Raw genomic sequence first — 55,067 nt, 5'->3', positions numbered from 1 at the left:
CAGCAATGATGAAATCGCAAAGCATTGCCAACTCGCATCCCCCACCCAGAGCATAGCCCGCAACCGCGGCGATGATCGGTTTGCGAATCGCCAAAACCCGGTTGTTTGCATCAGCAAAAAGATTGGTGGTGTAGACATCGACAAAGCTCATCTCGGACATTTCCCTGATGTCCGCGCCTGCGGCAAAGGCCTTGTCCGATCCGGTGATGACGATGCAACGCACCTTGTCGTTGCTGTCTGCCTCTTCCAGCGCGGTACACAACTCACCCAGCAACTGGGAGTTCAGCGCATTCAACGCATCCGGTCTGTCGAGTTTGATTAGGGCGACGTGGTCTTCGATTTCGACGATGATCGTCTCAAAAGCCATGAGAAAAAAGCTTCCGGTTGTTCCGTTCAGTTACGAGTCCTTACCACGCGAATTCTCTGGATCAAGCTATCTTTGGCATTGCGCACAGTAGAAGGATGAGCGACCGGACTGGGTGATTCTCTGGATCAGACCAGTGCAACCTTCGGTGCGGCAGGGCTTTCCTTCGCGACCGTAGACATCAAAGCTGTGCTGAAAATATCCAAGTTCTCCATCAGCTTGGCGGAAATCCCGCAGGGATGATCCGCCTGCTTCGATCGCGTCCTGCAACACCCTCCGAATGATGGGAACCAGCGATGCGACACGTGCCGCAGATATTTGCCCTGCTTTGCGACGTGGCGACACCTTGCCGCGATAAAGCGCCTCGCAAACATAGATATTCCCCAATCCGGCAACGATTCCCTGATCCAGCAGAGCTGATTTGACAGGGGTATTCCTGCCTTTAAATGCTTCAATCAGGTGTTGCTCATGGAAATCATTACCCAAGGGCTCTGGTCCCAGAACCGCCAGAAGCTTGTGATCTTCGGCCGTGGCTGTGGGCAGTAGGTCCATCGCCCCGAACCGGCGTGGGTCGTTAAAGGTGATACGCGCCCCGTTGGCCATGTGAATAACAACATGGTCATGTTTCTCAACGGCAGGATGTTCGCGCAGGAAATGACCCAGTGGGTCCCCTGACACCGTCATTCGCCCCGACATCCCCAGATGTATCAACAAGGTCTCGCCACTGCTGAGATCGGCCAGGATGTATTTTGATCGCCGCCTTAACCGATCCACCCGCTGCCCGGTCAGCCGTTCTGCCATGCGTTCGGGAAATGGCCAGCGCAGATCCGGGCGGTTCACATCGGCGCGTTCTATCACTATGCCCTCCATCGCGGGAACAAGACCCCGTCTTACTGTCTCGACCTCGGGCAATTCTGGCATTACAGGGCTCCTATTCCAAAGGGCCGCATTGTACCCCGCTTCCAGAGCCCTATAACAGAAGCGAAATTCGACAAACGGCAAGGCTTATGTCCGACAACAGCGACAACACCACTCATTTCGGGTTCGAAACCGTACGCGAGGCTGACAAGGCCGGGCGCGTGCAGGGCGTGTTCAACTCGGTCGCCTCGAAATATGACGTGATGAACGACGTCATGTCGATGGGTATCCACCGGGTCTGGAAAGACGCGATGATGGACTGGCTGGCACCACGCCCCGGTCAGCGTTTGCTGGATGTTGCAGGCGGAACCGGTGACATTTCCTTTCGCTTTCTGAAACGTGCAGGCTATGGCCATGCCACGGTTCTTGATCTGACAGAACCCATGCTGATCGAAGGCCGGCAACGCGCAGAAGCCGACCAGATGGCCGACAGCCTGAACTGGGTGGTGGGCGATGCCATGGCCCTGCCATTCGAAGACAACACCTTTGACGTCTACACGATTTCTTTCGGCATCCGGAACGTGACCCGCCCGCAAGAGGCCCTGAACGAAGCCTTTCGCGTGCTGAAACCCGGTGGCCGCCTGATGGTACTGGAGTTCAGTCAGCTTCCCAATGACGGGCTGCAGAAGCTCTATGACCTCTACAGCTTCAATGTCATTCCACGCATGGGAAAGCTGATCGCGAATGATTACGACAGCTATCAGTATCTGGTGGAGTCGATCCGCAAGTTCCCCGATCAGGAAACCTTCCTGAACATGGTCCGAACTGCTGGCTTCGAAAACGCGAAATTCCGCAATCTCAGCATGGGTATCGCCGCGCTGCATTCCGGCTGGAAGATCTGACGCATGCGTGGTCCCCACAACATCATCCGCCTGATCCGTACAGGCGCAACGCTTGAGCGCACCGGTGCCATGAACGTGGTCCTCGACGCGTTCGAGGCGCCAAGGGCTATCCGGTTTCTTGCCCACGCTCTAGGCAAACCGTTTTGGTGGCTGGGTTACAAGGGCGACCCGGATATGCCGCCTGCAACACGTGCACTCACCGCTTTGGGCCCGGCCTACATCAAGTTTGGTCAGGTGCTTTCTACGCGCCCGGATGTAGTAGGCAATGAACTGGCTGTGCAACTTCGTGTTTTGCAGGACAAGCTGCCGCCGTTCTCGAAAGCCGTGGCTTTGGCCGAAGTGGAAAAGGAACTGGGGCAGCCTGTTGCCGAGATATTCTGCGATTTCAGTGAACCCATTGCAGCCGCGTCCATTGCTCAGGTCCACAAAGCCAAACTTGTTAGCACGGGCGAGGATGTCGCCGTCAAAGTTCTGCGCCCAGGGATTGAGCGCGCATTTCGCAAGGACGTGGACGCGTTTTACTTCGCCGCTCGCATAGTCGATTTGTTTGCGCCGGGTGCTCGCCGATTGCGTCCGATGGAGGTCATTGAACATTTCGATGGCGTTGTACGGGGTGAACTGGATCTGCGTCTGGAAAGCGCTGCTGCCTCGGAATATGCGGCCAACACAAAAGACGACAAAGGGTTCTGGCTGCCGCCTATATTGTGGTCACTGTCGGCACGGCGCGTGATGACACTCAGCTGGGCCGACGGTGTTCCATTGGGTGAAAATGACGCACTGGACGCCGCTGGCCACGATCGCCGCGACTTGGCTGAACGTGTGCTGCGCCTGTTCCTTCTTCACGCCCTGCGCGACGGCTATTTCCACGCCGATATGCATCAGGGCAACCTCAAGGTCGCCGCCAACGGTGATATCATCGCTTATGATTACGGTATCATGGGCCATATCGACGAATACACGCGCCGGGTCTATGCCGAGATTCTGTTCGGTTTCATCCGCCGCGACTACAAGCGCGTGGCCGAAGTGCATTTCGAAGCCGGTTACGTTCCTGCACACCAGGACGTCGATGAATTCGCCCGCGCCCTGCGTGCGGTTGGCGAACCGATCTTCGGTATGGATGCCTCGCATATTTCGATGGGCCGTTTGCTAAGCTATCTGTTCGAAGTGACAGAGCGTTTTGGCATGGAAACCCGAACCGAGCTGATCCTTCTACAGCGCACGATGGTCGTGGTTGAAGGCGTTGCCCGGTCACTGGACGACCACATCAATATCTGGGAAGTTGCCCGCCCCGTGGTCGAAGATTACATCAAACAATCCATCGGCCCGCGCGCCGCGCTTCGTGACTTTGCCAAAACCGCTATGGTTCTGGCACGCTTTGGTCCGCGCCTGCCGACATTGGTCGAAAACGCGTTGATTGCACAGACGCACAAAGAAGAACCGGAAAACTCGGGTCTGTTGCCAAAATTCCTGCCCGCCGCTCTCGGTGCGGTTGCCGGCGCAGCCGTAGTTCTGTTGATCACTACACTCGGCTGATTGTGATCCGCAGCTTCATCTGGCTAAAAATATCCTCGGGGGGAATCGCGCCTTGCGCGATGGGGGGCAGACAGCCCCCCTTTGCCCAGACCCGGATCAGAGCCGCTCGATGGCAATGGCGATCCCCTGACCACCACCAATACACATGGTGATCAACCCTTTTGATCCGCCTGTGCGCTCCAGCTCATAAAGCGTCTTCATGGTAATGATGGCGCCCGTCGCACCGACAGGATGCCCCAGCGCAATCGCACCTCCATTCGGGTTCACCTTCGCTGCATTCAACCCAAGCTCCTGGTTGACGGCCAGCGCCTGCGCGGCAAATGCTTCGTTGCTTTCGATCACATCAAAGTCTTCCACTGACAAACCCGTCCTCCTGAGCAGGTTTTGCACAGCCGGTACCGGGCCAATACCCATGACTTCGGGGCGCACGCCAGCATGTGCATATCCGATCACGCGCGCTTTTGGCTTCAACCCGGCCTTTTCCGCCGCGTCTGCCGTTGCCAGCACCATCGCCGCCGCACCGTCGTTGATGCCCGAGGCATTGCCCGCCGTCACACGCCCATCTTTCTTGAACACTGGTCGCAACCCGGCCAGCGCATCGGCTGTCGTCGCTTTGGGATGCTCATCAACTTTGAAATCCACCATGTCGCGCTTGACCTTCACCTGAACGGGCACGATCTGGCTTTCGAAATATCCGGCTTCAATTGCGGCTGCCGCGCGGGTCTGGCTGGTCAGGGCGAAGTCGTCCATCTGTTCACGGCTGATCTGGTGTTCATCGGCAACGTTCTCGGCCGTCACACCCATGTGCCCTGTGCCAAAGGGGCAGTTCAACGCACCCAGCATCATGTCCAGCGAAGTGACATCACCCATTTTCGCGCCCCAGCGTGCCTGTGGAACAATGTAAGGGCTGCGCGACATGCTTTCTGCGCCACCTGCCACAGCGAAATCGGCATCGCCAAGCATCAAGGACTGCATCGCCGACACGATCGCCTGTGCGCCCGAGCCACACAGACGGTTTACATTCATCGCAGGGGTGCCATTCGGAATCCCAGCCTGCATCGCGGCAACACGCGACAGGTACATGTCCCGAGGCTCGGTATTGATGACGTGGCCAAATACAACATGCCCGATTTGCGCACCTTCTACCCCTGACCGTTCTAAGGCCGCTTCGGTGACCACCGTCGCCAGATCAATGGGTGCGGTTGACGCAAGTGCGCCACCGAAAGTTCCAATCGCGGTGCGCGCACCATCCAGCAATACGATGTCTGTCATGTCTTTCTCCTCTTGGAATCGTCGTCAGTATGCACATGCAGCATGATCCTGTCCTATAGGACGTGCCGTCACGGATGGAATTGACAAGCGGGGTCCCAACACGCATGGATTCCGTCATGACGGAGAACACAGACGATATCCTGAACCTTTTGCCCGCCCGCCTGAAAGACGCACGCCGGGCCAAAGGACTGTCGCTGGAAGCAGTCGCAAACCTGAGTGGCGTGTCCAGATCCATGGTTAGCCAGATCGAACGCGGGGAAAGCAGCCCGACGATCTCGACCCTCTGGAACCTGACCCGTGCGCTACAGGTGGATTTTGCCGGTCTTCTGGAAGGTTCAAAAGCCAGTGATCAGATCGAGATGCTGCGCGCGTCCGAAGTGCCCAGCATCGACAATATGGGGCAGAACTGCCGCATTCGCATCCTGTCCCCACCGGAAGAGGCCGGTGGTCATGAGGTTTATGATATCGAGTTCGACAAAGGCGGGGCCTTGAACAGCCAGCCCCATGCGCGCGGCGCGCGTGAGCAGCTGACCGTGTTGGAAGGCGCCGTCAAGGTTAAATCGGGTAGTGCCGTGTCGGATCTGAGCCAAGGGGACACCGCCCGCTATGCCGCGGATATCGTGCATTCCATCTCGGCCAAAGAACCAGCGCGGGTGTTCTTGATCGTAAAGAACGCCTGACGTCAGCAAATTTCCGCCTTCACGGAAAATTTTCCTGTATATTGAAATTCCCCTATTTGGGAAATTCATCCGCTATGTTAGATGTGCGACTCAGTTGAACGGAGGTCGCCATGGCAGATGCATTCCTGTCCCATATCACGGACACACTCGCACAGATCGAATCCGAGGGGCTGTATAAGCGCGAACGAATGATCACCTCGCCTCAGGGCGGGGAGATTACGGTGGGCGGCAAACGGGTGATCAACCTGTGCGCCAACAACTATCTGGGTCTTGCGGATCACCCCGCGCTGATCGAGGCCGCAACAAATGCGATGGGTCCGAAAGGATTCGGCATGGCCTCGGTCCGGTTCATTTGCGGAACGCAGGATATTCACCGGGAACTGGAACAGCGGTTGGCGATATTCCTGAACAAGGATGATGCGATCCTGTTCGCGGCCTGTTTTGATGCCAATGGCGGGTTGTTCGAACCGTTGCTGGGGCCTGAAGATGCCATCATTTCGGACAGTCTGAACCACGCCTCTATCATTGACGGGGTGCGGCTGTGCAAGGCCAAGCGCTATCGCTATCTGAACAATGACATGAACGACCTGGAAGCGTGGCTGAAGCAGGCGCGCGAGGATGGCGCGCGTCATATCATGATCGCAACCGATGGCGTGTTCTCGATGGATGGCTATTTGGCCAACTTGCCGAAAATTCGCGAACTGGCTGATAAATACGATGCCATCGTCATGGTCGATGATTGCCATGCAACCGGCTTCATGGGCCCGCGCGGCGCCGGAACACCGGATCACTTTGGTGTTGATGTCGACATTCTGACAGGAACTTTGGGCAAGGCACTTGGGGGGGCAATCGGCGGCTACATCGCCGGGCCGCAGCCAGTGATCGACCTGCTGCGGCAGCGGGCGCGGCCCTATCTGTTCTCGAACTCGCTGCCGCCATCCATCGTCGCCGCAGGACTTGAGGCAATCCGCCTGGTCGAAGAAGGCGACATTCTACGCGCGCAGTTGTTCGGAAACGCAAAGTACTGGCGTGCTGGTCTGGAAAAGCTTGGTTTTGATCTGTTGCCCGGTGAACATCCGATTATCCCTATCATGCTGGGCGATGCAACGCTGGCACAAGAGATGGCCGCCAAGCTGTTTGACGAGGGCGTGTATGTCTCGGGCTTCTTCTTTCCTGTTGTTCCCCGCGGACAGGCGCGGATCAGAACGCAGATGAACGCTGCCCTGACGCGGGACGAACTGGACCGCGCGTTGGCGGCCTTTGGCAGGGTCGGCAAGGAACTGGGGGTGATTTGATGCGACCCAACACGATGAAAGCGCTGGAAAAGTCGAAACCCGAAGAAGGGTTGTGGATGGTACAGGCCCCGGTTCCCGAAATCGGGCCTGATGAGGTGCTGATCAAGATCAACAAGACCGGAATTTGCGGTACCGACATTCACATCTGGAACTGGGATGAGTGGGCCTCTCACACCGTTCCGGTTCCGATGATCACTGGTCATGAGTTCGCCGGGGAAATCGTCGAGATTGGGCGCAACGTCACCGGTCTGGATGTTGGGCAGCGCTGTTCCGGCGAAGGGCATCTGATCGGCACTGAAAGCCGTCAAAGCCGAGCCGGCAAGTTTCACCTCGACCCCGGCACGCGCGGGATCGGGGTGAACGAACAGGGCGCGTTTGCGCAATACCTGAAACTGCCTGCTTTCAACGTTGTTCCCCTGCCGGACGATATCCCGGATGAGATCGGGGCAATCCTTGATCCGCTGGGCAATGCTGTACACACCGCGCTAAGCTTTGACCTTCTGGGCGAGGACGTCCTGATCACCGGCGCAGGACCCATCGGCATCATGGCGGCCGCCGTTGCCCGCCATGCAGGTGCCCGCAATGTTGTGATTACGGACATTAACGCTGAACGATTGAAACTGGCTGAACATGTGGTGCCGTCGGTGCGGACCGTTGATGTTTCCAAACAAGATTTGCACGACATCATCGCACAGCTTGGAATGAAAGAAGGCTTTGATGTGGGGCTTGAAATGTCCGGCTCACAAGCCGCGCTGGACCAGATGGTCGAAGCGCTTGTGATGGGTGGGAAAATCGCCTTGCTGGGGATACCGCCGGGGAAATCTCCGGTCGACTGGTCGCGCATCGTTTTCAAGGCGATCACAATCAAGGGCGTCTATGGTCGCGAGATGTTCGAGACCTGGTACAAGATGATCGCCATGCTGCAAAACGGTTTGGATGTGTCCCGCGTGATCACGCATCGCTTTGCGGTTGATGATTTCTCGGATGGTTTCGCCGCGATGAAATCCGGCCTCTCTGGCAAGGTTGTCCTTGACTGGACCTAACCCGCTGGAAAGTTACGAACTCAACGCCTAGACAGGTGCAAGGATCGCACAAGGGAGGCATGAGATGGGCGCGAACAAAGACGATCGTCTGTTGCAAAGAGGTGTCGAAGACACTCTGGTCACTGATTTCGCCGAGACACATCGCAAAAGCTATGGAGATTTTCTGCAACTCAAAACACTGCTGAACCTGCAAAAGACCTTTCAGGACCCCGCGCAGCCGGACGAGATGCTGTTCATTATCATCCATCAGGTTAGCGAACTGTGGCTGAAACTGATGCATCACCAACTGGTCGAGGTGCGCCGTTTTTTGCAACAGGATGAATTTGGCCCAGCGATGAAAAACCTCGACCGCATCAAGGCCATTCAGCGGCAGCTGATTGCGGCCTGGGAAACCCTTCTGACCATGACGCCTGCCGACTATTTAACGTTTCGGCAGGCACTGGGCAGCTCGTCAGGGTTTCAGAGCTACGGGTATCGGCAGATTGAGTTCATTCTTGGCAACAAGGATGCGTCAACACTGAAGGTCCATGCGCATGACCCAGAGGTGATGGAGATGCTGAATGCCGCTCTGACCAAACCGTCGCTTTATGACGAAGTGTTGCACATGCTGGCCCGTCAAGGGTTCGACGTGCCCAAGGATCTGATCGAACGCGATTACGCCCAACCCTATTGCGGCGATTCGCGCGTGGTACAAATCTGGGTCGAGGTATTCCGCAACACTGAAAAATACTGGGATCTTTATGCTTTGGCCGAAAAACTGATGGATGTGGAAAGCCTGTTTCAACGCTGGCGCTTTGATCATGCCACCGCAGTTGAGCGCGTGATCGGGATGCAACCCGGCACTGGTGGCTCAAGCGGCGTGGCCTTTTTGCGAAAGGCGCTAGAGCTGCGGTTTTTCCACGACCTTTACGACGTGCGCACCGAATTGATGTACAGCGGGCAGACCTAAGACATGTTGTATCGAGGATTTTCGCAATCCGAGCTGGAGCGGGAGTACTCCCCCAGCACAATGATCGGCGGCGACCTAAGCCCGTATCTTGCCAGCTATAAGGCGCTAAGCGCTCAGGCGCGGGCCGACTATCCGGTACGGGAAACCCTGGCTTATGGTGACAGCCCCGTACAAGTCCTTGATTTCTTTCCCGCTCGCGATGACAAGGCACCCCTGCACGTCTTCATTCACGGCGGGTACTGGCAGGCGCTCAGCCAGAATGAATCGTCTCTGATGGCACCAGGTCTGGTAGAACACGGGCAAGCTTTTGCGACTGTAAACTACACGCTGGCACCCGATGCCCGGGTTGGCGACATGATCGACGAATGCCGTGACGCGTTGTTGTGGCTGGCGGCCAAGGCGGGGGAGTTGGGGTTCGATCCGTCGCGGATCACCCTGTCAGGTCACAGTGCAGGCGCGCATCTGGCGGCGATGGTGATGGCAACCTCATCAGATGCCCTTGCCAAAGCGGGGCTCCGGGTGCGGGATGTGATTCTGATCAGCGGAATATACGACCTGGAACCGATCAGCCTGATGTCGGTGAACGATCCACTGCAATTGACGCCGGTCGAGGTCAACGATCTGTCACCCATCCGCAATCTGCCCCGGCCCGGTCCTCGATACCATGTTTCGGTAGCCGAACGGGATACAGGTGAGTTCATTCGCCAAAGCCGCGACTATGCTGAAAGGCTGCGAAAGGCCGGACACTCTGTCAGCTTTATGCTCGCGCAAGGAATGCATCATTTCGATATCATCATGCATTCAGATGCGTTTCTGCCCCAGACAAAATAAGCGCTTCGGTAAAAGAAAACAGCGGCCTAAGGGGGCCGCTGTTTTTCGTTTTCATCCTTTGCCGGGCTAGTCCAGCGTGCGGGTGACTTCTTCGCGCTCGAAGATTTCGATCACGTCGCCTGCGCGGATATCGTCGTAGTTTTCGAACGCCATACCGCATTCCTGACCCGACTGAACCTCGGCCACTTCGTCCTTGAAACGCTTCAGCGTCTTCAGCGTGCCTTCGTGAATCACCACGTTGTCGCGCAGCAAGCGGACACCGGCAGAACGACGCGCCACGCCTTCGGTGACCAGACAGCCAGCAACCTTGCCAACGCCAGTAACCTTGAAGACTTCGCGAATCTCGGCGTAGCCAATGAACTTCTCGCGAATTTCGGCGCTCAACAGGCCGGATGCGGCTGCTTTTACGTCGTCTACGAGGTCATAAATCACCGAGTAATAGCGAATCTCGACGCCCTTCTGGTTTGCGGTATTCCGTGCTGAGGCATTGGCCCGCACGTTGAAGCCAAAGATTGGAGCGCCCGACGCTTCAGCCAGACCGACATCCGTTTCAGTAATGGCACCAACACCCGAATGCAGAACGCGCACGCGTACTTCTTCGTTGCCGATCTTCTCCATTGCCTGAACGATGGCTTCCGCCGAACCCTGAACGTCTGCTTTCATCAGAATGGGCAACTCGGTGACGTTTTCGTCTTCCTTTGCCTTCTGCATCAACTGTTCAAGGGTCGTTGCGGCACCAGCGGCAGCGCGTTTGTCCTTGGCGGCCTGTTCACGGTAGGCGGCGATTTCACGGGCTTGTGCTTCGGTCTCGGTCACGTTCAGAACATCGCCTGCTTCAGGCGTACCGTTCAGACCAAGAACCTCAACGGGAACCGACGGGCCAGCTTCCTTGACGCGCTCACCCTTGTCGTTGATCAGAGCACGGACCTTACCATACTGCTCACCCACGACAAAGATATCGCCCTGACGCAATGTACCGTTCTGAACCAGAACCGTAGCGACCGGGCCGCGGCCCACGTCCAGCTGTGCCTCGATCACGGCACCCTGGGCAGCGCGATCAGGGTTGGCTTTCAGTTCCAGAATCTCGGCCTGCAATGCGATGGCTTCCAGCAACTCGTCCAGACCTTGACCGGTGATGGCAGACACTTCTACGTCCTGAACCTCACCCGACATTTTCTCGACGATCACTTCGTGTTGCAGCAGATCGGTGCGCACCTTGTCCGGATTTGCATCATGTTTGTCGATCTTGTTGATCGCCACGATCATCGGCACCTTGGCTGCCTTCGCGTGATTGATCGCCTCAATTGTCTGCGGCATGACCGCGTCATCGGCAGCGACGACCAGAACCACGATGTCGGTCACCTGGGCACCACGCGAGCGCATCGAGGTGAAGGCCGCGTGTCCGGGTGTATCCAGGAAGGTCAGCGTCGAGCCGCCATCGGTTTTCACCTGATAGGCGCCGATATGCTGGGTGATGCCACCGGCCTCACCAGCCACAACACGCGCATCGCGGATTGCATCCAGCAGCGATGTTTTCCCGTGGTCGACGTGACCCATGATGGTGATGACGGGCGGACGAGGCTTCAGATCGGCTTCGCTGTCTTCGACCTCTTTGATGACGTCCTCAACATCCGAATCAGAGACGCGGGTGACCTTATGGCCAAACTCTTCGATAATCAGCTCGGCAGTATCAGCGTCGATGGTCTGGTTCTGCGTGACCATCATGCCCATCTGCATAAGTGATTTGACCACGTCAGCCACGCGCTCGGCCATACGGTTGGCCAGTTCCGAGACCATGATCGCCTCAGGCAGTTGTACGTCGCGGATCACCTTTTCCCGCTCGACCGAACCGCCCATGGCTTTCTGACGGGCGCGTTCCTGCTTGCGCTTCATCGCTGCCATCGACCGCTGGCGGCTGCCTTCGTCACCGGTGGCCTGACCCAGTGTCAGCTTGCCCGAACGACGGTTGTCTTCACGACCCTTGCCACGACCGCGCTGTTCGCGTTCGCGATCCTGCTTGCGAGGTGCGGCAGCAGGCGCAGGTTTGCTGGCCGGGCTGCGTGCAGCTTTGGCTTCTTCAGGGGCCGGCGAAGCGGCAGCAGCAACAGCGGCACGCTTGGCTTCTTCTTCAGCCTCCACGCGCTTGCGCTCTTCATCTTCGGCTTTCTGACGCGCGCGCTCTTCCGCTTCACGCTGCTCGCGTTCTTTCGCTTCCTGTTCCGCGCGGCGGCGCACGCGCTCTTCTTCGCGTGCCTTTTCAGCGGCTTCGCGTTCAGCGGCCTCTTCGACCTCGCGGGCCTTGGCAGCCTGCAAAGCCTTCATACGGCGCGCCATTTCCGCGTCCGAAATACCTGCGGGACGACGCGACGGATCACCCGAAGGGGCGGCACCGCCACCCGGCTTTGCCGCGCCCGGCTTGGGGACCACCACGCGCTTGCGTTTGGTTTCCACCACGACATTCTTGGTGCGTCCGTGGCTGAAACTCTGTTTCACATTTCCGGGGCGTGCCCCGCCACGAAGACCCAATGTCTTTTTGCCGTCACTATCGCTCATAAAGCTTCTTACCCTTCCGCGCGGCCCTTGCCGCCGTCATCCGTTTCGCGCAAGCCACGCAGGCGCTGCGCTTCCTCTACAACACGTTTGGCGAGTCCGCCAGAGGCCAAGGCCGCATGAATCACCGTTTGGCGCCCAAATGCCTGCCCTAATTCGTCTGCCGTCAGCCAACCGATGTATTTTCCGAAGTGCGGCGTACTGAGCTTCGACTTGCCGCGCCCCGATCCATCAGTGGCCTGAATCAGCACCTGAGCCTCTTCCCGGTCCAGCCACGACTTGACCTTTTCATACCCGGCAACCGCGTCGCCGGACTTGCGCGCCAGACTGAGCAACTCAATCACACGGCGCGCGATCTGCTTTTCAACTTCTGTCGCGAGGTTCTGAGGCACAGTCACCTGTGCCTTGAACCCCCGCGCAAACAGTTTCTTACCAATGGCCTTGTCCAGCGCAGCACGATCCGCCGCCACATAAACGCCCCGTCCCGGCAACTTTGCCGCGACATCCGGAAAGACCTGACCGTCCGGGCCCGTCACAAAGCGGATCAAGCCATATTTAGGCTGAACCTCGCCTGTGGCGATGCACTTGCGTTCGGGTCCGTCAGACCGATCCTTATGGACGCCACCGCGACCCATACGCGCCACCCGAGACCTGAGATCAGGCCTCGACCTCCTCGTCTGCTGCGTCGCCGTCGATGTCTTCTTCCGCCTGCTCCAACTCGGCCGGATCAACCCAACCCAACAGGATACGCGCAGTCATGACCATGTCTTGTGCTTCTTCGAGCGTGACGCCAAAGGGCTCCAGCACGCCATCATCCTTGACGCGTTCACCGTCGACCGTGGTCCAGCCACCGGCCAGTTCCCAGTCTGCACAGGTTGCGAAATCTTCCAGCGTCTTCACATCGTCCTTGGCCAGCGCCTCTACCATCTGGGGGGTCAGGCCTTCGAATTCAATGAGGCTGTCCTCGGCACCCAGTGCGCGCGCCGCATCCAGAGCGGCTTTGGCCTGGGCTTCCAGGAACTCGCGCGCCCGGGTCTGAAGTTCCTGCGCAGTGCCTTCGTCGACGCCGTCAATGACCAGAAGTTCATCAATCTCGACATAGGCAACTTCTTCGAGGTTGGTGAAGCCTTCGGAAACCAGCAATTGCGCAAAGAACTCGTCCAGATCCAGACTGTCCATGAACAGTTTGGTACGAGATTCGAATTCCTTCTGACGACGCGCCGATTCTTCAGCTTCGGTCATGATGTCGATATCCAGCCCGGTCAGCTGGCTTGCCAGACGCACGTTCTGACCGCGACGACCGATTGCAAGAGACAACTGCTCTTCCGGAACGACAACCTCGATCTTGCCTGCTTCTTCGTCCAGAACAACCTTCGAAACCTCGGCAGGTTGCAGCGCGTTCACCAGGAAGGTCGGTTGGTCTTCGTTCCACGGGATGATGTCAATCTTCTCTCCCTGCAGTTCGTTCACAACGGCCTGCACGCGGCTGCCGCGCATACCAACGCAGGCGCCAACAGGGTCGATCGAGCCGTCATACGAGATCACGGCGATTTTGGCGCGTGAACCGGGGTCACGGGCCACGGCCTTGACCTCGATGATACCGTCATAGATTTCCGGCACTTCCATCTTGAACAGCTCGGCCATGAATTCTGGTGCGGTACGCGACAGGAAGATCTGGTGGCCACGCACTTCGCGGCGGACTTCCTTGATATACGCGCGCACACGATCATTCGGACGATAGCTTTCGCGACCGATCTTGTCATTGCGGCGCAGAACAGCCTCGGCACCGCCGAGATCGACGATAACATTGCCGAATTCCTCGCGCTTGACGGCACCGTTGATGATGGTGCCCGCACGATCCTTGAATTCTTCATACTGACGATCCCGCTCGGCTTCGCGGACCTTTTGCAGGATCACTTGCTTGGCCGACTGCGCCGCGATCCGACCCATTTCGACCGGCGGCACTTCTTCAACGAAAACGTCACCGACCTGCGGATCTTCCATGTACTGCTTGGCTTGTTCGACGGTGAACTCGGCCTGATAGTTCTCAAGCTCCTCATCCTCGACCACGGTGCGCACACGGGTGAAGGTCGCCTTGCCGGTCTTGCGGTCGATGGACACGCGGATGTCCATCTCGGCGCCGTAGCGACTCTTGGCGGCGCGGGCGAGCGATTCCTCCATCGCTTCGACAACCAGACCGGGGTCGATCATCTTTTCGCGGGCCACGGCCTCGGCAGTCTGCAGCAGCTCCAGCTGGTTGGCTGAGGTAATTGCCATCAGTTCGTCTCCTCTTCGGACCCTTCGGTCTCAATCTCGTCGAAAGCGTTTTCGTTCAGGGCACCGGCGTCCTTGCGCTGGCGCAGCATTTCCTTGATCAGGTCATCGGTCAGGACCAGCTTGGCATCACTCAGCCAGTCGAATTGCAGGCCGATGGTGATCGTCTCGGACCCTTCGGGGATATTGATCAGAACCTCTTCCCCTTCAATCCCGGCCAGTTCCCCTTTGAACCGGCGGCGGCCATCGATCAGTTCAGAAGTTTCGATCTTGGCCTCATACCCCTCGAAAGTCTCGAAATCCTTGAGGCGGGTCAGGGGGCGGTCGATACCGGGGCTGGACACCTCAAGCGTATAGGCGTCAAGGATCGGGTCCTCGACATCCAGGGTGGCGCTGACCGCATTCGAAATCTCGGCGCAGTCATCCACTTCGATGCCGCCTTCGGGTTTGTCAGCCATGATTTGCAGCGTGGTCTGCTTACCACTCATCAGCCGGACACGGACCAGCTCATACCCCAGATCTTCGATCACCGGGGTGATGATCTCGGCAAGTCGCCGGTCGATGGCAGCTTTGGCTATCAGGTCGTTTGTCATCAGGTTCTCTACCCTGTCAGTCGGGCACAAAAAAACGGGCGCGCGGCCCGTCGAATTTTCCGGTGGAGCCTTGGACCGGAAGTCCAACGCACCGCTGTTGAAACTGCATATACGCAGGATGATCCGAGTCTGCAACCCCCGACAGAAGTATCACCCGGAATTACGCGATCCACCACCGTTCAGCGATACGACCGTCGTCCAGAACCGTGCGTCCGGCAATCTGCCGCGGCAATCCCACTGCCCCTGAAACGGCCAGTGCCATATCGGTCTCGGAAGGATGGAAGCGAAAACCGCGCGTACTGCGGATCTCGGACGGATCTGGGAAAGCCGCAATATCGACGTAGCCATCGCGCAATGCCTCGGCGCGGACACGGGCATCGGGAATAACGATCACTTCGAATGCATCGACCCAACCGGCCTGACCGTCCTTGTAATGTCCCGAAACACGGCGACCCAGGAAATGTCGCCCGTCTTCGGCGCGCTCGACACGGTAGCAACCCGTACCGTTGGCCCTGTGTAGCGGCGTGACGCCTTCGCCATAGCGGGCAATGACAAAACGACTTTCCGCCAAAAGGAATGGAAGGCCCGGATTTGCCTCGGCCAGTTCCAGCCGCAAACGGTTGGCGGTCAATGCCTCGGTATGCCCGACTTCGGCCAATACGGTCGCAACGTCTGAGATGTCCAAAGGCGCGCCGTCGTGGAACACCGCATCATTGCGCAGATCAAAGCTCCAGACCTTCGCATCGGCGTCGGTTTGCCAGCCCGTCGCAAGCTCGCCCCGCAAAGTGCCATCCGGGGCGATCTCGGTCAGCGTGTCGAAAACCGCACCGCGTGCCACCTGCTCAAGACTGTCGTCGCGCGGTACGGCCAATCGCAGCGTGCCGCCTTTCTCGGGTCTGTCCGCCAGGGATGCGCCAGTCGCGGCAAGCAGCGCGGCTGCGGCACCCGAGGCAAACAAGGCACGCCGGTCGATGCGTGTCATGCCAAACCCTCCGCCACGCGATCCATGATCCGGATCAGTTCTGCGCTGATCCCGGGTTCAGAAAGCGCATGACCGGCCTGACGCACCATCTTAATCTCGGCATTCGGCCAGCGTTCGCTCAGCGACCAGGCGGCCTGCGGCGGGCAAATCATGTCGTATCGCCCCTGCACGATGTGTCCCGGGATATGAGCGATCCGGTCCATTTGATCTAGGATCTGCCCATCCGTTTCCAGGAACGCCTTATTGTAGAAATAGTGATTCTCGAGCCGGGCAAATGTACGGGCGTATTCGCCGGGGCTTTCGCCCACTGATCCGTTCGTGTGGATCGACGCCAGCGCATTTTCCCAGTGCGACCATGCCCGCGCATACAGGGTCTCGGTCGCGCGGTCCCCCGAGAACAGGCGTTTATTGTAGGCGGTGATGGTGTCCTTCAGCTCCACCTCGGGCAACAGTGAGGTAAATTTCTGCCACTGTTCCGGCCAGAAACGTCCCGCTCCGCCGCCATAAAACCAGTCAAGTTCAGCGTCAGTTGCCAGGAACACACCGCGCAGCACCAATCGGCTGACCCGGTCTGGATGCGACTGCGCGTAGATCAACGCAAGGGTCGCGCCCCAGCTGCCGCCAAAAGCAATCCATTCATCAATCTCGAACAGGTCGCGCAACCGTTCAATATCGGCCACCAAATGCCATGTCGTGTTGTTTTCAACCGAAGCCGTGGGGCGAGACCGGCCACACCCACGCTGATCAAATAGAATCACCCTGTAGGCCTGTGGATCAAAATAACGCCGCATTGCGGGGCTACAGCCACCGCCTGGACCGCCATGCAGGATCACCACCGGTATGCCTTCGGGGTTGCCGCATTGTTCCACATAGATACGGTGCCCGTCGCCCATATCGACCATACGCTGGTCGAACGGATCGATCGGCGGGTACAGATATTGAACTGCGCGCTTTTGGTCCGGGTACTTGTCCATTATGGCCCTATATAGTCCTTAAGCGTAAAAGAGCATACGGAGACAGGAATGCAAGCGCATCCGAACACGGTGGATCCATCCGAGATCGCAAAATTCGAAGCGATGGCGGCGGAATGGTGGGACCCTCATGGGAAATTCAAACCGTTGCACATGCTGAATCCTTGCCGTTTGGATTATATCACACAGCAGATTGCCGGTGAATTCGACCGCGATCTGAAAGCGCGAAATCCGTTCGAAGGGCTGCGCCTGCTGGATATCGGTTGTGGCGGTGGTCTGCTAAGCGAACCCATGGCACGTCTGGGGGCCGAGGTCGTCGGGGCCGATGCCGCCGGAGGCAACCTGCCTGTTGCGCGTATCCATGCCGAGCAATCCGGTTTGGAGATCGACTATCGCCACACCACAGCCGAAGACATGGCCGCCGCAGGTGAGCAGTTCGACGTGGTCCTGAACATGGAAGTGGTCGAGCATGTGGCCGACCCGGAGGGCTTCCTGACCGCCTCGCAAAAATTGCTCAAGCCGGGCGGGCTGCTGATCTGCTCAACCATCAACCGCAACCCGAAATCCTATGCCATGGCCATTTTCGGGGCCGAGGTCGTCATGCGCTGGCTGCCGCGCGGCACGCATGAGTGGAACAAGTTCATCACCCCTGATGAGTTGTTCGACCTGCTGCGTCAGGCCGGGATGGACCCGGTGGACCGCAAGGGGTTCGTCTTCAACCCGATCCTCTGGAGCTGGTCGATCTCGGACCGGGACTTAAGCGTGAACTATGTGACGGCGAGTGTGAAACCGGGCTGAGGGTTATTCCCCTTCCAGCTGTTTTCTCAGATCGCGCAGCACTGGCAGTGTCGACCGAACACGGTCGTCCCCCAACTCTCCGACCACGCGGTTGATCAACGGAGCAATCGAGGAAATCGCCTGATCCCGCGCGCGTTTACCGGCGGGGCTGATCGCGACCATCTTGCGGCGGGCATCGTCCCAGTCGGGGCGGATGTGGATGTATCCGGCCCATTCCAGCTTGGCCAAGGTGTTGGTCATCGCCCCTCGGGTCACGTGGAACGTGTTGGCCAGCTGCGCCGGGCTACGCTCATCCGCGACAAAAGCCAAGTGGTTCAGAACCGAGAAATGCGAGATTTCCATGCCCTTGGGCAGCACCCGGCTAAGCCGGTTCCGCAATAGCTGGTCGGCGGTCAGGATCTCGCTGAACAGCGTGACCGCAAGGGCATTGGTGTCGTCTGTCATTGTTCCGTTCTGTCAGGGTCCGTCGAAGGAACGGCGGTGGTGCAGTGAAGGGACACGTCGCCGTGCCTCAGTCACAGAACTATCATCCAAATCGAAAATGTGAATGCCTGGATCGGTCCCTGCGTCGATCAGCACCTTTCCCCACGGGTCGACGACCATGCTGTGACCGTGAGTATAGCGTGTTTTACCGCCGGTTTTTGGATGTTCCCCTGTTTGGGCCGGGGCCAGCACCCAGCACCCGGTTTCGATTGCACGTGCGCGCAGCAAGGCTTCCCAATGCGCGGCACCTGTGACCGGCGAGAACGCGGCCGGGACGGTCAGAATGCGCGCGCCCGCCTGCGCCAGTGCCGCGTGCAAATATGGAAAGCGGATATCGTAACAGATGGTCAGACCAACCTTGCCGAAATCCGTATCTGCGATAACCGCTTTTTCGCCTGGGCGGTAATTCTTTGATTCGCGGAACGTCTCGGTCTCGGTGACCTGCACATCGAACATATGGATTTTGTCATACCGCGCCACGATCTGACCTTGCGGTCCGATCATAAAGCAACGATTGGCAAAACGACCGTCATTGTCATGAGTCTTGAGCCCCAACGAGCCGATCAGAAGCCATACACCCAGATCAGCAGCCTGTTCGCGCAGGCCCGTCAAAGTGATGTCATCTTCTTCATGTTGTAAAACCGCGCGCTGCCGTGTGGTGCTGGTCGAAACGCAATTCGTAACCTCTGGCGTCAGAACAAAGCGGGCGCCCTGTTCTGCCGCTTCGGCCATCATGCCTCGGACCATCCCGAGGTTTTCTGCCGGATCGTCCGACGAGGTGATTTGCAGCAGCGCGGTTTTCATCAGGCCGCAAGCAGACGGTCAAGCTTGCCCTGACGCTCCAACTCGTACAAATCATCGCAACCGCCGACATGCGTAGCGCCGATGAAAATCTGGGGGACCGTGCGTTTGCCTCCGGCACGTTGAATCATTTCAGGTTTGCGTTTGGGGTGCATCAGCACGTCGATCTCCTTGAACTCGACACCTTTCTGCTTCAGCAGGCGTTTGGCTGCATGACAATACCCGCACAGTGGCGATGTATAGATCTCTACCGACTTCATTTTCCGTTCCCTTCGGATTTCGCGCAATCTTGGGCGAATTAGGCATCCTTGGCAACGCGCGCCAGAGCCAACACGAAAATATGATTTGTCCCCGCCGCCTGACAGGCACGAGTGCATGCGGCCAGTGTTGCCCCGGATGTCATCACATCGTCCACCAGCAAAATGTCCCGGCCAGTAAGATGGCGGGCTTTTCGGGGGTGAAGGCATATCGCGTCGCCCAAAATCTGTGCCCGCTCGGCAGCTGTTTTGCCGTCCAGCACCGGCGTCTTTTTTTTGCGAATCAACAGATCGGGTACACATTCCAATCCTGTCTCGCGCGCCAGGTTCTGCGCCAACAGTGCTGACTGGTTGTATCGCCTTTTCAGCAACCGAGACCAATGCAAAGGAACCGGAACAATCACCATATCCGGTCGCAACAATGGGCGCCCTGCCTGCACCATCCACTGCGCGGCAGGGCGGGCCAGTTCGGGCCGATCACCATGTTTCAACGCCAGGATCAGTGACCGCGCCTTGCCGTCATACAAAAGCGCTGCGCGTCCTGCCCTCCAGGGGCGCGCGGTCTTCAGGCAATCATCGCACTCGGTCCGAAACTCGTCCTGCCCCCCGATCAGGGGCAGACCGCAACTTTCACAGACCGTGCCGCCAATGAATGGCGTTTCCCGCCAGCATGGGCCACACAGGCCAAAATCGGACTCGGTCAGGTCGCCGCACCCCATGCAACGTGTTGGATAAATCAGCGCAAGTGCGGTTTGAATCCGTTGCGCGATGCGATACTTGCCAGCTATGAAACTGCCCGAACCCACTGCACCCTCACTTTTTGACCGTGCCGCCATTCTGCGTCATCGCAGCCGCGTGCAGGATGACGCCCTTTTTCTGCACCGCGCCGCGATGGACGAGGTTCAGGATCGGCTCTCCATGGTTAACAAAACCTTTACGGCGGCAGCGATCGTGACCGCATACCCGCAGCTTTGGACGGACGCGTTTCCCGAAGCCTCGATCATAGCGGACAACGATGTGCTGGCACTGCAACCCGGCGCCCATGACCTTGTTATCCACGCCATGACACTGCACTGCGCAAACGATCCGGTGGGTCAGTTAATCCAATGCCACCGCGCGCTGAAACCCGACGGGTTGTTGCTGGTTGTTTGTCTGGGCGGCGAAACGTTGCACGAATTGCGCGCGGCGTTGGGTCAGGCCGAGATTGACGTTACCGGTGGCCTCAGCCCCCGCATCGCCCCGATGGCCGGGTTGCGAGACTTCGGCGGTTTGTTGCAGCGGGCAGGTCTGGCCTTGCCAGTCGCAGACTCGGTGCCGCTCACGGCTGAGTACCGTGACATCTGGCACCTGATGCACGATCTGCGGCATATGGGTGAGGCCAATGCGTTATCCGGGCGACTGAAACACCCGACCAACCGCGCAGTATTTGAGGCCGCGCAAAACATTTACGCGTCTCATTTCACCACAGTATCGGGACGTCTGGCAGCCACGTTCGAACTGATCTGCCTGACAGGATGGGCCCCCCACGACAGTCAACCAAAGCCACTGCGTCCCGGGTCGGCGCAAACACGTTTGGCTGACGCCTTGCGCACGGACGAGGGCAAACTGCCCGATTGACGCGCGACCAAATCCCCTTATTTCAGGCCCTAACGCAAGAAATTCAGGAAGCTTCATATGTTTGATGCCACTCGACCCGCTCATGCTCCTACGGATCATCCCAAGATCAGGATGGGGCGCGTCGGCATATTGCTGGCCAATCTGGGCACGCCGGACGACTACACATATTGGCCGATGCGCCGATATCTGAATGAGTTTTTGTCGGACCAGCGTGTCATCGATTATCCAAAGTGGAAATGGCAACCGATTCTACAGGCGATCATCCTGACCAAGCGACCTTTCAGTTCTGGCGAGGCATACAAATCGATCTGGAACCAGGAAAAAGGCGAAAGTCCGCTGATGACCATCACCAAGGACCAGACCGCCAAGCTGAGCCAGACGATGCAGGCACGATACGGTGATCAGGTCATGGTCGATTTCTGTATGCGTTACGGCAACCCGTCGACCAAATCCAAAGTGCGCGCGATGGTAGCCGCAGGGTGCGATCGCATCTTGTTTTTTCCGCTTTACCCTCAATACGCTGGCGCAACGACGGCCACCGCCAACGACCAGTTCTTTCGCGCACTGATGGACGAAGCCTGGCAGCCCGCGACGCGAACCGTTCCGGCCTATTTCGATGAACCCATCTATATCGATGCGCTGGCACAGTCTGTTGAACGCGCATACGAGGCTATGGAGACAAAGCCCGACATTCTTGTCTGCTCATATCACGGGATGCCCGAGCGGTATCTTCAGCAGGGCGATCCCTATCACTGCCAATGCGCTAAAACGACGAGGCTGTTAAAGGAGCGGCTGGGCTGGACAGATGATCAATTGGTATCGACCTTCCAGTCGCGCTTCGGCCCCGAAGAATGGTTGAAACCTTACACGGTGGATCACGTGGCCGACCTGGCGAAGCAAGGCAAAAAGAACATTGCAGTTATTGCCCCGGCGTTTTCTGCTGACTGCATCGAAACGCTTGAAGAGATTAACGAAGAAATCAAAGAGAGCTTCGAAGAAGCAGGCGGGGAGGCGTTTACCTATATTCCATGCCTTAACGATGACGACGCCCATATCGCGGCACTTGGAAAGGTGATCGAAGACAATCTGTGCGGGTGGCTGGCGTAAAGCGTTTACAGAACGCAACCCGCATTTCCTATGAGAACGTTAGGCTCGGCTTGATACTGGCCTGTCAGTATCCCCCGGCGCGCAACAGGCTTGAAGACCTGTTGGAAATAAAAAAGGCGGTGGATTGCTCCACCGCCTTTTTCATGAATTCCGTGTCGGATTAGCTTGCAGCAACAGCAGCAGCAACAACGACCAGCAGGATCAGCGGCAGCAGAATGCCCTGCGACGAACCCTGAGTTTCTTCAACAACAACTGGTGCTTCAACAACCGGCTCTTCCAGGTTGCCAGCATATGCAGTCGAAGCTGCTGCAGTCAGAGCTGCGGCGAGAACGAGTTTCTTCATATTAACCTCCAGAATTTGCACGGCTCCAATATCCAGAGCCGCACATCTAAGACTTACCTCGTAGTTTTTTCTAATCAGCATTAGAGCGGGAATGCAATTGCAACTTGACCGGTGAGCGGGTTCGTACACGAAAATGTCGTCAAATTAGCAACACTTGCGTGCCAACCTTCGCCATCGAAAACAGCTCGGCGATGTCTTCGTTGAAAAGGCCGATGCAGCCGTTCGAAGATCTGCGGCCGATTTTGCGTGTATCGTGCGTCCCGTGAATGCGATAATACTTCCAGCTCAGGTATAAAGCGTGTGTTCCCAATGGGTTATCAGGACCCGGAGGAATGTAGTCCGGCCATTCCGGATTTCTCTTCTTCATCGACGGCGTCGGAGACCAGCTTGGGCCTTCGACCTTGCGGATCACACTGGTGCGCCCGCGCCGGGTGAGTTCTTCGGTCAGCGGAACCGACGACGGGTACAACTTATAGACTGTTTGGTCATCCGACCAGTAATGCAGCGCTCTTGAGACGGTGTCGACCAATATGGCGCCATTTCTGGTGTTCGAGAAATACGGTTGCCAATCCAATGCCCGGAACCCGGATACGTTGCGTCGAACTGCCGGTTCGGTTTCGGGTGCAGGGCGCAGCGGGTCGCCCGGGATATATTGCGCCAGTGCCGGTGTAGCCAGAGTGGCGGTAGCCCCTGCCAGAAACCCCCTGCGGGTGGGCGAATGAATGCGCTTTTTGACCATGACGACGGGTCCTGTGTTTAGGTGAGGTCTGAAATCAGAGGCATTCTATTGCCAGAATGCTTCAGTCGCAAACCAAACCGGCAGAATCACGCAAGTTGTGGCCATTGCGCGTTTGCTCAGAACAAGCAGGCGCGCTATGCCCTGTTGTGATACAATAATCAGGTCGAACATGACGCGCATCGTTTCTTTACTGTTGATTTGCTTTGTCGCACTTGCGGCATGTACCAACACTGGCTCAACCACTCTGGGATCTGATGGTCGCCCATTGCCGACCGTGTACAAGATCCGCGGCAATCCGGAAAAGCTGCAGTTCCGCATGCTTGATTCGGTCAATGCTTTGCGTCAGGCACAGGGGTTGCAGCCCGTACAGCTGAACGCGCAGCTGAACGCAGCGGCAGCGACACATTCAAAGGATATGTCGCGGCAGAACCGGCCCTGGCACTTTGGGTCAGACGGTTCATCACCAATCGACCGGGCAGCGCGTGTCGGCTATTTCGGAACGTTCCTGGGGGAAGCCATTTCCGAAACCTACGAGACCGAGACGGAAACACTTGCCGCATGGATGCAGGAACCTGGACCAAGGTCTGTCATCATGGACGCCAAAGCCACCCAAATGGGATTCGCCTGGCATCAGGAAGGCGGTGGTAAAATCTGGTGGACGCTGGAAATGGGAACCGGTGGTTGATCCGGTCAAATGAAAAGAAAAAAGCCCCCGGTTTTCGGGGGCTTTTTTTGTTAATCAGGCGGCTTGCATAGACTGCGCCTCAGTCAGGATCGCATAGAGCTTTACCGGATCAGGGTTCGCCCGGAGCTTGGTGCAAACCGAAGTATCCCGCAATGTGCGAGACACCAGCGCCAGAGCTTTGAGGTGATCAACACCCGCCTCTTCCGGTGCAAACAGCGCGAAGGCGATGTCCACAGGCTGGCGATCAACCGAACCGAAATCGATGGGCTTCTCAAGCATGACAAAAACACCTGAAACCGAATCAAGATCGGGCAGGCGCGCATGCGGCAGCGCCACACCATGGCCGACACCGGTCGGTCCAAGGCTTTCCCGCTCCAGCAGGAAATCAACCGCTTCCTGAGGATCGATGCCCAGCGTCGCCGCGGCGACGTCACCGATTTCCTGAAACAGCCGCTTCTTGCTGGAAGCCGCGGACAATACACGCACCGCTTCGGGCTTCAGTATGCTCGAAAGCTCCATGATCACGCTCCATGGCACGCACCCGCATCAGCGGGTGCAGCCCCGTATCCTTGCCTGTTACGGATCAATCCAGCCGATATTACCGTCTTCGCGACGATAAACGACATTCAATCCGTCCTTGTTTTCATTTCTGAACACCAGTACTGGCGCACCGGCAAGTTCCATTTGCATAACGGCCTCTCCAACGCTCAAAGATGGGATTTTTGTTTCCATCTCAGCCACAATCATTGGCTGAAGCGATTCGGGTTCTTCGACCGACTCCGATTCATTAGAAGCGAGGATATAAGAGGACGCCCCAAAGAGTTCAACCGGTTCGGCCCGATCCTTGTGGTGGTCCTTCAGGCGGCGCTTGTAACGACGCAACTGTTTTTCCATTTTATCACAGCATGCCTCAAATGCCGCGTAGATCTCGGTTGCATGGGCCTTGGCCTGCGCCGTCAGGCCAGTGGACAGGTGCACCGTTGTTTCGCATACATATTCATGCGCCGAACGGGAAAAGACGACGTTGGCATCCGTAGGCCGCTGCGCATACTTGCCCACGACCTCATTCAGTTCGGTCTGCACGTGTGTCTGCAACGCCGCACCGATGTCGATCTGTTTTCCGCTGATTTGGTAACGCATGTGATCTCCTTCACAATTCACACCCATTCTGACGCCGCAAACGCGACGAGCTTGTTTTTATCGGGTGGGGGGTAGAGACATTTTCCGCGGTTGCCTTGTTTCCAGCCCTTCGAAGAAGGGACATCGAGATCCAGACTGGAACCGGGTAAATGCCATAAGCCAATTGAGGCAAGAGACGAGGGAAGAGTCAATCAAAACAGATGTGTATATACGCGATTTCCGCCATGCAATTGGCACAACTCCGCGCAAGGTTATGAAATGCGGAAATTCTCGCCCAGATAGACGCGGCGCACATTCTCGTTTTCGACAACCTCATCAGGTGTGCCGGACATCAAAACCTGACCGTCATGCAGGATATAGGCCCGGTCGACAATTTCCAGCGTTTCCCGGACGTTGTGATCGGTGATCAGCACACCAATACCGCGTTTTTTCAAATCCGCGACCAGATGGCGAATATCCCCGACACTAATCGGGTCAACGCCTGCAAACGGTTCATCCAGCAGCAGGTATTTGGGGTCTGCGGCCAAACAGCGCGCGATCTCAACACGGCGGCGCTCGCCGCCTGACAACGCCAGAGCCGGGGCCCGGCGCAAGTGTTCGATCGAGAAGTCAGACAACAGCTCTTCCAAACGCTCTTTGCGCTTATGCGCATGAGAGACCGTGATATCCAGAACGGCAGCAATGTTGTCCTCGACGCTCATGCCGCGAAAGATCGACATCTCCTGCGGCAAATAGCCGATCCCCATCCGTGCCCGCCGGTACATCGGCAAAGTAGTCACATTCTGGCCGTCGATCGTGACTTTTCCCGCCTCTGGGAACACAAGGCCCGCAACTGAATAGAACGTTGTGGTTTTACCAGACCCGTTCGGCCCCAGCAGCGCCACCACTTCGGACCGACCCAACGTCATCGAAACATCGCGGATCACCGTCTTTTTTTTGTAGGACTTCCGCAGCTTCTCGATGCGCAGCCCGGAACTGCCCTCGGTCAGTTTCAGATCGGGACGCGCCATCAGTTGTTTCCCTGCTGCAAGATCGTTTTGACCCGCCCGGTCATTGTCGCAGTGCCCGATGTCAGGTTGGCGTTCATCTGATCGCCACTGATGATGCTGGGGCCCTGTGTCAGAAGGACATTGCCCTTCATGACAATCTCACCCGAGCCGATCTTGTATTCAGCCCAGTCGCCTTCCGCTGCATCCGGCGGGCTGACCAGAACCACATTCTCGGTGGCCTCCATTCGCTCGATCGCCGAGCGTTCCTGATTGTAGATAACCAGCACGCGTTCGGCTGTCAGTCGCATTTCACCCTGTACGACGATGACATTCCCGATGAACTCGGCCGATCCGTCCTCTTGATTGACGTTCAGGGTTTCCGATGTCACCTCGACCGGCAGGCTCGGATCGGCATTCGCGGACCCAAAAGCCACCTGCGCCTCTTGCGCAGTCACGGGCGCGGCGCCCGCGATCAAGGCGAGGCACAAAGGAACAAATCGAAAATCGAACACAAGTTATCTTTCTGCTTTTTCAGGCTCGTATACCAGCTTCACACCATCTGTAAAAACAATATGGACCGGCCCGTCCGTTTTTTCAGTGCCAAAGGTCATACGCCCCGCGGAAAAGTTACCGATCGGACCGGTTCCGTTCACCTGCCCCGGCGTATCGCCCCGGACTTCGTCCAACGAGGTATTGAGCAGATCCGTCGTGACCTTGAGCCCATCCGCCGTGGTGATGACCACGTCACCAACAAAGGTTGCTGTTCCACTATCCGGACGGATCAGGCCGGAATTCGAATCCAGCGTAATTGTGCCGCCATTGAGCAGCCCAAAGCGGCCGCGAAACTCGGAAGCGGTCGGAACCGACGCCTCGGTGCCCTGCGTGGCTTGCACCGCCTCGATGTGCACGGTCTCTCCCTTGCGGGTCGTTCCGCGGTAATCCGGCCGCGTTACCACCTGTTGTGCCAGTCTCTCATCAATGTCTTTCTGCGCGAAAGGCACGGAAACGTTTGTTTCGATACTGCGGGACAGCAGGAATACCGTGGACAACATCACAATAGCCGCAAGCGGCAACAGCACCTTCAGGAACTGCACCATGCGGGAATACCTGTCCACTTCAGCCTCCCTCAGCCCAGACCGACGCGCAGGCAGTCGTGGATATGAAGCAGCCCCAAAGCCTGACCTGATGTCGCCTCGTCAACCACGAAGAGCGAGGTGATCTTACGGTCATTCATGATTGCTACCGCTTCTTCCGCCAACGCATCCGGGGATATGGTTGTGGGGTTGGGGGTCATGACCTGCTCGGTCGTTTTGTTCAGCAGCCCATCCATGTGGCGCCGCAAGTCACCGTCTGTAATGATCCCTGCCAATTGACCCTGCGGGTCTGTTACGCCAGCAACACCAAACCCCTTCTGGCTGATTTCGATCAGCGCATCGCTCATCGGAGTATGTGCCGCAATCAGAGGCAGGGCCTCTCCGACATGCATCAGATCCTGTACTGTGCTCAGCCGAGCACCCAGTTTGCCGCCGGGATGGAAGGCACGGAAATCCTCGGGCCGGAAATCGCGGTATTTCATGAGGGCAATCGCCAGTGCATCCCCCATGGCAAGGGTCAGCGTTGTGGAGATCGACGGCACCATACCAAAACCGCAGGCCTCGCCCATCGACGGGATCAGAAGATGTACGTCGGCCTGTTTCATCAATGTGCTGTCAGGTTTGCTGGACAATCCAATCAGCGGAATGCCAAAGCGGCGCGTAAAGGCCAGCAGATTGGCAAGTTCCGGTGCCTCGCCCGAATTCGAAATCGCCAAAACCACATCACCCTTGGAGACCATGCCAAGATCACCATGGCTGGCCTCGGCCGGATGCACGAAATAGGCAGGCGTTCCGGTGCTGGCCAGCGTGGCCGCAATCTTGTGACCTATGTGGCCTGACTTGCCGATACCGCTGATTATGATGCGCCCGGTGGCCTGAAGGATCAGCTGCACGGCTTCAGCAAAATGCGCGTCCAGACTGTCGGCAAGTACGTCCAGCGCGCGGGCTTCGTCAGTCACCACCTGACGGGCGGTTTTCAGGAATGCTTCGGTATCGGTCATGAGTGCGCAAAGATATCCGTTTCGGGCCAACCGGCGAGGTCCAGTTTCGCACGCATCGGCAGGAAGTCAAAACAGGCCTGCGCCATTTCAGTCCGGTCCTCGCGAGCCAGCCGAATGTTCAGCGCATCGCGCAGCTGATGCAGATAAAGAACGTCAGACGCAGCATAATCCAATTGAGCGTCCGTTAATGAGGTTGCGCCCCAGTCGCTCATCTGTTGCTGTTTGGAAATATCGACACCGATGAGTTCCTGACACAGGTTCTTGAGCCCATGCCGGTCGGTATAGGTCCGCACCAGGCGGCTGGCAATCTTGGTGCAATAAACCGGCGCGGCCAGAGCACCAAATGTATGGTACATAGCGGCGATGTCGAAGCGCCCGAAATGGAACAGCTTCAGCACGTCAGGGTTTTCCAGCATGGCACATAGGTTCGGCGCCTCAGTCTGGCCTTTTTCCACCTGCACGATATGGCTGTTGCCGTCACCACCCGACATCTGAATCACGCACAAGCGGTCCCGATGTGGGTTCAGACCCATGGTTTCACAGTCAATGGCCACAACAGGGCCCAGATCCAGCCCGTCCGGCAGGTCGTTTTTGTACAAATGGTTCGCCACCCGACTATTCCTTTGTGCGGTATCGCCTCCGAGATAGGCGGTTTGGTCCATAAACTCAACGCCGTCCAAAAGTCACGGGCAAATCCCCGCAACAAGATTGACAATATCCTCATGGGGGGGATAGGGATACATCATGACAAATGTACCCCGCGAGTCGCATCCGCATATCACGGCAAGGCTGAAACGGGCCCACGGGCATCTGGCAAAGGTCATTGCCATGCTTGAAGGTCAGGCGCCCTGTTCTGACATCGCCCAACAGCTGTTTGCCGTTGAAAAAGCGGTCACCAACGCCAAGCGCGCCTTGATCCATGATCACATCGACCATTGCCTGTCTTCCGATGGCGATAGCGGCGGGATCGAGGATTTCAAAGCCATTACGAAATACCTCTGAACCATGCTGAGCATTCTAAAAAACCGGACCTACCGCCACCTGTTTGCTGCCCAGATCGTCGCCCTGACCGGAACCGGGCTGGCCACAGTCGCGCTTGGGCTGCTGGCCTTTGATCTGGCCGGAGACGCTGCTGGCCTTGTGCTGGGCACCGCGCTAACGATCAAGATGGTGGCCTATGTCACCGTGGCCCCCCTGGCCGCTGCATTTGCCGAGCGGCTGGACCGTCGGAAAATGCTGGTTCTTCTGGACCTGATCCGCGCCGCAGTCGCTGTATGCCTGCCTTTCGTGACCGAGGTCTGGCAAATCTATGTGCTGATCTTCGTGCTACAATCCGCCTCGGCGGGCTTTACGCCCGCCTTTCAGGCAACGATCCCGGACGTGTTGCCGGACGAAAACGAATATACCCGCGCTTTGTCACTGTCACGTCTTGCCTACGACATGGAAAGCCTGCTGAGCCCGATGTTTGCCGCGGCTCTTCTGTTGCTGGTCAGCTTCAACAGCCTGTTCTGGGGCACAGCGCTGGGATTTGTTGCTTCGGCATTGCTGGTGGTCTCGGTCGTCCTGCCCTCGCCCAAGCCCAGCAAACCACGCGGAATCTATGACCGCACGACACGCGGAATTCGCATCTATCTGAAAACGCCCCGGCTGAGGGGGCTGCTTGCGCTTAATTGGAGCGCCGCAGCGCTGAGTTCGATGGTAATCGTCAACACAGTGGTCATCGTGCGGGCCACCCTTGGCCTGTCAGAAAGCGCCGTGGCCATTGCACTGGCCGGATTTGGCGGCGGGTCGATGCTGGCGGCGTTTACTCTGCCCCGACTGCTGAATCGGATTGAGGATCGCAAGGTTATGCTGTCCGGAGCCATTCTTGCGTCGGGCGCTATGGCCGTCGCCTCGGTTCTGACCGCGACGATCCCGCTTACGCTGGGTGTCCTTGCCGTTTTTTGGGCTTTTACTGGCTTTGGATATTCTACAACCCTTACGCCTTCGGGTCGTTTGTTGACCCGTTCCGCCCATCCCGAAGACCGCCCCGCTGTCTTTGCTGCACAGTTTACTCTGTCACACGGCTGCTGGCTGGTGCTGTATCCGCTGGCTGGGTGGATAATGACCGTTTATGGGCCGACTGTTGCGCTCGGCAGTATGTCTATTCTGTCCGTGGCAGGCGTGATTGTGGCAGTCAGCCTTTGGCCGCGTGACGATCAGGAACCGGTTGTTCACACTCACCCCGATCTGCCAGCCGATCATCCGCATCTGGCCGGGGCGGGCCCGCACGCGCACCCGATCATAATCGACGACCTGCACCCACGCATACCGCGTGAGCCTTGAGAAAGGATGTCCATCTGATCTAAACCCGGACTTACCGCAAACCGGAGCCCCAATGGACCAGCTTGACCGCCGTATCATCGCCGCCCTGCAAGCCAATGCACGTGCCTCGACCACGCAGATCGCGGCCTCGCTGGGTGTGGCCCGCACGACTGTGCATGAACGGATCAATCGTCTGGAACATCGCGGCGTAATCACCGGATACACCGTGCGCCTTGGGTCCACGGAAGACACGCCCAAAGTGCAGGTCATCGTCATGCTGGAAGTGCAGCAGAAGGAAACCAACCGGATCCTTAAACGGCTCGAGGCTTATCCCGAGGTCAAACTATGCCTGTCGATCAATGGTGAATTCGATCTGATGCTGACCGCAGATGCCCCGAGGCTGGAGGATCTGGACATTCTGGTGGACGATCTGGCGAAGATCCCCGGCGTCCTGCGCACCAATACAAGCGTTGTTTTCGGGCGCAGGATCGACCGAAACTGAGGCTGCGATAACTCTCTGTAAACCGATCGGCGGCTAGCTTGGCCGGGAACACCAGAATCCCGGACCGGCAGAATGCCAATTCGCAGAATACCAATTGCTTTCATGATACTGCATGTGCTGTTGGCGCAGGTGGGTTCTGCCATGCACGCAGCACCGACAGGCGGGCTTTGTGATCAGGCCGCGCGCCGTGCGGCACTGTCCGAAGATGTTCCGCTGGACGTGCTGCGCGCCATAACTCGCGTTGAAACCGGGCGAACAGTCGACGGGCTGTTGCAGCCCTGGCCCTGGACAATAAATGCCGAAGGTCAGGGGTATTGGTTCAAGTCCGAGGCCGAGGCCAAGGCCTATGTTTTCAAAATTTTCAAAGCGGGCTCTCGCAGCTTTGACGTCGGGTGTTTCCAGGTCAATTATCGCTGGCATGGTAAGGCCTTCCGCTCGATCGATGCGATGTTTGAGCCGGATGCGAACGCAACCTACGCCGCCCGCTTCCTGAAAGACCTTTATTTCGAACTTGGTTCGTGGCCTGCTGCGGCCGGGGCGTATCATTCCCGCACGAATGCTCTGGCCGAGGCTTATCGTGGTCGGTTCCAGACAGTGATGGCTCAATTGGACAACCCGCCCTCGCACGGGTTTTCTGGCAAGTCACGCGATCCGTTCACAAGGGCCGGAACGCCCTTGATTCCGGTGCTAGTGGCTTCACCCGCCACCACTGCCTTGGGCTCTCTGGTCCCGACCAATAGCACAGCAACTGCTTTCATCCCTTTCAATTAGGAAACCTGCGTGCCCCAGATTGACATCCGGTCCCTGTTTTCGCCCACTGTCCTGTTGGCACTGGCGCTGATGACCGTCATCGTCATGATGATCCTGCCCATGCCTGCCTGGGTGCTGGATGTGGGGCTAGCCGCCTCTTTCGCGCTGGCCATCCTGATTTTCACTCTGACGCTGTTCATCGAACGTCCGCTGGATTTCTCGTCCTTCCCAACGATCCTGCTGGCATCGCTGATGCTGCGCCTGTCGCTGAACGTCTCGTCGACCAAACTGATCATCGGTCAGGGGCATACTGGACCCAACGCAGCTGGTGACGTGATTGAAGGGTTCGCCAATTTCGTCATGGGCGGCAGCATCTTTCTGGGTCTTGTGGTTTTCGGCGTACTGCTGATCGTGAATTTCATGGTCATCACCAAAGGGGCCGCCCGTATGGCCGAGGTCGGCGCGCGCTTTGCCTTGGACGGGATGCCGGGCAAGCAGCTTGCCATCGACAGCGACATGTCAGCCGGGGCCATCGACCATCAGCAAGCCAAGGAACGGCGGGAACGCGAACAGCAGGAAACGACATTCTTCGGCTCGCTCGACGGTGCGTCGAAATTTGTCAAAGGTGATGCCGTTGCTGGCCTTCTGATCACTCTTTTGAACCTTGTTATGGGTTTGGTCATGGGGGTGATCGTGCACGGAATGCCGGTGGCTTCGGCGTTCGAGACTTATGCAATCCTGACCGTCGGTGATGGTCTGGTCTCGCAGATCCCCGCGGTTATCATCTCGATTGCCTCTGCATTGCTGCTGGCGCGCGGCGGAACACAGGGTGCCACCGACAATGCCATTTTCTCCCAACTTGGGCGTCATCCGGCTGCGCTGTCTACCGTGGCGGTTCTTATGGTCCTGTTTGCGCTGGTGCCCGGCCTGCCTTTCCTGCCGTTCATCCTCGGTGCAGCTGTACTTGGTTATGCGGCCTACAGAATTCGGAAAAAGCAGAAAGAAACAGATCCGTCATTGCATTCGCAGGCGACCGAAACCGAGGTGTCGGTCTCGCAGGCTATTGGTGATATTCTGGACCTGGATGACGTGCACCTTGAATTCGCACCCGATCTGGTAAGCTTGGTTTTGAATCCCGGAACTGGGTTGGATGCCCGCATTGCCAATATGCGCAACTACGTGGCGTCTACCTTCGGATTGATCCTGCCCGAAATTCGCCTGACTGATCGAGCCGACCTGCCAACCGGAACCTACGTGATCAAGGTTCAGGGGGTCGAACAGGCGCGCGGCGTTCTGAACCCCGATCTGGTTCTGGCTCTGGTTCAGGACGGGTTCGATCTGTTGCCCGAAGGCAATGACGTGACCGAGCCGGTTTACGGCGCGCCTGCCCGCTGGATCCTGCCCAAACATCAGGAGGACGCAGCGCTGAACGGGGCCACTATCGTCTCACCGCCCGAGATCCTGGCCACGCATCTGCTAGAGATTATCAAGCAGAACTTCTCGCGCTTGCTGACGTTGAAATCCCTGCGCCGCCTGCTGACCGAAATGACCCGCCTGAGCGACCCAGTTCGGGCTGAGGCAAACCGCAAGTTGCTGGATGAATTGATCCCCGACAAAGTGCCAATGGACACATTGCACGCCGTTCTGCGACTGCTTCTGGAGGAACGGGTTTCGATCCGGAACATGGCCCTGATCCTTGAAAGCGTTGCCGAAGCACGGCTGACAACCACCCAGCCTGAAGGCATCTGCGAATTGGTGCGCCAGCGTCTCGGATTTCAACTGGTCGCCGATATGAAGCGTGAGGATGGCTCGATCCCGCTGATCCAACTGGCCCCCGAGTGGGAGGAAACGTTCACCACCTATCAGGTCGACGCGCCCAGCGCCGGACTGGATGTCGCGCTACCGCCGAACCTGTTTAACAAGCTGGCCGACGGCATGGTCAGCAGTATCGCCAGATCTGCTGATAACGGTTTGTTTCCTGCTGTCGTGACCTCGACCCGGCGACGCCGGTTGTTGCGTACGATCATGCATGCGCGCGGCGTTCCAAACCCGGTCCTTTCTTTTGAGGAAATCGGGTTGGAAGCCAAACCCGCGCTGGTAGGAACTGTTCCCGCGTGATCGCTCTGCCGCCAGAATTGTTGACGCAGCTGGCCGAACCGCTCTGGCAGGCCTTTGCGGTTTTTCTGCGCGTCTCTGCTTTGGTTTCGCTGCTGCCTGCTTTCGGCGAGCGCAGCATTCCAACACGGATGAAACTGGGGATATCCGTCGCCTTTACCCTGATCATTTTTCCGGCAACCCAACCATTGGACCTGTCTCTCAACCTGTGGACGCTGGGGCGGTTGGTTGGGACAGAAATCCTGATTGGGCTGGCGCTTGGAACCGGGCTGCGGCTGTTTGTTTTGGCGCTGCAAACCGCCGGATCCATTGCCGCGCAATCCACGTCATTGTCGCAATTGCTGGGTGCGGCGGCCACTGATCCTGTTCCGGCAATGGGATACCTGCTAACGATCGCGGGGCTAACGCTTGCCGTCATCATGGGCTTGCACGTACGGGCCGCGCAATTCCTGATCCAGAGTTATGCCCTATTCCCCATGGGGTTGGTGCCAAGCTCGGCAGATTTGTCCTATTGGGGTGTGCGACAAATCTCACGCAGCTTTGGGTTGGCCTTCTCGCTGGCAACGCCATTCGTCATCGCCTCGTTGATCTACAATCTTGCACTTGGGGTTATCAACCGGGCCATGCCGCAATTGATGGTCGCCTTCGTGGGCGCGCCAGCAATAACATTTGCCGGGCTGTTTCTGCTGTTTACGGGCGCACCATTGATCCTCTCTGTTTGGTCTGACGCGCTGATTGCCTTCTTCATGAACCCGATCGGAGGCCAGCGATGAGCGGTGCCGATGACGACAGCGACAAGTCATACGAGCCGACGCCGCAAAAGCTCCAGAAAGCCCGTGAAAAGGGTGAAGTTCCCAAGTCCAACGACTTGTCGGTTGTTGCGGCATATACCGGACTGCTGATCGCATTGTTGGCGGCAGGGCAGTACGCCGTCGCGCAATTGGGAACTCTGTTCATGGTCCTGATCGACCAATCCGACCAGATCGCGAACCTTCTGAAAATGGGACCTGCGACAGCGACGGTTGCCGGAATTCTGAGTGGCGCGGTGACACCCATTGCCGTGCTTTTCTGCCTGCCCGCGGTGGCCGTTCTGCTAAACCTGATTGCCCAACGCACGCTGGTGTTCGCCCCCAGCAAACTGAATCCAAAGCTTTCGCGGATTTCCCTTGTTTCGAATGCCAAAAACAAGTTCGGGCGCGGTGGCTTGTTCGAGTTCGCCAAGAGCGCAACCAAACTGGCGATTTACAGCCTGTGCCTCGCACTTTTCATCAAGTCGAATCTGGCCGAAATTCTGTCTGCCAGCGCGGCCCCGGCAAAGTCATCCATACTGCTGATGATGAACCTGTTGTTTCGCTTCCTGTTCATTGTGGTTGCCATCGCACTCGGCATCGGCGTTATCGACTTTCTGTGGCAATACGCCGAGCACATGCGCAAGAACCGCATGTCGCGCAAAGAGATCCAGGATGAAACAAAGGACGCCGAAGGCGACCCCTATGTAAAGCAACACCGCCGTCAACGTGCACAGGAGATCGCCTCGAGCCAGATGATGGCAGATGTTCCGGGCGCGGATGTTGTTATCGTAAACCCCACCCATTTTGCCGTTGCACTGAAGTGGTCCAGGGCTACTGGCAGCGCACCTGTTTGTGTCGCCAAAGGTGTGGATGCAGTAGCCGCTTCCATCCGTTCCGCTGCGGCTCAGGCTGGCGTTCCGATCCGCTCGGATCCCCCGACGGCGCGCGCGCTTCACGCAACTGTCGACATCGGGCAGGAGATCGCCGAAGAACATTTCCGCCCCGTTGCCGCTGCAATCAGGTTCGCCGAAGCGATGCGGAAACGTGCAAAGGAGCAGATCCGATGAAGGACACTCAGTTAAGCGGGCTGGACAAAATAGCCGACGTCGCTTTCCAGAAGCAATTTCAGACACTCCGCCCAATCCTCGAGGCCGAGGCCAGAATTCAGAACCAATTGGCGAAACTGGATCATCAGCTTGACCAGGTGCGCAAAGCCAGCGGTTGGACAGAAGGATATCAGATATCCGGGGCCGACATTCTTTGGAATGGCTGGGAATCTGCCACGCGCCGCGCGTTGAACATGCGACTTGCCCAAACGCGCGCTCAGAAACTGGCCGGTCTGGAGGCGCTCAGAATTGCATTTGGCCGCAAACAAGCCGTCGCAACCCTGCGGGAGCAGCAGCTAAAAAGCCATCGGCAGGCCGTTGCTCGAAAGCAAACCCGTTAATGCTGACCGGATCCGTGCCGTGAAGCGACCTTCGTCAGGTATCTTGACGGTTCACGCTCATGATCAGCACTTTTGAAACATCTTCACCCAGCTCTTTTTTCGCCACTTCCAACAAGGACTTACGCAAGACATCCAGATTCCGGGATTCTGTGAACGTCCCATCAAATCCCCCGGTATTTGCGTGATCAAACAGAACCTGAAGAAAGCCATCCCGCAACTTGGGCTCAATGGAATAAAAAGTTTCTTCAATTGCTGTGTTCGCCTCAAGGCTGAGGGACAAAGTGACCATCGCTTCGATTTCGTCATCCCCAACCACCGGAACGACAAAATGCTTGGTCAACTTTAGATACCCATAGGCTGGCTTTTTTTCCTTGGACTTTTCAGACTTCTCGTGACCGGCCTTCTCTTCTTTTGCCACTTCTTTTTCGGCGGCTGTTTTGTCGGGCTTGCCCGAAGGTGACAGAAACAGCCCGGCACCGACACCCGCACCCAGGCCGACAATCAGGAGAACGACTGGAACCAGTTTTGCAATCACGGTCGCACCTCAGAATGGCAAGAGTGAATCAAGAACTTGCTGGCCGTATCGGGGTTGCTGGACATCCGTAATCTGACCTCTTCCACCATAAGACACCCGCGCAGAGGCGATCTTGTCGTAGGTAACTTCGTTTTGACGCGAGATATCCTGAGGGCGGACATACCCGGCCACCAAAAGCTCGCGCAGTTCAAAATTGACCCGCAACTCCTGCGAGCCGGAAATCGAAAGAACCCCGTTCGGCAGAACATCCAAAACCGTCGCGGCGACACGCAGGGTTAGTTTCTCGTTTCGCCTCACAGATCCCCGCCCGGAACTTGTGGAATCCGCTTCGATGGACACGGCTTCATCCAGCGATGCCCCGTCAGGTAAGTGTTTTTGCACGCGCTGGGGCAATCCAAAGAGGCCAGGAACCTCAAGGTTTTCCGAGCCTGATCTGGACCGTCTGGTGTTGTTTGATATCTCAGCTTTTTCATCCAACTCGATGACTACAGTCAGAATGTCACCTTTCTTGATCGCCCGCTGATCGCCCAGCAAGGATTGCTGCCCTCCGCTCCAAAGAGATGAGCGGTCAACGGTGCGTTGTGGTTGCGTGTGCAAAGGCAGACCCGGCCACAGCATGGCAACCTGCTCGGGAGATTCTTCGTTTGGTGTAAAACTCGGGGGCTTGCCAAGATGATCCAGACGACCACACGCGGCCAAAGACAAAGCTATGAGAAGGAGAGTTTTCGACAGTCCGGTCATTACTTAACCTCGACTTGGCCATCCGCGCGGATTTGGCCGGTTACAGTTGTTCTGGACGACAGGTTCATGACCCGGATGCGATCCCCAGCAGCGCCACGCCCCAAGGCGCGGCCTTCCGCGGTTATCGACAAGGCTTGGCGGTCGAATATCAGGACGACCAGATCGTTGCGGTCAACGATGGCGGGGGGGCCTACATCAACTTCTCGGACCGGCCTGCCGGGATACAGTGCCACCCGCGCCTCTTGCCCGATCAGAAAATCAGGGTCAGTCACCGCACCTAGGACATCCGTCGGGCTTGTTTTCAAGTCAGTTGCAGAAATGATTTCTTTGGCCCGGATCGTGCGGGTTGGAACCACAATGTCAGCCTGTGCTGTGATTGGAGCCAGTAGTGCCAAACATATGCCGATCCCTCGCATCATCGCACCTGCGTTGTCGCGCTCATCATTTGATCCACAGCCGAGATGACTTTGGCATTCATCTCATAGCCGCGCTGCGCCTCGATAAGTTCGGTTACCTCGCGCACTGCGTCGACCGAGCTGTCTTCCAGATAACCCTGCCGCAATGTGCCCAGCCCATCACTTCCCGGAGTTCCCAGCACCGGGGCACCCGACGCCTCGGTCTCCTTGAACAGATTGCTGCCAATGGCTTCCAGCCCCTTGGCGTTCGAAAAGCTGGCAAGGACAAACTCACCCAGCAACTGCCCCTCGGGAGAGTCGTCGAAATAAGCATAGACCTCACCCGCGGCATTGATCGAAATTGACCGTGCGTCGTCGGGAACGGTGAGTTCCGGCGAAACCGCATAACCATCGGAGGTTACAATCAGACCCTCTGCCGACCGCTTGAGGCTGCCGTCACGCGTATACGCGGACTGACCGCTGGGCAGCGTGACTTCCAGATATCCGCGCCCCTCAATCGCCACGTCCAGATCACTGCCGGTGGCTGACAAAGCACCTTGTTCCAGTTGCACGGTAACAGCTGCGGGCCGCACACCCAGACCAAGTTGAATACCCGTCGGCAATACTGTTCCGTCCGAGGCGTTTACGGTTCCGGCGCGCGCCATCTGTTGATAATGCAAATCGGCAAATTCGGCCCGACGGGCATTGTAGCCGGTGGTGTTCATGTTTGCCAGGTTGTTCGAAATCGTTTCGACCCGCATCTGTTGCGCGGTCATTCCGGTGGCGGCAATTTTCAGGGCTCGCATGTCAAACTCTCCTTTTACCGTTCAGCGCATCAGCGCCTTGAGCGCCCCGCGCACGCGTTCGTCTTCGCTGTCAAGAAAGCTTTGTCCCAGCTCATAGGCGCGCTGGATTTCCACCAAGCGGGTCACCTGCTGAATGGCATTGACGTTTGAACCTTCGAGAAAGCGATGCAAAACAACGGGTTCATCAACCGGGTTTATCGCACCATTGGCACGAAACCGCGTATTTCCTTCGCGGATCAGCTCCTGCGGATCAGCGACATTGAAAACGCCCAACTGGCCCAGAAATTGGCCGTTGACACTCAACGTCCCATCACTGCCGACATCAATCGTAGCTGCATCGGGTGGGATAAAGACCGGGGCACCGTTGGCATCCAGAACACGCGCACCATCCATCGCAACCAGATCGCCTTCGGCATTTGGCGAGAAGCTGCCCGCACGCGTCAGCCGGTTGCCATCCGGGGTTTCAACCATGAAAAACCCGTCCCCTTCGATGGCGAAATCAAACTGCCCTCCGGTTTTCGTAAGCACACCTTGTTGCAACGATGTGTTGCGCGCCTCGGCCCGGCTCATGGAGAGGGACGGATTGTTCGGAATGTCGCGCACGTATTCCGAAAACACCAGCCCCTGCTGTCGATATCCGGTCGTGTTTGCGTTTGCGATGTTATTCGCCACCAGCCGCATTTCATTCATCAGCCCGGACTGGCGGGACAGGGTGACGTAAGCCGTGTCCATCAGCGGCCTCCTGCAATCAAGGGAACAAGCGTTCCGGTAAAAAACGTAACAAGGGTCTGAGTCATGAACCCCATCGAAATCCAGAACACGATGACAATGGCGATCAATTTGGGAACGAAGGTCAGGGTCATCTCTTGTATCGAGGTCAGCGCCTGGAACAGACCGACAATCAGGCCAGAAACCAGAGCAACGGCAAGGATAGGGACGGATGTAATGACCGCAACCCACAACGCCTGACGAACGATGTCATAGAAAAGCCCTTCGCTGAGCATCGGGTCAGACCGGCATTCTTAGGATTTCCTGATAGGCTTCGACCACTTTGTTGCGGACGATCACTGCGGTTTCTACCGCAAGTTCGGTCTGGGCCAGCGCCTGAACAAGTGCATGGGGATCAGCCTGACCGACCATCGCAGATTGAGATATCTGTTCGCTGTGTCTCAGCGTGGCTGCAAAGTCCTGAAAGGTCGCTCTCAATCCTTGTGCCGCCCCGCCATGATCGGGATCGGCCTGTGTGGCAGAGCGTGCGCCGGCATAATTCTGCGCGGCGTTCAGTGATCGGATATCCATTCTGGCTGTCCTTATTTTCTGAGCAATTCCATCAGCGACGACGACATCTGCCGCGTCTGATCAAACATCTTTAGGTTGGCCTCATAACTGCGCTGGGCTTCCCGCGCGTCCGCGATTTCAATCATCAAATCGACGTTTGAGCCCTGGTAGTGACCACTTTCATCTGCCAACGGATGACCGGGGTCGTAGATGCGGCTCAGCGAACGCTGGTCAAGCGTCACACGGCCAGCCTGCACCATGTCCCCACCGTTTTTCTGCACGGTTTCAAACGGTACGGTTTTGCGTCGATAGCCGGGCGTGTCCGCGTTCGAGATGTTTTCGGACACATGCCGCAACCGCGCGGATTGCGCGCGCAAAGCACTGGCTGACGCAGCAAGGGAATGGGAAAAATCGCTCATACCTGTCGCCCCTTATCCGCGACCCAAACTGGTGCGCAGAATGTCCATTGAGGATTTGTAGATCGCCAGCGCTCGATCATGCTGTCGTTTGACCTCGACCGATTTAAGCATCTCTTCCTCAAGCGACACACCATTGCCATTGGGATCACCTGATGGGACAGCTTCAACCTCAGCCCAGTTTTGCGCACCCATACGGCCGTGCAGATGGCCCGGCCGCGTGGCGTCCATGGTCACGTCATGCCCGGTGGTTTCGAAAGCTTTCTGAAAGGCCTCGATATCGCGCGGCTGATAGCCCGGCGTATCGGCATTCGCCATGTTGCGTGCAATGACCGCCTGCCGTTGCCCGGCATGGGTTGCCATTGCGTACGCTGTCTTAAAGACGTTCAGGTCATAGAACATCGGGGCTTCTCCCTCGATCAATTTCAATCAAGGCTTAACCCTGATTCCTTTAGAAACCGTTTTCAGAACTCAGTTGGAGACTCCACGATGTCTGATCTCGACCCGGTACTTCTGAAACACGAACTCGACAGGATGACCGCAGTCCGTCACGTGGGGCTGGTCACCGGCGTCGCGCAGGGTCTGATCGAAATCGGTGGTTTGAACACGCATGCCCGGGTCGGGGATTTGCTGACATTGCGGCGGCGCGTCGGGTCCGATCTTGCGGGCGAGGTGCATCATGTCGGTTCTGGCCATATCAAAATGCTCCCCAATGCGGCCCCCGATGGGGTCAGCCTGGGGGATCGCGTCTACCTTGACCCATCACCGGATTTTGCACCGGGATTGCACTGGCTTGGACGGGTAATCGACCCCTTTGGCAGGCCCTTGGATGGAAAACCGCTGCTGAGCGGATCGCAGACGCGCGATATCATGCAGGCCCCTCCACCAGCCGTGGCACGCAAACCAATGGGGCAGAGGATGGCCACCGGCTTGTCGGTTCTCAACACTGTGTTGCCCGTCGTACGCGGGCAGCGAGTGGGGTTGTTTGCCGGGTCGGGTGTCGGTAAATCGACCCTGCTTTCCACACTGGCCCGGTCCATGCAGTCCGATGTCGTCGTAGTCGCTCTGATTGGCGAGCGCGGACGCGAGGTGAATGAATTTGTCGCGCAGGCCATTGGCCCCGAAGCCATGAAACGCACAATCGTGGTCGCCGCCACCTCTGACCAGTCGGCATTGGCGCGCAGGCGGTGTGCCTGGTCGGCCATGTCGACAGCCGAGTATCTGCGGGATCTGGGTCTGAACGTTCTCTTTCTGGCTGATTCCGTGACCCGCTTCGCCGAGGCGCATCGTGAAATCGCTGTTTCTATGGGGGAATCCCCGTCTTTGCGGGGATATCCACCCTCTGTCACCCCCCTGATCGCCAGTCTTTGCGAACGCGCAGGTCCCGGAACGCAGGAACAGGGGGATATTACCGCGGTATTCAGCGTTTTGGTGGCCGGCTCGGACATGGATGAACCCATCGCTGACATTCTGCGCGGCGTTTTGGACGGGCACATTGTGCTCAGCCGCGACATCGCCGAACGGGGGCGTTTCCCGGCCATTGACGTCAGCAGATCTGTGTCGCGGAGCCTGCCGGGAGCCGCATCCGAGGCCGAGAACCAGATGATCACAGAAACCCGAAAACTCGTGGGCAGTTACGAGCAGTCCGAAGTGATGATCAAGGCCGGGCTGTACGCCGAAGGGTCTGATCTGCTGCTGGATCAGGCCGTTCGCGTTCACGAGGAATTGGACGCCTTTTTTGCCAAACCGGAAGCTGAGGGAATCGAAAACAGTTTTGATCGCTTGTCATTGATACTGCGCCGTGCATCGATCAGCTTGCCACGCTAGGCAGAATTCCAAACAGTTTTAAGTATTAAGGCCACCTTAAGACCTGCGCTGCTAGGCAAAAAGTCGGGTGATAATATAGGTGGTGGAGATGGGTGCGCAGACCAATGTGGCGCCAATCATCATCAAGAAGAAGCGTGTGTCGGGTGGTGATGGTCACCACGGCGGTGCGTGGAAAGTTGCATATGCCGACTTTGTCACGGCCATGATGGCCTTCTTCATGTTGATGTGGCTGCTGAACGCGACAACTGAACAGCAACGCAAAGGGTTGGCGGATTACTTCGCCCCGACAATCCCTCTGAGCCCCGAATCCGGCGGCGGAGACGGTGCTTTTGGCGGCGACAGTATGTTGTCGGAAAAGACATTGCTGCGGAATGGTGCCGGGGCCAGCACCAAACACGCAACTGAATCCCGTCAGGCACGCGGGTCAACCGGTTTGGATGCCATCGGTGGTGGCAAAGTTGACACCGAAGACTTCTCGACGCTTGAAGCTCAGCTTTTGGGGCGAACCGGTGAAAGCGAGGTGTCGGATAAGCTTCTCAGGCATATCGTGACACGCGTCACCGACGAAGGATTCGTTGTTGAGCTATTCGATACGGACACCCAGCCACTGTTCGACCCCGGTTCCGGGAAACCAACCGGGATCTTGCGGGCGCTTGCTTTGATCATAGCGCGTTCTTCGGATCTCGTGACCAACCCGATTGCTGTCAAAGGCCATGTCAGCGCATCTCCTGTTGTGCAGGTTCGCAATACCACCTGGGATCTGTCCACTGCCCGGGCGCAATCAGTCCGCCAGCTGTTACAGGACAAAGGCGTAGCGGCAAGCCGGATGGATCGCGTCACAGGTCATGCTGACCGAAAACTCTTCACCGACAATCCGATGGCGGTTCGGAACAACAGAATCGAAGTGATATTTCTGCGGCGACCCTATCTGCGGCGACCCTAAAGGATAGAACGCATTTTACCTGTTAGCGCGCTGTTAAGGGGCAGCGCGTTACCTGTTGCATCGAAGCTTGACGCAACAGAAGGGCGCGCCAATGACAATTTCCTCTTCGCTGAATGCCGGTGTGGCGGCGTTGAAGGCCAACGCCAACAGGTTGGCAACGATTTCCGACAACATCGCAAACTCTTCGACCTACGGATACAAACGAGTGGAAACTGACTTTCATTCGATGGTCACGTCTGGCCAGGGTGGCAGTTACTCGGCAGGGGGCGTGCGCACGACCAGCCAGCGCATGATTGATCAGCGCGGATCACTGGTGACCACCAGCAACTCTACCGATCTTGCAGTGCGCGGACGCGGCATGTTGCCGGTACGATCCAGCTCGCAGGTCGGCGCAAATTCGAACGAGATGTTGCTGACGACCACGGGTTCCTTCCGGACCAACGACGAAGGATATCTGGTGACCGAATCCGGCCTTGTTCTTTTGGGATGGCGTGCTGCGGCAGACGGGTCCATCCCGCCCGTTCCACGCGACACGCCCGCCGCGCTTGAACCAATTCAGTTGAGCGTCAACCAGTTGTCCGGTGCCCCGACGACAAAGATGAACCTGCGTATGAACCTTCCCGCAACAGCAACAGATGCGGGTGCGCCGGGCGACACACAGCCTTTATCGGTCGAGTATTTCGACAATCTTGGGAAATCCGAAAGTATTGATATTCAGCTGATCCCGACCGTTCCCGCAACTGGCAGCAGCAATGAATGGACCATGGTTCTGCGCGATTCAGCATCCGGTGGCGCGATTATCGGGGAATACACTTTGACCTTTACCGATAATCGAACGGCTGGTGGTACGCTGGCCAGCGTCACTCCTGTATCCGGTGGCGCTTACGATCCGGTAACCGGCAGTGTCATGGTCAATGTCGCTGGCGGCCCGATGGAGGTCAATATCGGACTGATCGGCGATTCCGATGGCATTACTCAGCTGTCCGACACCTTCGCGCCAGTTTCAATCACGCGGGATGGCTCTGCCGTTGGTACGATGACCAGCGTTCAGGTCGATGAAAGTGGCTATGTCTATGCATTCTACGATACCGGCGTCAGCCGCCGAATGTTCCAGATCCCGCTGGCCGATGTTCCTAACCCCAATGGCCTGACGGCACTGGACAGTCAAACCTACGCGCCATCCCGCGAAAGCGGCACGTTCTTTCTGTGGAACGCGGGCGAAGGCCCAACCGGTGATATCGTTTCCTTCGCACGCGAAGAATCCACCACGGATGTGGCAACCGAGCTGACATCCCTGATCCAGACACAACGCGCCTATTCATCCAGCGCCACGGTGATCCAGACGGTGGACGAGATGCTTCAGGAAACGACCAACCTGAAGCGCTGATCCAGGCACTGACCAAAGGAAAGGAGCGGCCTCATGAATATGTCGACGGCACTCAATAACGCATTGGGCGGGCTGACAGCGGCCAGTCGCGGGGCCGCTGTAGTGTCGGGGAATATCGCGAATGCCCTGACACCGGGCTATGCGCGCAGGTCCCTTGAACTGGCGACAAGCCCCATATCTGGCAATGGCGTGCGTACGGTTGGAGTGATCCGGCATCAGGACCCGGTTCTGACGGCCAACAGACGGTCGTCAGACGCCGAGCTTGCCTTTCAATCCGCCATTTCGGATTTCCGTTCACGGTTCGAAAACTTTGTCGGAACAGCAGACGGCACGCCATCCCTTGCCAGCCGTATGTCTGCCTTGGAAAACAGCTTCATCACCGCAGCCAGTCTCCCCGACTCGATCGAAAGGCTTGATCAAGTGGCGCGCGCGGCGCGCGATCTTACGGCAGAGCTTAACGCGGCTTCTGAGGGTGTGCGACAGGCACGCTCGGACGCGGACCGCAAGATAGGCGCTCAGATCGAAAGCCTGAACCTGGTTCTGAAAGATATCGAAGTTCTGAACGCAAAGATTCCGGCCATTCAAAATTCCGGCGGCGATATCGGGGCCTTGCTGGATCAACGGCAAGTCCTGATCGATCAGGTCAATACTTTGATCCCAGTCAACGTTGTGCCACGTGCCAACGATCAGGTATCGCTCTATTCAGACGGCGGTTTGATACTTCTTGAAGGTAAGGCGTCCGAGTTCACCTTTTCCACGACCGGTGAGACGAAACCCCACATGACGGTTGCAAATGGTCTCCTGTCCGGATTGGCTATGAACGGCAACCCGGTACGCACCAGCAGGGACACTGCGCAAATCCGTGGCGGCGCGTTGATGGCCCAGTTTTCAATTCGCGATGAATTGGCGGTTGAGGCGCAGCTGCAGCTTGATACCGTTGCCCGCGATCTTATCGAACGATTTGAAACGCCGGGCTTGGATCCCACGGCACTTGCGACAGATCCCGGTCTGTTCACAGACAACGGAAATCGGTTCGACCCGACAATCTTTGTCGGGCTGTCATCGCGCATTTCGGTGAATTCGGTTGCGGACCCCGACAACGGCGGGAACAGCTGGAAGCTCCGCGCCGGGCTGGGTGCCGCAACGCCGGGCGATCCCGGACAAGCGTCGCAACTGCGTGCTTTCGGTTCCATTCTGAATGATGCGCGCACCGTACCTGGCGGGCTGTTTGGCACTGGAAACATGCGCGCCGCCGAGTTGACCGAGGCGCTTATGTCGAAAGCCGGGGCGCAATCTCACGCTGCAGAGCAGCGGAAGGTTTTTGCCAGCAACAGCCAACAACAAATGTCACAGATTGAGGCCGAACAAGGCGTCGATACGGATCAGGAATTACAGCGCCTCATGCAGATCGAGCAGACATACGCAGCAAACGCGCGTGTCATCTCGGTCGTCGATGAGCTTATGGAAACGCTTCTGAGGTTATTAGCATGAACTTGACTGCTATCGGCGATCTGGCGCGCGGTATGACCCTTCGCACCCGCGCCACTGAAATCAAAACACAGATTGAAACCCTCTCTTACGAGATGTCCACCGGCAAAGTGCAGGATATATCTGGTCGGCTTGGCGGAAATTACTCTCAGATCCTGGATCTGGATCGCTCGCTTGCCAGGCTCGACGCCTTTGGCATCGCCACAGCCGAAGCGGCCCTGTTCACGGATGCCATGCAGTTGAGCCTGAAGACATTTGGAGATTCGGTTGGCGAAATGACCGCGTCTCTGTTGACCTACGGAACGGCCAATCAGCCGGTAAATCATGCGCAGGCGTCAGATCATGCCAGGAATGAGCTCGACACGATGGTATCGGCGCTCAACACGCGAGTTGGTGGGCGCAGTCTGTTTTCGGGTACAGCCACGGATGTCTCGCCACTGCCCTCGACTGACACGCTGTTGGCTGCGTTGAAGACACAACTGACGGGGGCTGTGACCGTCGCCGACATACGCTTGGCTGCCGACACATGGTTCAACAGCCCTGCCGGGTTTGACGCCATGATTTATCAGGGCGCGAGCACCACACTCTCTCCTATGCAGATCTCGGAAAATGAAAGCGTTACGCTGCCACTCACGGCAACCGACCCGGCATTCAAGGCGGCCCTAAGGGATGTTGCAATAGCGGCATTAGCCACCGACAATACGTTGGCTCTTTCTTCCGACCAGCGCACCGCCCTGTTCACCCAGCTGGGCGTCGATCTGGCCAACGCACAGGATGCCACGGTAAACCTGCGGGCCCAGGTCGGCAGCGCCGAGGCCCGCATCGAACAGGCCGCCACGCGAAATTCGATGGCCCGAACCAGTCTGGAATTCAGCCGGAACGAACTGATCGCGGCCGATCCTTATGAAACAGCGGCGAAATTGCAAACGGTGCAGTTTCAGTTGGAAAGTCTCTATTCGGTAACCGTTCGCAATGCGAACCTTTCGCTGGTGAATTTCCTGAGATGAGGGCGCTGATACTTCTCCTGATCCTTGTTCCCGGTATAGCCTGGGCGGGGGCGATCCGCCTCAAGGACCTCGTGGATTTCGATGGTGTCAGAGGCAATGATCTTGTGGGTTATGGCCTGGTTGTCGGTTTGAACGGAACCGGTGACGGATTGCGCAACTCTCCTTTCACCGAAGAGATCATGTCCAACATCCTGGAGCGTTTGGGTGTCAACGTAACGGGCGAGGATTTCCGGCCCAAGAATGTGGCAGCGGTTTTGGTGACAGCCAGTCTGCCGCCTTTCGCCAGAGTCGGCGGCCAAATTGATGTAACGGTTTCGGCGATAGGCGATTCAAACAGTCTGTTGGGTGGGACACTGGTTATGACCCCGCTAAACGCAGCAGACGGGCAAATCTATGCGGTTGCACAAGGCACAATCCTTGCAGGTGGCGTTTCCGCTGAAGGAGAGGCTGCGTCGATCGTGCGTGGGGTACCAACCTCGGGTGTGATCCCGTCCGGCGCGCGTGTTGAGCGTGAAATTGAGTTCGACTTGTCAACTTTAACCCAAATGCGCCTTGCGTTGAGAGAACCCGATTTCACCACGGCCGCGCGTATCGAATTCGCCATAAACACCGAGTTCAACAGAGCTGTGGCAATCATGCGCGATTCAGGCACGGTTGAACTCAACATTGCTGCAACTCAGGCAGTGTCGACGGCCCATGCCATTGGGCGTATCGAGAATATTCTGGTCGAGCCGGAAGCAAAGGCGCGTGTGGTGGTCGATCAGCGCTCTGGCACCATCGTAATGGGGCAGGAAGTCCGGATATCGCGTGTGGCTGTCTCTCAGGGTAATCTGACCCTGACAGTTCAGGAAGCACCGATTGCCGTGCAACCCAATCCGTTTGCCAGGGGCGAAACAGTGGTCGTTCCGCGCACTATTGCAGGGATCGAAGAGGAAGAAGGAACCGGCCTTGCCGAAATCCCCGAAGCTACGACCCTGTCCGAGGTTGTCGCAGGCCTGAATGCGCTGGGGGTATCGCCCCAGGATATGATCGATATCTTGAAAACCATCAAAGCGGCGGGCGCCTTGCACGCAGAATTTGTTGTCAGGTAGCCGATATCTTTGGTCCTACGGGCGTGCCACAAACACGCCCGTGACGTTAAGGCCTATTTCGATTTCCAGCTGTCCAGCCAGCGCTGAAATCTGTTTCGGCGTTCTTCAATCGCGTCACCGGCCGCATAAAAGCCGTCTTCCACATTCTCGATCATCGGATCAATTCGGGCCTTTCGGAACCTGCGCCAGCGCACCCAAACCGCCCAGACCAGCGCGGCGAAAATTGTCAGGAAAATGATGTTGAACCAGGGAATGACCTGCACATCCGGCCCTTCCACATGTTTGATGAAAATGGCGTTGGGAAAGATCGACATGAACTCGTTTCGCCATCCGTAATGGGTCACGACCACCCATTTCGGGTTTTCCTTGGTCGATTTCGCATCATTGGCTTCGGTGTAAAGGTTCGCCGTGTCGAACTTGAAGTAGGGTGGCCACCCCCACCCGGTGTCTTCGTTTCGGTACACGATCGGCTTGCCATTTTCGCGCACGGCCTGAATGAATTGCACATCCCGGTTGGACAGGCTGGTGGATTGGTCTTCGGGTTCGGACCAGAAAATCCGTGTCCAGTCGTTCAGATCCTGCCGCTCTTCGTAGGTGTTTACGATACGCACAACATCATGTTGCGGCAGCGAGTATTGCAGGATCACGGCGATCGTTCCCCAGAAGATGATGATGAACGCCCATTTCACATAGGCCATGCCTAAACCCTCACATGTAATTCACGATGTAGATCAGTGCGCCAATCGCCACCCATGGCACAATATAGACACCCAGGATCAGTTTGCGCCGGAACGAATTGTCATACACATGCAATCCGCGTTCGACAAAAGCGTCCTTGTTGCCTGTCTTGCCCTTCTCATCCCACCAGCTTTCCAGTTTGCGACGGCGTATCCCGCGCGAGTAGAAAGACAGCGCGACATAGGCGATCGACTGGATCACCAACAAGATCAGCAAAAGGCGCAATAACCCGAACATTTCAGCCTTTCCTTACCGAACCCCACGGACCAACACGCGCGATTATGTCATCGCTGACCCGGTCTTCTCCGCTCATATCCGGCTCATGGCCGAACAGCGCGGCACGGGCCCCTTGCTTGTCCACCTGATACTCGCGCGCGAGGAAGTCGGCAACATAGGCTTTCTTGCTCTCGGGCCATCTGGAATAGGTGCTATAGAACAGCTCTTTGTGGCAAATGAACATCTGGCGCGGGTCCAGCGGGGCCAGTTCGGCCAGCAGCATGTTCACCAGATCACGGTTCGGCGTGTCAGCGGCGCGCAAAGTGTAGAAATAAGCCGGATGATCCGACGTGATACGCGGCCACGGCCCCCCGTCGCTTGCCCAGCGCAACAGTTGCGCAAGGCCGTGATAGGCTTCGGGCAAGCCATCCGAGTGAGTGCGCGCCAACCGCCGCATATCGCTTCGGTCCAGCCCGGTCAGGTCGACATCCGCATCCGCCGCCGCATCGACAGTCAGGAAATCCATCTTCTGCTGCAGGATTGCGGCAGCGTCTACACCGCGCGCCTTGACGATGGGTTCGACCAGATCATTGTAATCCAGAAACTTGGCAATCTGGTTCCGCTGCAACGGGTCAAAAACGTATTTGATCGGCAAATCGTCAGGCCTGTCACCCATACAGATCGCCGCCGGGTGATCCAGGTCCGGGAACAGGTACAGCCCGCCAAAATGCGCCGTCCAGAAGTTGCGTTGCTCAAAATCCGTGTGACGCAGATGGACGGGGTTGCGCGTAACGTCGCCGGTCTCCTTGGCGGTCTCGATCATCCTGGCGATCAGCACATCGTCGAACCAGGCGTCCTCGGCGGTTTTGAACTGTTCGACCATGCCCGCCAGCTGCTGCGCCTTACGCAAGGTGCCGCCTGCGGTGTCGGCCTCAATCTCGATCTTGCGCAGATTGAACAGATCGTGGGGACTGCTGAGTTTGAAGACCGAGTTCACCAACTCTCCGGCCACGGCATCGGTGGCGGTCAGGGCAAACAGCTGCGCCTCGTTCATCTCGATGAACTCGCGCAGGATATCGCGCGAGGTCGAGAACTTGACGTTCAGCAAAGGCGCGCGTTTCTGCTCGGTCGTCAGCAGGATGAACTGCCGGTTGACCCCATTGGGGTTGAGGTAGAGCTCATCCTCCAGCTCAATCCCCACCTCCGGCGAATAGCCCGAGATATCGACATGGAAATCCGAAAGCTGAGTGGTCTTGCCCGCCAGATGCTGCAGCGCGCGGTTATACCGCTCGACCAGAGCCGGGCTGGAGATGTGGACGAGATTGCCGAACATCAGGCCTTTTTCGATGAGGCGGATCATATGCTCATGAACCAGTTTTCATCGACATGGACTTCTTCAATCATCCTCTTTGAAACACCTAGTTCATTGTCTTTTAGCAAATCGCACAGCCGTTCCCCGTCAATCAGGTCAATCGCTGTCGCGCCATCACGGGTCGCTTCATCCGATGCTTGCGCCGTAAAACTTCCGGTTGTTATGAACAATCCTTTGTCTGCACGTCCCATCATCGCTCCTCTAAAGTCACGAATATCAGAGGATCCAACGCTACCCTTGTACCGCTTGCATTGGAAAAAGACTTGGAACGAAACCAGGTTAACTCTGAGAACACCGACCCCGTCTATTCCGCCATCCCCCGACTTTCCCCTGACTTCCACCTTAGTGAAACCGCTTTCTCTTAGTAGCCGTTGGGCAAGCCTTTCAAACGCTGATGGGTCCATCGACTTTAGTACGTCCAAGAGTTCATTACGCCAATCTCGAACGCTGCTGTCAGGCCCCTCAGCCGCCGCCATTGAGCCGCTTATGAATTCAGGGTTTTGTTGGTTAACTTCTTCTTTCGCTTTCTTTTCTCGACGCTTCAGACGAGCTTTCTCGCGCTCTTCAGCATTAACTTGATCGCTGATTTCTTTTGTCTGTTTGTACTCGGTTATTCGTGCCCCAGACTCAGTTATGGCCCACACTCCCCGAGCCGAATTTTCAATTGCACCACCGCGCTTTAGATAGGTCCGGGACCAAGCCAAATAGTAGTTCATTCTGGGACGAGGATCGTCGCCAGACATTTGAAATGCTTGCTCTTCTTCGGTTACACCTTCCAGCTCCGCAACCTTTTCGTCCATTTCTTGAATGGTCCCAGAGCCACCCATAGAGCGCAATGCTTCAAGTGTAACCAGCATCATACCCGGCAAATCTGGGAAGCCTTCCGCTTCGATTACAAACCGTCGTTCGCTCATTGTTTACTCTCCAGATACCGCCGCTTGGCCTCTTCCATCCGGCCCATCTCGCGCACCGCGTTTTCGATGGCGACCTCGTCGCTCTTGTCGGCATAGCGGAACTCGCTGTCGGCGTAGCGGTTGATCTCTTGCATCACCATTTCCACCGTGATCGGTTGGCGCAGGTCCTCGATCATCGCTTTCTTGGTGTCGTAGTCGCGGAACAGGAACAGGTCGGGGTTTTCCATCCACTCGTCGGGCAGTTCGAAATCCATCGCGCGGACCTTGACCGCGTCGGTGATGTTCTTGATCGCGCGACCGGTAAACCGTTCATCCGCCTGCTGGATCGCCTTGAGGTAGGTACCCAGCTTGGCGATCGTATCCATCTGGCCGATCTCGCCAGACACCCGGTCATAGACCTGCAGCAAGGCGTCCTCATGCGGGCGGGAATGGCTTTCGAAACTGGCGGCAACAGCCTTTTTGATCTCTTGCGCGGCATAGGCTTCGTGCTCGCCCAGCGGGATGTCATGGTTGCGGCCCATCAGCAGGTGCAGGATGTCGATGTAATCCTCGCGCGTCTGCGGCCCGTCCACCAGGAACCGCGCGCCCGCCCGCTGACGCAGGGCGTCGTCCACATTCTCGGGGTAGTTCGAGAACATGCCAAAGGTGCAGTTGCCGCGCACGACGGTGTTGGCACCGGCAAAGCTCTCCATCAGCACAGCGGTGATTTCCAACTGCCCGGCCGAGGACTGCCGGTCGCCGCGCTTGCCCGCCAACTGGTCGATATCGTCGATGGTGCCGAAGCCGATGACCGAGGGGTCGATGATCGTGTTGATAAACGCCTTGGCGTTCTGGCCGGATTTGCCCTGATAGCTGTCGATATTGTCGGTGCTCAGGTTCTGATAGCGGAACGGATAGCCTGCGTTCTGGCAATACTCGTTGATCAGCCCGGCCATCATCTGGATCAGCGTGGTCTTACCGGTGCCCGGCTTTCCGTCACCCATGAAGGTAAAGATGAACCCGCCAAGTTCCGCAAACGGGTTCAGGCGGCGGTCGAAATCATAGGCCATCACCATCTTGGCCAGCTTCATCGCCTGATATTTGGCGATATGGTTGCCGACCACTTCGTTCGGCTTCTTGAACGTCATGGTCAAGGTGGTGGATTTGGCCTTGGAGGCCGGCTCGAACCCCCGGATCGTCAGATCGTCGGCCTCGATATGCCAGGCTGCGTTCTGGAACGGGGCCAGGTAACCTGCGGACCCTGCGCGCAGGGCTGACTTCTCCATCAGTTGCTCGGCATAGGCACTGGTGGCGGCGATCAGGTGGGCATCGTCCGAGGCGTATTTGGCCAGCGTCTGGTCCAGTTCCCACAACGCGCCGTGCAGGGCAAGTTGGCCGTTGTCTGTCAGGACCTCTTCGATCTCACCAATATCAACCGTGGTCTCACCCAGATGCGAGGACAACAGATAGGCCAGCGCATTGCCGAACGTGTGCATCGTGATCAGCGCTTCGGCTGTCAGAACCGCCGAAAACTCGGTCTTCCGCGCGGCGGGCAGATCCCCGGCAAGGTTTGCGCGTTTCAGATCCGCAAGCGGGGTCTGTTCCGCATAAGTGTCGGCCACGGCCAAAGCGATTGCGATGGCGCGGCGGATCGCCTGTTGTGCAGTTGCCTGCGGCGGCGAAACCAAGGCGTCACCATCGTCCGAGGCTTCGATCCTCTCAACCAGATGCACCCCGTCTGCGCGCACGGTCCGGCGTGTCACCAACCCCGGTGTCGTCGAGCGAAACCGCCGACCAGTCGAAACACCTGGTGAGCGTTCAACGGTAGATTCCACGGCTTTGGCGATCCGCGGCGCGTGTTCGAACCCGTTCAGCAAAGCGGTCGCTGCCGGATAATGCTTGCGAATGTCGTCTTCGCGCAATTCCATCTGATCTGACGTCAAACTCATCTAACAAACCGCCCTTGCTTCATCTTTTCAAAAATACTCTCGCCGAAGGCGAAAATTAGTACCTCAATACCTGCCCGGCATTGCTGACGACGAACTTGCGCACATCTGCAAACCCCGGCGGGTTACGTTCGGCCAGCACCTGAAACGGGCGCTGTGGCAGGATGATCGACCGTTGGGTGCGGGTGGCGCCGGTTTCGGCCCCCTGCCCGCCGAAAGGATCCAGCGCAAAGACCTCGCGCTCGACAGTTGAAAACCAGCCCGCGCGCTCCTCGATGACCTCTTCGCTGTGCAGCTCTTCGGTTGTCCAGGCCAGCGCCCAATCCTGCCCTTGCGGAGATTGCGCATCCTCCAACACCTGCCGCAAAGGGCCGGATTGTTCGGTATAGGCCGAGGAATACATCGGCCCCACATGGATTCGACGAAGGTGTTTGGGATGCAGGTCATCGAAATCTTGATCAAAGCCCTTGGCGATGGTCACCAATTTCAGACCGCCCAGCGATTGCGCCATCAGATGTGCCTGCACCTCGGGCCAGCGGCGTTGGTCCTTGGGCAGGGCGGTTTTGCCTGTGTCCTCCAGCTGCATCAGATAGATGACGGGCAGGTTGACCTGACTGTCATAGACCGCCCAGTGGATCAAGAACTTGCGCCGCTCGCCCTCATTCCCGATCCAGTGACATTCGGGATCGTTGCGGGCCCAGAACAACTGACCCTTAAGCAACTCTTCGTAATAAAGCCTTTGCGACAGCGCAAATTGCAGCTTGGTTGGAATTTCCCGGTCGCCGATGATCGTGCGGACCATGTCGGTTTTCAGGTCATCTTCCGAGGGCATATTCGCCAAATGCACCTGCGCCTGTTGCGCGTCATTGGCCATGGTCAGCAACTCGGCAGCCACCGGAAACCCGCTGTCGCGCTTGTCCATGGCGAGGCTGCCAAAGAACCGCCCCGTATCGCGCCCAACCAGCAGGTATTTCATGCTAAGCGCGCGAAAGGTGTAGAGCAGCCCCGAGAGGTAGCGCGACACGATCCGCACCTCTTGCTTGCTAATCGCGCCCTCGGCCTCCATCGTCGCCGCCACGCGCAACAGGTGGACGGTGATCACCTCGAATTTGCGGAAATACCGGCGCGAGGCGAAAGTGTCGGTCAGGCCAACATGGTCTTTGGTGGGGTTACTCATTGGCAGATTTATTACACCCGTTTGTGCGGCATTGCTGAAACCGCCAAGGCAAAAGAAGAACTTCCGAGATTAGAGGTTGAACCACCTCATCCCCCATACAAATTCTTATCATGCTTCTCGACAATCGAGGCAAACCGGCGGGCAAAGCGTTCATCCGCCTTGGCCTTTTTCTCCAGCACGTCGCGAGCAAAGACCATGTGGTCCTCGTGTGCCTCAAGCATGTCGGCCATCTTCTGGTTGGTCGCGGTGCCGATGGCGGCCATCGCCGTCTGCGCCTCTTGGTCCGTCTGCACACCGATCTCGTTGATGCGGTGGGCCACGTCCTGCTGCTGCGCGGTTTTCAGCGATTTGGTCAGGGCGTCATACAGCACCACGCGCTGCTGCGTGTCTGTCTGCAGCTTGTTGATCAGCACCATCTGCGTCGCCGCCTGGTTCTGCAGTGAATCGACCCAGGTCTTACCCTTTTCGATATAACGCTCCAGCGTCTGAGACTTGGCCAACTTGACCTGCTCTTCCTGAACCTTGGCGTTGTATTGCTTGTTCAGCTCGGCCAGCTGAGTTTCCAGCTGGGTGCGCGCGGCGGCGTCCTGTTCGACACTGATCTTGTTTTCCAGCGTGATAATCGCCGGGTCCATGCCCTGGATCTCGGCCCGCAGTGCTTCCAGTTCGGCCACGGTTGCCTCGCGATCGTCCAGCGTGCCTGTCAGGTTATCCTCGACCTTTACGCGTTGCTCTTCCAGCACAGTCAGCT

The 55,067-nt window shown here is 57.5% G+C and carries 63 protein-coding genes (2 of these 63 cut by a window edge); 25 read left to right on the top strand and 38 right to left on the bottom strand.

The annotated features are described in order from the left end of the window. Window positions 1–367, bottom strand: the 5' portion of a protein-coding gene (locus tag ACR0J7_RS12185) for an enoyl-CoA hydratase (RefSeq protein WP_267363125.1). Its footprint begins 410 nt before the window's first position; only the first 367 of its 777 coding nucleotides appear in the window; the start codon lies at window positions 365–367; the stop codon falls past the left edge of the window. Between the two features lie 66 nt (window positions 368–433). Then, window positions 434–1,285: a bifunctional DNA-formamidopyrimidine glycosylase/DNA-(apurinic or apyrimidinic site) lyase gene (gene mutM / locus ACR0J7_RS12180; RefSeq protein ID WP_480773995.1), complete on the bottom strand. Its 852-nt coding sequence runs from the start codon at window positions 1,283–1,285 to the stop codon at window positions 434–436. 86 nt (window positions 1,286–1,371) lie between these two features. Here mutM and ubiE point away from each other — a divergent pair, with 86 nt between their 5' ends. After that, window positions 1,372–2,124 carry a bifunctional demethylmenaquinone methyltransferase/2-methoxy-6-polyprenyl-1,4-benzoquinol methylase UbiE gene (gene ubiE, locus ACR0J7_RS12175; RefSeq protein WP_480900015.1) on the top strand — a complete coding sequence of 251 codons (753 nt, stop codon included), beginning with the start codon at window positions 1,372–1,374 and terminating at the stop codon, window positions 2,122–2,124. A 3-nt stretch (window positions 2,125–2,127) separates the two neighbouring features. Continuing rightward, on the top strand, window positions 2,128–3,657 hold the full coding sequence (gene ubiB / locus ACR0J7_RS12170; RefSeq protein WP_480914412.1) for a 2-polyprenylphenol 6-hydroxylase: 1,530 nt from the start codon (window positions 2,128–2,130) through the stop codon (window positions 3,655–3,657). Between the two features lie 96 nt (window positions 3,658–3,753). Here ubiB and ACR0J7_RS12165 read toward each other — a convergent pair whose 3' ends face one another. Then, window positions 3,754–4,929 carry an acetyl-CoA C-acyltransferase family protein gene (locus tag ACR0J7_RS12165; protein ID WP_480488107.1) on the bottom strand — a complete coding sequence of 392 codons (1,176 nt, stop codon included), beginning with the start codon at window positions 4,927–4,929 and terminating at the stop codon, window positions 3,754–3,756. Between the two features lie 116 nt (window positions 4,930–5,045). On the opposite strand from ACR0J7_RS12165, the gene ACR0J7_RS12160 reads away from it, so the two are divergent. The 5 genes from ACR0J7_RS12160 (at window position 5,046) to ACR0J7_RS12140 (ending at window position 9,727) form a co-directional block, all read left to right on the top strand. Continuing rightward, the gene (locus tag ACR0J7_RS12160; RefSeq protein WP_480914410.1) at window positions 5,046–5,609 is read left to right on the top strand and encodes a helix-turn-helix domain-containing protein; all 564 of its coding nucleotides are present in this window, start codon (window positions 5,046–5,048) and stop codon (window positions 5,607–5,609) included. Window positions 5,610–5,719: 110 nt separating this feature from the next. Continuing rightward, complete coding sequence (locus ACR0J7_RS12155; RefSeq protein WP_480914408.1) at window positions 5,720–6,904, top strand: glycine C-acetyltransferase; 1,185 nt, start codon at window positions 5,720–5,722, stop codon at window positions 6,902–6,904. A 14-nt stretch (window positions 6,905–6,918) separates the two neighbouring features. Next, complete coding sequence (gene tdh / locus ACR0J7_RS12150) at window positions 6,919–7,947, top strand: L-threonine 3-dehydrogenase (protein ID WP_209507272.1); 1,029 nt, start codon at window positions 6,919–6,921, stop codon at window positions 7,945–7,947. A 64-nt stretch (window positions 7,948–8,011) separates the two neighbouring features. Beyond that, window positions 8,012–8,896, top strand: a complete 885-nt coding sequence (locus tag ACR0J7_RS12145) for a tryptophan 2,3-dioxygenase (RefSeq protein ID WP_480483938.1) — start codon at window positions 8,012–8,014, stop codon at window positions 8,894–8,896. A 3-nt stretch (window positions 8,897–8,899) separates the two neighbouring features. Continuing rightward, a complete protein-coding gene (locus tag ACR0J7_RS12140; protein WP_480914406.1) occupies window positions 8,900–9,727 on the top strand; it encodes an alpha/beta hydrolase in 828 nt (275 codons plus the stop codon). A gap of 66 nt (window positions 9,728–9,793) precedes the next feature. Here the strand turns inward: ACR0J7_RS12140 and infB are convergent, their stop codons facing one another. The 6 genes from infB to pip form a co-directional block, all read right to left on the bottom strand. Further along, window positions 9,794–12,280: a translation initiation factor IF-2 gene (gene infB / locus ACR0J7_RS12135; RefSeq protein WP_480488111.1), complete on the bottom strand. Its 2,487-nt coding sequence runs from the start codon at window positions 12,278–12,280 to the stop codon at window positions 9,794–9,796. A gap of 8 nt (window positions 12,281–12,288) precedes the next feature. Next, window positions 12,289–12,912 (bottom strand): RNA-binding protein, encoded by a 624-nt coding sequence (locus ACR0J7_RS12130; RefSeq protein ID WP_480488113.1) that lies wholly within the window; start codon window positions 12,910–12,912, stop codon window positions 12,289–12,291. Window positions 12,913–12,934: 22 nt separating this feature from the next. Next, window positions 12,935–14,554 carry a transcription termination factor NusA gene (gene nusA, locus ACR0J7_RS12125; RefSeq protein WP_480488115.1) on the bottom strand — a complete coding sequence of 540 codons (1,620 nt, stop codon included), beginning with the start codon at window positions 14,552–14,554 and terminating at the stop codon, window positions 12,935–12,937. Further along, complete coding sequence (gene rimP, locus ACR0J7_RS12120; RefSeq protein ID WP_267363111.1) at window positions 14,554–15,144, bottom strand: ribosome maturation factor RimP; 591 nt, start codon at window positions 15,142–15,144, stop codon at window positions 14,554–14,556. Before rimP ends, nusA begins: the two co-directional genes overlap by 1 nt. Before the next feature lie 160 nt (window positions 15,145–15,304). Continuing rightward, window positions 15,305–16,126, bottom strand: coding sequence for an ABC transporter substrate-binding protein (locus ACR0J7_RS12115; protein ID WP_480914404.1), 822 nt, complete (start codon window positions 16,124–16,126; stop codon window positions 15,305–15,307). Next, complete coding sequence (gene pip / locus ACR0J7_RS12110) at window positions 16,123–17,100, bottom strand: prolyl aminopeptidase (RefSeq protein ID WP_267363109.1); 978 nt, start codon at window positions 17,098–17,100, stop codon at window positions 16,123–16,125. Before pip ends, ACR0J7_RS12115 begins: the two co-directional genes overlap by 4 nt. A gap of 48 nt (window positions 17,101–17,148) precedes the next feature. Here pip and ubiG point away from each other — a divergent pair, with 48 nt between their 5' ends. Further along, complete coding sequence (ubiG, locus tag ACR0J7_RS12105) at window positions 17,149–17,895, top strand: bifunctional 2-polyprenyl-6-hydroxyphenol methylase/3-demethylubiquinol 3-O-methyltransferase UbiG (RefSeq protein WP_480773987.1); 747 nt, start codon at window positions 17,149–17,151, stop codon at window positions 17,893–17,895. A gap of 3 nt (window positions 17,896–17,898) precedes the next feature. Here ubiG and ACR0J7_RS12100 read toward each other — a convergent pair whose 3' ends face one another. From ACR0J7_RS12100 to ACR0J7_RS12085, 4 genes are read right to left on the bottom strand one after another with little or no spacing between them, the layout of a single operon-like run. Beyond that, complete coding sequence (locus tag ACR0J7_RS12100; RefSeq protein ID WP_267363106.1) at window positions 17,899–18,339, bottom strand: MarR family winged helix-turn-helix transcriptional regulator; 441 nt, start codon at window positions 18,337–18,339, stop codon at window positions 17,899–17,901. Between the two features lie 12 nt (window positions 18,340–18,351). Continuing rightward, window positions 18,352–19,182, bottom strand: a complete 831-nt coding sequence (locus ACR0J7_RS12095; RefSeq protein ID WP_480773986.1) for a carbon-nitrogen hydrolase family protein — start codon at window positions 19,180–19,182, stop codon at window positions 18,352–18,354. Next, window positions 19,182–19,439, bottom strand: coding sequence for a glutaredoxin 3 (gene grxC / locus ACR0J7_RS12090; RefSeq protein ID WP_480483930.1), 258 nt, complete (start codon window positions 19,437–19,439; stop codon window positions 19,182–19,184). The genes ACR0J7_RS12095 and grxC overlap by 1 nt, the downstream gene beginning before the upstream one ends. 38 nt (window positions 19,440–19,477) lie before the next feature. After that, window positions 19,478–20,242, bottom strand: a complete 765-nt coding sequence (locus ACR0J7_RS12085) for a double zinc ribbon domain-containing protein (protein WP_480900027.1) — start codon at window positions 20,240–20,242, stop codon at window positions 19,478–19,480. Here ACR0J7_RS12085 and ACR0J7_RS12080 point away from each other — a divergent pair. Together ACR0J7_RS12080 and hemH are read left to right on the top strand one after the other, a co-directional pair. Next, window positions 20,223–21,053 (top strand): methyltransferase domain-containing protein, encoded by an 831-nt coding sequence (locus ACR0J7_RS12080; protein WP_480900029.1) that lies wholly within the window; start codon window positions 20,223–20,225, stop codon window positions 21,051–21,053. The genes ACR0J7_RS12085 and ACR0J7_RS12080 overlap by 20 nt on opposite strands. Window positions 21,054–21,110: 57 nt before the next feature. Then, window positions 21,111–22,160: a ferrochelatase gene (gene hemH / locus ACR0J7_RS12075; protein WP_480900031.1), complete on the top strand. Its 1,050-nt coding sequence runs from the start codon at window positions 21,111–21,113 to the stop codon at window positions 22,158–22,160. A 160-nt stretch (window positions 22,161–22,320) separates the two neighbouring features. Here hemH and ACR0J7_RS12070 read toward each other — a convergent pair whose 3' ends face one another. Beyond that, the gene (locus tag ACR0J7_RS12070) at window positions 22,321–22,503 is read right to left on the bottom strand and encodes a hypothetical protein (protein WP_117870963.1); all 183 of its coding nucleotides are present in this window, start codon (window positions 22,501–22,503) and stop codon (window positions 22,321–22,323) included. Between the two features lie 139 nt (window positions 22,504–22,642). Continuing rightward, entirely contained in the window at window positions 22,643–23,242 is a 600-nt protein-coding gene (locus ACR0J7_RS12065) for a L,D-transpeptidase (protein WP_267363097.1), read from the bottom strand. Between the two features lie 169 nt (window positions 23,243–23,411). On the opposite strand from ACR0J7_RS12065, the gene dalA reads away from it, so the two are divergent. Beyond that, complete coding sequence (gene dalA / locus ACR0J7_RS12060; RefSeq protein ID WP_267363096.1) at window positions 23,412–23,927, top strand: divisome-associated lipoprotein DalA; 516 nt, start codon at window positions 23,412–23,414, stop codon at window positions 23,925–23,927. Between the two features lie 54 nt (window positions 23,928–23,981). Here the strand turns inward: dalA and ACR0J7_RS12055 are convergent, their stop codons facing one another. The 7 genes from ACR0J7_RS12055 to ACR0J7_RS12025 all read right to left on the bottom strand — a co-directional run bounded on the left by ACR0J7_RS12055 (window position 23,982) and on the right by ACR0J7_RS12025 (window position 28,762). After that, complete coding sequence (locus ACR0J7_RS12055; protein WP_267363095.1) at window positions 23,982–24,446, bottom strand: PTS sugar transporter subunit IIA; 465 nt, start codon at window positions 24,444–24,446, stop codon at window positions 23,982–23,984. 57 nt (window positions 24,447–24,503) lie between these two features. Further along, entirely contained in the window at window positions 24,504–25,067 is a 564-nt protein-coding gene (gene hpf / locus ACR0J7_RS12050) for a ribosome hibernation-promoting factor, HPF/YfiA family (protein ID WP_480483926.1), read from the bottom strand. 251 nt (window positions 25,068–25,318) lie between these two features. Then, window positions 25,319–26,077 carry an LPS export ABC transporter ATP-binding protein gene (gene lptB, locus ACR0J7_RS12045; RefSeq protein ID WP_480474775.1) on the bottom strand — a complete coding sequence of 253 codons (759 nt, stop codon included), beginning with the start codon at window positions 26,075–26,077 and terminating at the stop codon, window positions 25,319–25,321. Further along, window positions 26,077–26,568, bottom strand: coding sequence for an LptA/OstA family protein (locus ACR0J7_RS12040; RefSeq protein ID WP_480483925.1), 492 nt, complete (start codon window positions 26,566–26,568; stop codon window positions 26,077–26,079). The genes lptB and ACR0J7_RS12040 overlap by 1 nt, the downstream gene beginning before the upstream one ends. Before the next feature lie 3 nt (window positions 26,569–26,571). Next, a complete protein-coding gene (gene lptC, locus ACR0J7_RS12035; protein ID WP_267363092.1) occupies window positions 26,572–27,171 on the bottom strand; it encodes an LPS export ABC transporter periplasmic protein LptC in 600 nt (199 codons plus the stop codon). 11 nt (window positions 27,172–27,182) lie between these two features. Continuing rightward, window positions 27,183–28,151, bottom strand: coding sequence for a KpsF/GutQ family sugar-phosphate isomerase (locus ACR0J7_RS12030; RefSeq protein WP_480773983.1), 969 nt, complete (start codon window positions 28,149–28,151; stop codon window positions 27,183–27,185). Then, the gene (locus tag ACR0J7_RS12025; RefSeq protein ID WP_480914401.1) at window positions 28,148–28,762 is read right to left on the bottom strand and encodes a ribonuclease D; all 615 of its coding nucleotides are present in this window, start codon (window positions 28,760–28,762) and stop codon (window positions 28,148–28,150) included. Before ACR0J7_RS12025 ends, ACR0J7_RS12030 begins: the two co-directional genes overlap by 4 nt. Window positions 28,763–28,895: 133 nt before the next feature. On the opposite strand from ACR0J7_RS12025, the gene ACR0J7_RS12020 reads away from it, so the two are divergent. The 8 genes from ACR0J7_RS12020 to ACR0J7_RS11985 all read left to right on the top strand — a co-directional run bounded on the left by ACR0J7_RS12020 (window position 28,896) and on the right by ACR0J7_RS11985 (window position 36,060). Beyond that, window positions 28,896–29,153 carry a metal-sensing transcriptional repressor gene (locus ACR0J7_RS12020; RefSeq protein WP_480546232.1) on the top strand — a complete coding sequence of 86 codons (258 nt, stop codon included), beginning with the start codon at window positions 28,896–28,898 and terminating at the stop codon, window positions 29,151–29,153. 3 nt (window positions 29,154–29,156) lie between these two features. Beyond that, on the top strand, window positions 29,157–30,476 hold the full coding sequence (locus tag ACR0J7_RS12015) for an MFS transporter (RefSeq protein WP_480773982.1): 1,320 nt from the start codon (window positions 29,157–29,159) through the stop codon (window positions 30,474–30,476). A 52-nt stretch (window positions 30,477–30,528) separates the two neighbouring features. Continuing rightward, window positions 30,529–30,957, top strand: a complete 429-nt coding sequence (locus ACR0J7_RS12010) for an Lrp/AsnC family transcriptional regulator (protein ID WP_267363085.1) — start codon at window positions 30,529–30,531, stop codon at window positions 30,955–30,957. Window positions 30,958–31,029: 72 nt separating this feature from the next. Further along, window positions 31,030–31,728, top strand: coding sequence for a transglycosylase SLT domain-containing protein (locus tag ACR0J7_RS12005; protein ID WP_480773981.1), 699 nt, complete (start codon window positions 31,030–31,032; stop codon window positions 31,726–31,728). Between the two features lie 9 nt (window positions 31,729–31,737). Then, a complete protein-coding gene (flhA, locus tag ACR0J7_RS12000) occupies window positions 31,738–33,825 on the top strand; it encodes a flagellar biosynthesis protein FlhA (protein ID WP_480773980.1) in 2,088 nt (695 codons plus the stop codon). Then, entirely contained in the window at window positions 33,822–34,595 is a 774-nt protein-coding gene (locus ACR0J7_RS11995; protein WP_267363081.1) for a flagellar biosynthetic protein FliR, read from the top strand. The genes flhA and ACR0J7_RS11995 overlap by 4 nt, the downstream gene beginning before the upstream one ends. Further along, entirely contained in the window at window positions 34,592–35,680 is a 1,089-nt protein-coding gene (locus ACR0J7_RS11990; protein WP_480559437.1) for an EscU/YscU/HrcU family type III secretion system export apparatus switch protein, read from the top strand. The genes ACR0J7_RS11995 and ACR0J7_RS11990 overlap by 4 nt, the downstream gene beginning before the upstream one ends. Continuing rightward, entirely contained in the window at window positions 35,677–36,060 is a 384-nt protein-coding gene (locus tag ACR0J7_RS11985) for a hypothetical protein (protein WP_480483918.1), read from the top strand. Before ACR0J7_RS11990 ends, ACR0J7_RS11985 begins: the two co-directional genes overlap by 4 nt. A 34-nt stretch (window positions 36,061–36,094) precedes the next feature. Here the strand turns inward: ACR0J7_RS11985 and ACR0J7_RS11980 are convergent, their stop codons facing one another. Genes ACR0J7_RS11980 through ACR0J7_RS11940 form a run of 9 tightly spaced genes read right to left on the bottom strand, consistent with a single transcriptional unit; the run spans window position 36,095 to window position 40,633 of the window. Continuing rightward, on the bottom strand, window positions 36,095–36,595 hold the full coding sequence (locus ACR0J7_RS11980; RefSeq protein ID WP_480483917.1) for a flagellar basal body-associated protein FliL: 501 nt from the start codon (window positions 36,593–36,595) through the stop codon (window positions 36,095–36,097). Between the two features lie 9 nt (window positions 36,596–36,604). After that, window positions 36,605–37,336, bottom strand: a complete 732-nt coding sequence (gene flgH / locus ACR0J7_RS11975) for a flagellar basal body L-ring protein FlgH (RefSeq protein ID WP_480483916.1) — start codon at window positions 37,334–37,336, stop codon at window positions 36,605–36,607. Further along, entirely contained in the window at window positions 37,336–37,752 is a 417-nt protein-coding gene (gene flgA / locus ACR0J7_RS11970; protein WP_480483964.1) for a flagellar basal body P-ring formation chaperone FlgA, read from the bottom strand. Before flgA ends, flgH begins: the two co-directional genes overlap by 1 nt. Further along, window positions 37,752–38,537: a flagellar basal-body rod protein FlgG gene (gene flgG / locus ACR0J7_RS11965; RefSeq protein WP_480483915.1), complete on the bottom strand. Its 786-nt coding sequence runs from the start codon at window positions 38,535–38,537 to the stop codon at window positions 37,752–37,754. Before flgG ends, flgA begins: the two co-directional genes overlap by 1 nt. Before the next feature lie 21 nt (window positions 38,538–38,558). After that, window positions 38,559–39,269, bottom strand: a complete 711-nt coding sequence (locus ACR0J7_RS11960; RefSeq protein WP_480773977.1) for a flagellar hook-basal body complex protein — start codon at window positions 39,267–39,269, stop codon at window positions 38,559–38,561. Beyond that, entirely contained in the window at window positions 39,269–39,541 is a 273-nt protein-coding gene (locus ACR0J7_RS11955; protein ID WP_480488141.1) for a flagellar biosynthetic protein FliQ, read from the bottom strand. The genes ACR0J7_RS11960 and ACR0J7_RS11955 overlap by 1 nt, the downstream gene beginning before the upstream one ends. Before the next feature lie 4 nt (window positions 39,542–39,545). Continuing rightward, window positions 39,546–39,836, bottom strand: a complete 291-nt coding sequence (fliE, locus tag ACR0J7_RS11950; protein WP_480773976.1) for a flagellar hook-basal body complex protein FliE — start codon at window positions 39,834–39,836, stop codon at window positions 39,546–39,548. 11 nt (window positions 39,837–39,847) lie between these two features. Beyond that, entirely contained in the window at window positions 39,848–40,234 is a 387-nt protein-coding gene (gene flgC, locus ACR0J7_RS11945) for a flagellar basal body rod protein FlgC (protein ID WP_480520033.1), read from the bottom strand. 12 nt (window positions 40,235–40,246) lie between these two features. Further along, window positions 40,247–40,633: a FlgB family protein gene (locus ACR0J7_RS11940; protein ID WP_480587263.1), complete on the bottom strand. Its 387-nt coding sequence runs from the start codon at window positions 40,631–40,633 to the stop codon at window positions 40,247–40,249. A gap of 87 nt (window positions 40,634–40,720) precedes the next feature. Here ACR0J7_RS11940 and ACR0J7_RS11935 point away from each other — a divergent pair, with 87 nt between their 5' ends. The 6 genes from ACR0J7_RS11935 (at window position 40,721) to ACR0J7_RS11910 (ending at window position 47,974) form a co-directional block, all read left to right on the top strand. Beyond that, window positions 40,721–42,058, top strand: a complete 1,338-nt coding sequence (locus ACR0J7_RS11935) for a FliI/YscN family ATPase (protein WP_480910779.1) — start codon at window positions 40,721–40,723, stop codon at window positions 42,056–42,058. Window positions 42,059–42,146: 88 nt separating this feature from the next. After that, window positions 42,147–43,001, top strand: coding sequence for a flagellar motor protein MotB (locus tag ACR0J7_RS11930; RefSeq protein ID WP_480914399.1), 855 nt, complete (start codon window positions 42,147–42,149; stop codon window positions 42,999–43,001). 91 nt (window positions 43,002–43,092) lie between these two features. Then, window positions 43,093–44,388 carry a flagellar hook protein FlgE gene (locus ACR0J7_RS11925; protein ID WP_267366907.1) on the top strand — a complete coding sequence of 432 codons (1,296 nt, stop codon included), beginning with the start codon at window positions 43,093–43,095 and terminating at the stop codon, window positions 44,386–44,388. Between the two features lie 33 nt (window positions 44,389–44,421). Then, window positions 44,422–45,879, top strand: a complete 1,458-nt coding sequence (flgK, locus tag ACR0J7_RS11920; RefSeq protein ID WP_480914398.1) for a flagellar hook-associated protein FlgK — start codon at window positions 44,422–44,424, stop codon at window positions 45,877–45,879. Then, window positions 45,876–46,883 carry a flagellin gene (locus tag ACR0J7_RS11915; protein ID WP_480773971.1) on the top strand — a complete coding sequence of 336 codons (1,008 nt, stop codon included), beginning with the start codon at window positions 45,876–45,878 and terminating at the stop codon, window positions 46,881–46,883. Before flgK ends, ACR0J7_RS11915 begins: the two co-directional genes overlap by 4 nt. Then, window positions 46,880–47,974 (top strand): flagellar basal body P-ring protein FlgI, encoded by a 1,095-nt coding sequence (locus ACR0J7_RS11910; protein ID WP_480488149.1) that lies wholly within the window; start codon window positions 46,880–46,882, stop codon window positions 47,972–47,974. The genes ACR0J7_RS11915 and ACR0J7_RS11910 overlap by 4 nt, the downstream gene beginning before the upstream one ends. Window positions 47,975–48,027: 53 nt before the next feature. Here the strand turns inward: ACR0J7_RS11910 and ACR0J7_RS11905 are convergent, their stop codons facing one another. The 7 genes from ACR0J7_RS11905 to ACR0J7_RS11875 all read right to left on the bottom strand — a co-directional run. After that, window positions 48,028–48,672 carry a DUF1523 family protein gene (locus ACR0J7_RS11905; RefSeq protein WP_480914397.1) on the bottom strand — a complete coding sequence of 215 codons (645 nt, stop codon included), beginning with the start codon at window positions 48,670–48,672 and terminating at the stop codon, window positions 48,028–48,030. Between the two features lie 10 nt (window positions 48,673–48,682). Then, complete coding sequence (locus tag ACR0J7_RS11900) at window positions 48,683–48,949, bottom strand: hypothetical protein (RefSeq protein WP_480483903.1); 267 nt, start codon at window positions 48,947–48,949, stop codon at window positions 48,683–48,685. 1 nt (window position 48,950) lies between these two features. Then, the gene (locus tag ACR0J7_RS11895) at window positions 48,951–50,288 is read right to left on the bottom strand and encodes a DUF6638 family protein (protein WP_480914395.1); all 1,338 of its coding nucleotides are present in this window, start codon (window positions 50,286–50,288) and stop codon (window positions 48,951–48,953) included. Next, window positions 50,285–51,214, bottom strand: coding sequence for a restriction endonuclease (locus ACR0J7_RS11890; RefSeq protein ID WP_480914393.1), 930 nt, complete (start codon window positions 51,212–51,214; stop codon window positions 50,285–50,287). Before ACR0J7_RS11890 ends, ACR0J7_RS11895 begins: the two co-directional genes overlap by 4 nt. After that, window positions 51,211–53,142 carry an AAA family ATPase gene (locus tag ACR0J7_RS11885; protein ID WP_480914391.1) on the bottom strand — a complete coding sequence of 644 codons (1,932 nt, stop codon included), beginning with the start codon at window positions 53,140–53,142 and terminating at the stop codon, window positions 51,211–51,213. Before ACR0J7_RS11885 ends, ACR0J7_RS11890 begins: the two co-directional genes overlap by 4 nt. A 55-nt stretch (window positions 53,143–53,197) precedes the next feature. Beyond that, window positions 53,198–54,316, bottom strand: a complete 1,119-nt coding sequence (locus tag ACR0J7_RS11880) for a hypothetical protein (RefSeq protein ID WP_480773968.1) — start codon at window positions 54,314–54,316, stop codon at window positions 53,198–53,200. Window positions 54,317–54,402: 86 nt separating this feature from the next. Next, window positions 54,403–55,067, bottom strand: partial view of a coiled-coil domain-containing protein gene (locus ACR0J7_RS11875; protein ID WP_267365200.1) — the 3' portion only. The gene runs 415 nt beyond the window's last position; only the last 665 of its 1,080 coding nucleotides appear in the window; its start codon lies off the right edge, out of view; it ends in the stop codon at window positions 54,403–54,405.

The organism is Ruegeria sp. O4, assembly GCF_056535125.1.
Note: the sequence above shows the minus strand (reverse complement) of the source record. Positions and strands in the feature narration are given on the sequence as shown.

Coding starts and splice junctions, on each gene's coding strand:
- mutM (WP_480773995.1), bottom strand. CDS start 1,285: ATGCCAGAATTGCCCGAGGTCGAGACAGTAAGACGGGGTCTTGTTCCC.
- ubiE (WP_480900015.1), top strand. CDS start 1,372: ATGTCCGACAACAGCGACAACACCACTCATTTCGGGTTCGAAACCGTA.
- ubiB (WP_480914412.1), top strand. CDS start 2,128: ATGCGTGGTCCCCACAACATCATCCGCCTGATCCGTACAGGCGCAACG.
- ACR0J7_RS12165 (WP_480488107.1), bottom strand. CDS start 4,929: ATGACAGACATCGTATTGCTGGATGGTGCGCGCACCGCGATTGGAACT.
- ACR0J7_RS12160 (WP_480914410.1), top strand. CDS start 5,046: ATGACGGAGAACACAGACGATATCCTGAACCTTTTGCCCGCCCGCCTG.
- ACR0J7_RS12155 (WP_480914408.1), top strand. CDS start 5,720: ATGGCAGATGCATTCCTGTCCCATATCACGGACACACTCGCACAGATC.
- tdh (WP_209507272.1), top strand. CDS start 6,919: ATGAAAGCGCTGGAAAAGTCGAAACCCGAAGAAGGGTTGTGGATGGTA.
- ACR0J7_RS12145 (WP_480483938.1), top strand. CDS start 8,012: ATGGGCGCGAACAAAGACGATCGTCTGTTGCAAAGAGGTGTCGAAGAC.
- ACR0J7_RS12140 (WP_480914406.1), top strand. CDS start 8,900: ATGTTGTATCGAGGATTTTCGCAATCCGAGCTGGAGCGGGAGTACTCC.
- infB (WP_480488111.1), bottom strand. CDS start 12,280: ATGAGCGATAGTGACGGCAAAAAGACATTGGGTCTTCGTGGCGGGGCA.
- ACR0J7_RS12130 (WP_480488113.1), bottom strand. CDS start 12,912: ATGGGTCGCGGTGGCGTCCATAAGGATCGGTCTGACGGACCCGAACGC.
- nusA (WP_480488115.1), bottom strand. CDS start 14,554: ATGGCAATTACCTCAGCCAACCAGCTGGAGCTGCTGCAGACTGCCGAG.
- rimP (WP_267363111.1), bottom strand. CDS start 15,144: ATGACAAACGACCTGATAGCCAAAGCTGCCATCGACCGGCGACTTGCC.
- ACR0J7_RS12115 (WP_480914404.1), bottom strand. CDS start 16,126: ATGACACGCATCGACCGGCGTGCCTTGTTTGCCTCGGGTGCCGCAGCC.
- pip (WP_267363109.1), bottom strand. CDS start 17,100: ATGGACAAGTACCCGGACCAAAAGCGCGCAGTTCAATATCTGTACCCG.
- ubiG (WP_480773987.1), top strand. CDS start 17,149: ATGCAAGCGCATCCGAACACGGTGGATCCATCCGAGATCGCAAAATTC.
- ACR0J7_RS12100 (WP_267363106.1), bottom strand. CDS start 18,339: ATGACAGACGACACCAATGCCCTTGCGGTCACGCTGTTCAGCGAGATC.
- ACR0J7_RS12095 (WP_480773986.1), bottom strand. CDS start 19,182: ATGAAAACCGCGCTGCTGCAAATCACCTCGTCGGACGATCCGGCAGAA.
- grxC (WP_480483930.1), bottom strand. CDS start 19,439: ATGAAGTCGGTAGAGATCTATACATCGCCACTGTGCGGGTATTGTCAT.
- ACR0J7_RS12080 (WP_480900029.1), top strand. CDS start 20,223: ATGAAACTGCCCGAACCCACTGCACCCTCACTTTTTGACCGTGCCGCC.
- hemH (WP_480900031.1), top strand. CDS start 21,111: ATGTTTGATGCCACTCGACCCGCTCATGCTCCTACGGATCATCCCAAG.
- ACR0J7_RS12070 (WP_117870963.1), bottom strand. CDS start 22,503: ATGAAGAAACTCGTTCTCGCCGCAGCTCTGACTGCAGCAGCTTCGACT.
- ACR0J7_RS12065 (WP_267363097.1), bottom strand. CDS start 23,242: ATGGTCAAAAAGCGCATTCATTCGCCCACCCGCAGGGGGTTTCTGGCA.
- dalA (WP_267363096.1), top strand. CDS start 23,412: ATGACGCGCATCGTTTCTTTACTGTTGATTTGCTTTGTCGCACTTGCG.
- ACR0J7_RS12055 (WP_267363095.1), bottom strand. CDS start 24,446: ATGGAGCTTTCGAGCATACTGAAGCCCGAAGCGGTGCGTGTATTGTCC.
- hpf (WP_480483926.1), bottom strand. CDS start 25,067: ATGCGTTACCAAATCAGCGGAAAACAGATCGACATCGGTGCGGCGTTG.
- lptB (WP_480474775.1), bottom strand. CDS start 26,077: ATGGCGCGTCCCGATCTGAAACTGACCGAGGGCAGTTCCGGGCTGCGC.
- ACR0J7_RS12030 (WP_480773983.1), bottom strand. CDS start 28,151: ATGACCGATACCGAAGCATTCCTGAAAACCGCCCGTCAGGTGGTGACT.
- ACR0J7_RS12020 (WP_480546232.1), top strand. CDS start 28,896: ATGACAAATGTACCCCGCGAGTCGCATCCGCATATCACGGCAAGGCTG.
- ACR0J7_RS12015 (WP_480773982.1), top strand. CDS start 29,157: ATGCTGAGCATTCTAAAAAACCGGACCTACCGCCACCTGTTTGCTGCC.
- ACR0J7_RS12010 (WP_267363085.1), top strand. CDS start 30,529: ATGGACCAGCTTGACCGCCGTATCATCGCCGCCCTGCAAGCCAATGCA.
- ACR0J7_RS12005 (WP_480773981.1), top strand. CDS start 31,030: ATGCCAATTCGCAGAATACCAATTGCTTTCATGATACTGCATGTGCTG.
- ACR0J7_RS11990 (WP_480559437.1), top strand. CDS start 34,592: ATGAGCGGTGCCGATGACGACAGCGACAAGTCATACGAGCCGACGCCG.
- ACR0J7_RS11985 (WP_480483918.1), top strand. CDS start 35,677: ATGAAGGACACTCAGTTAAGCGGGCTGGACAAAATAGCCGACGTCGCT.
- flgH (WP_480483916.1), bottom strand. CDS start 37,336: ATGACCGGACTGTCGAAAACTCTCCTTCTCATAGCTTTGTCTTTGGCC.
- flgA (WP_480483964.1), bottom strand. CDS start 37,752: ATGCGAGGGATCGGCATATGTTTGGCACTACTGGCTCCAATCACAGCA.
- flgG (WP_480483915.1), bottom strand. CDS start 38,537: ATGCGAGCCCTGAAAATTGCCGCCACCGGAATGACCGCGCAACAGATG.
- ACR0J7_RS11960 (WP_480773977.1), bottom strand. CDS start 39,269: ATGGACACGGCTTACGTCACCCTGTCCCGCCAGTCCGGGCTGATGAAT.
- ACR0J7_RS11955 (WP_480488141.1), bottom strand. CDS start 39,541: ATGCTCAGCGAAGGGCTTTTCTATGACATCGTTCGTCAGGCGTTGTGG.
- fliE (WP_480773976.1), bottom strand. CDS start 39,836: ATGGATATCCGATCACTGAACGCCGCGCAGAATTATGCCGGCGCACGC.
- flgC (WP_480520033.1), bottom strand. CDS start 40,234: ATGAGCGATTTTTCCCATTCCCTTGCTGCGTCAGCCAGTGCTTTGCGC.
- ACR0J7_RS11940 (WP_480587263.1), bottom strand. CDS start 40,633: ATGTTCTATGACCTGAACGTCTTTAAGACAGCGTACGCAATGGCAACC.
- ACR0J7_RS11935 (WP_480910779.1), top strand. CDS start 40,721: ATGTCTGATCTCGACCCGGTACTTCTGAAACACGAACTCGACAGGATG.
- ACR0J7_RS11930 (WP_480914399.1), top strand. CDS start 42,147: ATGGGTGCGCAGACCAATGTGGCGCCAATCATCATCAAGAAGAAGCGT.
- ACR0J7_RS11925 (WP_267366907.1), top strand. CDS start 43,093: ATGACAATTTCCTCTTCGCTGAATGCCGGTGTGGCGGCGTTGAAGGCC.
- flgK (WP_480914398.1), top strand. CDS start 44,422: ATGAATATGTCGACGGCACTCAATAACGCATTGGGCGGGCTGACAGCG.
- ACR0J7_RS11915 (WP_480773971.1), top strand. CDS start 45,876: ATGAACTTGACTGCTATCGGCGATCTGGCGCGCGGTATGACCCTTCGC.
- ACR0J7_RS11910 (WP_480488149.1), top strand. CDS start 46,880: ATGAGGGCGCTGATACTTCTCCTGATCCTTGTTCCCGGTATAGCCTGG.
- ACR0J7_RS11905 (WP_480914397.1), bottom strand. CDS start 48,672: ATGGCCTATGTGAAATGGGCGTTCATCATCATCTTCTGGGGAACGATC.
- ACR0J7_RS11900 (WP_480483903.1), bottom strand. CDS start 48,949: ATGTTCGGGTTATTGCGCCTTTTGCTGATCTTGTTGGTGATCCAGTCG.
- ACR0J7_RS11895 (WP_480914395.1), bottom strand. CDS start 50,288: ATGATCCGCCTCATCGAAAAAGGCCTGATGTTCGGCAATCTCGTCCAC.
- ACR0J7_RS11890 (WP_480914393.1), bottom strand. CDS start 51,214: ATGAGCGAACGACGGTTTGTAATCGAAGCGGAAGGCTTCCCAGATTTG.
- ACR0J7_RS11885 (WP_480914391.1), bottom strand. CDS start 53,142: ATGAGTTTGACGTCAGATCAGATGGAATTGCGCGAAGACGACATTCGC.
- ACR0J7_RS11880 (WP_480773968.1), bottom strand. CDS start 54,316: ATGAGTAACCCCACCAAAGACCATGTTGGCCTGACCGACACTTTCGCC.